The sequence below is a fragment of the Streptomyces sp. NPDC086554 genome (genome assembly GCF_040686095.1).
Taxonomy (GTDB): Bacteria; Actinomycetota; Actinomycetes; order Streptomycetales; family Streptomycetaceae; genus Streptomyces.
In genome coordinates this window covers 1-55,122 of sequence record NZ_JBFBJK010000041.1, presented here as the reverse complement: position 1 = coordinate 55,122, position 55,122 = coordinate 1, and the positions used below count along the sequence as shown (strand labels likewise).

Annotated in this window: 58 protein-coding genes and 1 rRNA gene (1 of these 59 only partly in view); 35 read left to right on the top strand and 24 right to left on the bottom strand. The window is 69.1% G+C overall.

Annotated elements, in window-relative coordinates; all coding sequences use genetic code 11:
• The 6 genes from AB0O76_RS41180 to AB0O76_RS41155 all read right to left on the bottom strand — a co-directional run.
• On the bottom strand, nt 1–133 hold the beginning of the coding sequence (locus AB0O76_RS41180; RefSeq protein WP_365502374.1) for a sulfurtransferase. It extends 713 nt beyond the left edge of the window; 133 of the gene's 846 nt are visible here — the first part of the coding sequence; its start codon is at nt 131–133; the stop codon falls past the left edge of the window.
• Between the two features lie 158 nt (nt 134–291).
• Complete coding sequence (locus AB0O76_RS41175) at nt 292–372, bottom strand: putative leader peptide (RefSeq protein ID WP_351007875.1); 81 nt, start codon at nt 370–372, stop codon at nt 292–294.
• 201 nt (nt 373–573) lie between these two features.
• Nucleotides 574–1,326 (bottom strand): DUF2993 domain-containing protein, encoded by a 753-nt coding sequence (locus tag AB0O76_RS41170; protein ID WP_365502373.1) that lies wholly within the window; start codon nt 1,324–1,326, stop codon nt 574–576.
• A 121-nt stretch (nt 1,327–1,447) separates the two neighbouring features.
• A complete protein-coding gene (locus AB0O76_RS41165) occupies nt 1,448–2,581 on the bottom strand; it encodes a hypothetical protein (protein ID WP_365502371.1) in 1,134 nt (377 codons plus the stop codon).
• The gene (locus AB0O76_RS41160) at nt 2,578–2,838 is read right to left on the bottom strand and encodes a MoaD/ThiS family protein (RefSeq protein WP_365502369.1); all 261 of its coding nucleotides are present in this window, start codon (nt 2,836–2,838) and stop codon (nt 2,578–2,580) included. The genes AB0O76_RS41165 and AB0O76_RS41160 overlap by 4 nt, the downstream gene beginning before the upstream one ends.
• Before the next feature lie 33 nt (nt 2,839–2,871).
• Nucleotides 2,872–3,765 carry an alpha/beta fold hydrolase gene (locus AB0O76_RS41155; protein WP_365502367.1) on the bottom strand — a complete coding sequence of 298 codons (894 nt, stop codon included), beginning with the start codon at nt 3,763–3,765 and terminating at the stop codon, nt 2,872–2,874.
• Nucleotides 3,766–4,028: 263 nt separating this feature from the next.
• Here AB0O76_RS41155 and AB0O76_RS41150 point away from each other — a divergent pair, with 263 nt between their 5' ends.
• The 5 genes from AB0O76_RS41150 (at nt 4,029) to AB0O76_RS41130 (ending at nt 9,291) form a co-directional block, all read left to right on the top strand.
• A complete protein-coding gene (locus AB0O76_RS41150; protein ID WP_365502365.1) occupies nt 4,029–4,853 on the top strand; it encodes a response regulator transcription factor in 825 nt (274 codons plus the stop codon).
• 23 nt (nt 4,854–4,876) lie between these two features.
• Nucleotides 4,877–5,899 carry a LacI family DNA-binding transcriptional regulator gene (locus AB0O76_RS41145; protein ID WP_365502363.1) on the top strand — a complete coding sequence of 341 codons (1,023 nt, stop codon included), beginning with the start codon at nt 4,877–4,879 and terminating at the stop codon, nt 5,897–5,899.
• A gap of 112 nt (nt 5,900–6,011) precedes the next feature.
• Nucleotides 6,012–6,998 (top strand): trypsin-like peptidase domain-containing protein, encoded by a 987-nt coding sequence (locus tag AB0O76_RS41140; protein WP_365502361.1) that lies wholly within the window; start codon nt 6,012–6,014, stop codon nt 6,996–6,998.
• Nucleotides 6,999–7,141: 143 nt separating this feature from the next.
• Complete coding sequence (locus AB0O76_RS41135) at nt 7,142–7,864, top strand: response regulator transcription factor (RefSeq protein ID WP_135330944.1); 723 nt, start codon at nt 7,142–7,144, stop codon at nt 7,862–7,864.
• Nucleotides 7,861–9,291, top strand: a complete 1,431-nt coding sequence (locus tag AB0O76_RS41130; RefSeq protein WP_365502359.1) for a HAMP domain-containing sensor histidine kinase — start codon at nt 7,861–7,863, stop codon at nt 9,289–9,291. Before AB0O76_RS41135 ends, AB0O76_RS41130 begins: the two co-directional genes overlap by 4 nt.
• On the opposite strand, the gene AB0O76_RS41125 is transcribed toward AB0O76_RS41130, so the two are convergent.
• From AB0O76_RS41125 to AB0O76_RS41115, 3 genes are all read right to left on the bottom strand, one after another.
• A complete protein-coding gene (locus tag AB0O76_RS41125; RefSeq protein WP_365502357.1) occupies nt 9,288–9,494 on the bottom strand; it encodes a DUF5988 family protein in 207 nt (68 codons plus the stop codon). The two genes, AB0O76_RS41130 and AB0O76_RS41125, sit on opposite strands and share 4 nt — an antisense overlap.
• A gap of 64 nt (nt 9,495–9,558) precedes the next feature.
• Entirely contained in the window at nt 9,559–10,884 is a 1,326-nt protein-coding gene (locus AB0O76_RS41120) for a DUF2993 domain-containing protein (protein WP_365502356.1), read from the bottom strand.
• A gap of 97 nt (nt 10,885–10,981) precedes the next feature.
• Entirely contained in the window at nt 10,982–12,829 is a 1,848-nt protein-coding gene (locus AB0O76_RS41115; RefSeq protein ID WP_365502354.1) for a bifunctional metallophosphatase/5'-nucleotidase, read from the bottom strand.
• 218 nt (nt 12,830–13,047) lie between these two features.
• Here AB0O76_RS41115 and mshD point away from each other — a divergent pair, with 218 nt between their 5' ends.
• A complete protein-coding gene (mshD, locus tag AB0O76_RS41110; RefSeq protein ID WP_365502352.1) occupies nt 13,048–13,977 on the top strand; it encodes a mycothiol synthase in 930 nt (309 codons plus the stop codon).
• A 79-nt stretch (nt 13,978–14,056) separates the two neighbouring features.
• On the opposite strand, the gene AB0O76_RS41105 is transcribed toward mshD, so the two are convergent.
• The gene (locus tag AB0O76_RS41105) at nt 14,057–14,614 is read right to left on the bottom strand and encodes a hypothetical protein (RefSeq protein WP_365502350.1); all 558 of its coding nucleotides are present in this window, start codon (nt 14,612–14,614) and stop codon (nt 14,057–14,059) included.
• 136 nt (nt 14,615–14,750) lie between these two features.
• Here AB0O76_RS41105 and AB0O76_RS41100 point away from each other — a divergent pair, with 136 nt between their 5' ends.
• The 10 genes from AB0O76_RS41100 (at nt 14,751) to pstB (ending at nt 25,436) form a co-directional block, all read left to right on the top strand.
• On the top strand, nt 14,751–15,194 hold the full coding sequence (locus tag AB0O76_RS41100; RefSeq protein ID WP_365502348.1) for a GntR family transcriptional regulator: 444 nt from the start codon (nt 14,751–14,753) through the stop codon (nt 15,192–15,194).
• Nucleotides 15,191–16,099 (top strand): ABC transporter ATP-binding protein, encoded by a 909-nt coding sequence (locus AB0O76_RS41095; RefSeq protein WP_365502346.1) that lies wholly within the window; start codon nt 15,191–15,193, stop codon nt 16,097–16,099. The genes AB0O76_RS41100 and AB0O76_RS41095 overlap by 4 nt, the downstream gene beginning before the upstream one ends.
• Nucleotides 16,096–17,067, top strand: coding sequence for an ABC transporter permease (locus tag AB0O76_RS41090; RefSeq protein ID WP_365502344.1), 972 nt, complete (start codon nt 16,096–16,098; stop codon nt 17,065–17,067). The genes AB0O76_RS41095 and AB0O76_RS41090 overlap by 4 nt, the downstream gene beginning before the upstream one ends.
• A gap of 224 nt (nt 17,068–17,291) precedes the next feature.
• Nucleotides 17,292–19,538: an RNA degradosome polyphosphate kinase gene (locus AB0O76_RS41085; protein ID WP_365502342.1), complete on the top strand. Its 2,247-nt coding sequence runs from the start codon at nt 17,292–17,294 to the stop codon at nt 19,536–19,538.
• Nucleotides 19,519–20,631: a CHAD domain-containing protein gene (locus AB0O76_RS41080; RefSeq protein WP_365502340.1), complete on the top strand. Its 1,113-nt coding sequence runs from the start codon at nt 19,519–19,521 to the stop codon at nt 20,629–20,631. The genes AB0O76_RS41085 and AB0O76_RS41080 overlap by 20 nt, the downstream gene beginning before the upstream one ends.
• On the top strand, nt 20,601–21,050 hold the full coding sequence (locus tag AB0O76_RS41075; protein WP_365502338.1) for an NUDIX hydrolase: 450 nt from the start codon (nt 20,601–20,603) through the stop codon (nt 21,048–21,050). The genes AB0O76_RS41080 and AB0O76_RS41075 overlap by 31 nt, the downstream gene beginning before the upstream one ends.
• 211 nt (nt 21,051–21,261) lie before the next feature.
• Complete coding sequence (pstS, locus tag AB0O76_RS41070) at nt 21,262–22,392, top strand: phosphate ABC transporter substrate-binding protein PstS (protein ID WP_365502336.1); 1,131 nt, start codon at nt 21,262–21,264, stop codon at nt 22,390–22,392.
• 118 nt (nt 22,393–22,510) lie between these two features.
• Complete coding sequence (gene pstC / locus AB0O76_RS41065; RefSeq protein WP_365502334.1) at nt 22,511–23,533, top strand: phosphate ABC transporter permease subunit PstC; 1,023 nt, start codon at nt 22,511–22,513, stop codon at nt 23,531–23,533.
• Nucleotides 23,530–24,582: a phosphate ABC transporter permease PstA gene (gene pstA, locus AB0O76_RS41060; RefSeq protein ID WP_365502332.1), complete on the top strand. Its 1,053-nt coding sequence runs from the start codon at nt 23,530–23,532 to the stop codon at nt 24,580–24,582. The genes pstC and pstA overlap by 4 nt, the downstream gene beginning before the upstream one ends.
• A gap of 77 nt (nt 24,583–24,659) precedes the next feature.
• Nucleotides 24,660–25,436 carry a phosphate ABC transporter ATP-binding protein PstB gene (gene pstB / locus AB0O76_RS41055; RefSeq protein ID WP_360776345.1) on the top strand — a complete coding sequence of 259 codons (777 nt, stop codon included), beginning with the start codon at nt 24,660–24,662 and terminating at the stop codon, nt 25,434–25,436.
• 118 nt (nt 25,437–25,554) lie between these two features.
• Here the strand turns inward: pstB and AB0O76_RS41050 are convergent, their stop codons facing one another.
• Together AB0O76_RS41050 and AB0O76_RS41045 are read right to left on the bottom strand one after the other, a co-directional pair.
• Entirely contained in the window at nt 25,555–26,553 is a 999-nt protein-coding gene (locus AB0O76_RS41050; protein WP_365502330.1) for an inorganic phosphate transporter, read from the bottom strand.
• A 7-nt stretch (nt 26,554–26,560) separates the two neighbouring features.
• Nucleotides 26,561–27,181, bottom strand: coding sequence for a DUF47 family protein (locus AB0O76_RS41045; protein ID WP_135330927.1), 621 nt, complete (start codon nt 27,179–27,181; stop codon nt 26,561–26,563).
• A gap of 227 nt (nt 27,182–27,408) precedes the next feature.
• On the opposite strand from AB0O76_RS41045, the gene AB0O76_RS41040 reads away from it, so the two are divergent.
• Nucleotides 27,409–27,735 (top strand): metal-sensitive transcriptional regulator, encoded by a 327-nt coding sequence (locus tag AB0O76_RS41040; RefSeq protein ID WP_360776674.1) that lies wholly within the window; start codon nt 27,409–27,411, stop codon nt 27,733–27,735.
• A 66-nt stretch (nt 27,736–27,801) separates the two neighbouring features.
• Here the strand turns inward: AB0O76_RS41040 and AB0O76_RS41035 are convergent, their stop codons facing one another.
• Both AB0O76_RS41035 and AB0O76_RS41030 read right to left on the bottom strand, forming a co-directional pair.
• Nucleotides 27,802–27,987, bottom strand: coding sequence for a hypothetical protein (locus AB0O76_RS41035; protein ID WP_365502328.1), 186 nt, complete (start codon nt 27,985–27,987; stop codon nt 27,802–27,804).
• Nucleotides 27,988–28,102: 115 nt separating this feature from the next.
• Nucleotides 28,103–28,924, bottom strand: a complete 822-nt coding sequence (locus AB0O76_RS41030; protein ID WP_365502326.1) for a hypothetical protein — start codon at nt 28,922–28,924, stop codon at nt 28,103–28,105.
• A 364-nt stretch (nt 28,925–29,288) separates the two neighbouring features.
• On the opposite strand from AB0O76_RS41030, the gene AB0O76_RS41025 reads away from it, so the two are divergent.
• Nucleotides 29,289–30,860 (top strand): FAD-binding oxidoreductase, encoded by a 1,572-nt coding sequence (locus AB0O76_RS41025; protein ID WP_365502324.1) that lies wholly within the window; start codon nt 29,289–29,291, stop codon nt 30,858–30,860.
• Between the two features lie 307 nt (nt 30,861–31,167).
• Here the strand turns inward: AB0O76_RS41025 and AB0O76_RS41020 are convergent, their stop codons facing one another.
• The 4 genes from AB0O76_RS41020 to AB0O76_RS41005 all read right to left on the bottom strand — a co-directional run bounded on the left by AB0O76_RS41020 (nt 31,168) and on the right by AB0O76_RS41005 (nt 34,429).
• Nucleotides 31,168–31,872: a phosphatase PAP2 family protein gene (locus tag AB0O76_RS41020; RefSeq protein ID WP_365502322.1), complete on the bottom strand. Its 705-nt coding sequence runs from the start codon at nt 31,870–31,872 to the stop codon at nt 31,168–31,170.
• A gap of 301 nt (nt 31,873–32,173) precedes the next feature.
• Nucleotides 32,174–33,184 carry a bifunctional lytic transglycosylase/C40 family peptidase gene (locus AB0O76_RS41015; protein ID WP_365502382.1) on the bottom strand — a complete coding sequence of 337 codons (1,011 nt, stop codon included), beginning with the start codon at nt 33,182–33,184 and terminating at the stop codon, nt 32,174–32,176.
• 79 nt (nt 33,185–33,263) lie between these two features.
• Entirely contained in the window at nt 33,264–33,848 is a 585-nt protein-coding gene (locus AB0O76_RS41010) for a Uma2 family endonuclease (protein WP_365502380.1), read from the bottom strand.
• 146 nt (nt 33,849–33,994) lie between these two features.
• Nucleotides 33,995–34,429 carry an ATP-binding protein gene (locus tag AB0O76_RS41005; protein ID WP_365502320.1) on the bottom strand — a complete coding sequence of 145 codons (435 nt, stop codon included), beginning with the start codon at nt 34,427–34,429 and terminating at the stop codon, nt 33,995–33,997.
• 190 nt (nt 34,430–34,619) lie between these two features.
• Here AB0O76_RS41005 and AB0O76_RS41000 point away from each other — a divergent pair, with 190 nt between their 5' ends.
• The 3 genes from AB0O76_RS41000 to AB0O76_RS40990 are packed head-to-tail and all read left to right on the top strand — an operon-like array spanning nt 34,620 to nt 35,931.
• Nucleotides 34,620–35,471, top strand: a complete 852-nt coding sequence (locus tag AB0O76_RS41000; protein ID WP_365502318.1) for a helix-turn-helix transcriptional regulator — start codon at nt 34,620–34,622, stop codon at nt 35,469–35,471.
• 18 nt (nt 35,472–35,489) lie between these two features.
• Nucleotides 35,490–35,678, top strand: a complete 189-nt coding sequence (locus AB0O76_RS40995; protein WP_365502316.1) for a DUF397 domain-containing protein — start codon at nt 35,490–35,492, stop codon at nt 35,676–35,678.
• A 19-nt stretch (nt 35,679–35,697) separates the two neighbouring features.
• Nucleotides 35,698–35,931: a DUF397 domain-containing protein gene (locus tag AB0O76_RS40990; RefSeq protein WP_365502314.1), complete on the top strand. Its 234-nt coding sequence runs from the start codon at nt 35,698–35,700 to the stop codon at nt 35,929–35,931.
• Between the two features lie 902 nt (nt 35,932–36,833).
• Here AB0O76_RS40990 and AB0O76_RS40985 read toward each other — a convergent pair.
• The 3 genes from AB0O76_RS40985 to AB0O76_RS40975 all read right to left on the bottom strand — a co-directional run bounded on the left by AB0O76_RS40985 (nt 36,834) and on the right by AB0O76_RS40975 (nt 38,347).
• Nucleotides 36,834–36,992 carry a hypothetical protein gene (locus AB0O76_RS40985; protein WP_365502312.1) on the bottom strand — a complete coding sequence of 53 codons (159 nt, stop codon included), beginning with the start codon at nt 36,990–36,992 and terminating at the stop codon, nt 36,834–36,836.
• Complete coding sequence (locus AB0O76_RS40980; RefSeq protein ID WP_365502310.1) at nt 36,989–37,300, bottom strand: hypothetical protein; 312 nt, start codon at nt 37,298–37,300, stop codon at nt 36,989–36,991. The genes AB0O76_RS40985 and AB0O76_RS40980 overlap by 4 nt, the downstream gene beginning before the upstream one ends.
• Before the next feature lie 381 nt (nt 37,301–37,681).
• Complete coding sequence (locus tag AB0O76_RS40975) at nt 37,682–38,347, bottom strand: TetR-like C-terminal domain-containing protein (RefSeq protein WP_365502308.1); 666 nt, start codon at nt 38,345–38,347, stop codon at nt 37,682–37,684.
• A gap of 242 nt (nt 38,348–38,589) precedes the next feature.
• On the opposite strand from AB0O76_RS40975, the gene AB0O76_RS40970 reads away from it, so the two are divergent.
• Nucleotides 38,590–38,955, top strand: coding sequence for a hypothetical protein (locus tag AB0O76_RS40970; RefSeq protein WP_365502306.1), 366 nt, complete (start codon nt 38,590–38,592; stop codon nt 38,953–38,955).
• A 282-nt stretch (nt 38,956–39,237) separates the two neighbouring features.
• On the top strand, nt 39,238–39,972 hold the full coding sequence (locus tag AB0O76_RS40965; protein ID WP_365502304.1) for a DUF4232 domain-containing protein: 735 nt from the start codon (nt 39,238–39,240) through the stop codon (nt 39,970–39,972).
• A 26-nt stretch (nt 39,973–39,998) separates the two neighbouring features.
• Here AB0O76_RS40965 and AB0O76_RS40960 read toward each other — a convergent pair whose 3' ends face one another.
• Both AB0O76_RS40960 and AB0O76_RS40955 read right to left on the bottom strand, forming a co-directional pair.
• A complete protein-coding gene (locus AB0O76_RS40960; protein WP_365502302.1) occupies nt 39,999–40,643 on the bottom strand; it encodes an NAD(P)-binding domain-containing protein in 645 nt (214 codons plus the stop codon).
• A 95-nt stretch (nt 40,644–40,738) separates the two neighbouring features.
• On the bottom strand, nt 40,739–41,512 hold the full coding sequence (locus AB0O76_RS40955; protein WP_365502300.1) for a TetR/AcrR family transcriptional regulator: 774 nt from the start codon (nt 41,510–41,512) through the stop codon (nt 40,739–40,741).
• A gap of 94 nt (nt 41,513–41,606) precedes the next feature.
• On the opposite strand from AB0O76_RS40955, the gene AB0O76_RS40950 reads away from it, so the two are divergent.
• The 12 genes from AB0O76_RS40950 to AB0O76_RS40895 all read left to right on the top strand — a co-directional run bounded on the left by AB0O76_RS40950 (nt 41,607) and on the right by AB0O76_RS40895 (nt 54,949).
• Nucleotides 41,607–41,828: a hypothetical protein gene (locus AB0O76_RS40950; RefSeq protein ID WP_365502298.1), complete on the top strand. Its 222-nt coding sequence runs from the start codon at nt 41,607–41,609 to the stop codon at nt 41,826–41,828.
• A gap of 245 nt (nt 41,829–42,073) precedes the next feature.
• Entirely contained in the window at nt 42,074–43,621 is a 1,548-nt protein-coding gene (locus tag AB0O76_RS40945) for a hypothetical protein (RefSeq protein WP_365502296.1), read from the top strand.
• Nucleotides 43,622–43,828: 207 nt separating this feature from the next.
• Nucleotides 43,829–44,137: a hypothetical protein gene (locus AB0O76_RS40940; protein WP_160505898.1), complete on the top strand. Its 309-nt coding sequence runs from the start codon at nt 43,829–43,831 to the stop codon at nt 44,135–44,137.
• 203 nt (nt 44,138–44,340) lie between these two features.
• A complete protein-coding gene (locus AB0O76_RS40935; RefSeq protein ID WP_365502293.1) occupies nt 44,341–45,183 on the top strand; it encodes a hypothetical protein in 843 nt (280 codons plus the stop codon).
• A complete protein-coding gene (locus AB0O76_RS40930) occupies nt 45,173–46,552 on the top strand; it encodes a hypothetical protein (RefSeq protein ID WP_365502291.1) in 1,380 nt (459 codons plus the stop codon). Before AB0O76_RS40935 ends, AB0O76_RS40930 begins: the two co-directional genes overlap by 11 nt.
• The gene (locus AB0O76_RS40925) at nt 46,549–48,108 is read left to right on the top strand and encodes an SCO6880 family protein (RefSeq protein WP_365502289.1); all 1,560 of its coding nucleotides are present in this window, start codon (nt 46,549–46,551) and stop codon (nt 48,106–48,108) included. Before AB0O76_RS40930 ends, AB0O76_RS40925 begins: the two co-directional genes overlap by 4 nt.
• A 21-nt stretch (nt 48,109–48,129) precedes the next feature.
• Nucleotides 48,130–49,557: an ATP-binding protein gene (locus AB0O76_RS40920; protein ID WP_365502287.1), complete on the top strand. Its 1,428-nt coding sequence runs from the start codon at nt 48,130–48,132 to the stop codon at nt 49,555–49,557.
• Nucleotides 49,558–49,560: 3 nt separating this feature from the next.
• The gene (locus AB0O76_RS40915; protein ID WP_365502285.1) at nt 49,561–51,141 is read left to right on the top strand and encodes a type IV secretory system conjugative DNA transfer family protein; all 1,581 of its coding nucleotides are present in this window, start codon (nt 49,561–49,563) and stop codon (nt 51,139–51,141) included.
• Nucleotides 51,142–51,246: 105 nt separating this feature from the next.
• Nucleotides 51,247–52,191 carry an ATP-binding cassette domain-containing protein gene (locus AB0O76_RS40910; RefSeq protein ID WP_365502283.1) on the top strand — a complete coding sequence of 315 codons (945 nt, stop codon included), beginning with the start codon at nt 51,247–51,249 and terminating at the stop codon, nt 52,189–52,191.
• Nucleotides 52,188–52,988 carry an ABC transporter permease gene (locus AB0O76_RS40905; protein WP_365502281.1) on the top strand — a complete coding sequence of 267 codons (801 nt, stop codon included), beginning with the start codon at nt 52,188–52,190 and terminating at the stop codon, nt 52,986–52,988. The genes AB0O76_RS40910 and AB0O76_RS40905 overlap by 4 nt, the downstream gene beginning before the upstream one ends.
• Nucleotides 52,989–53,042: 54 nt before the next feature.
• On the top strand, nt 53,043–54,281 hold the full coding sequence (locus tag AB0O76_RS40900) for a histidine kinase (RefSeq protein ID WP_365502279.1): 1,239 nt from the start codon (nt 53,043–53,045) through the stop codon (nt 54,279–54,281).
• Nucleotides 54,278–54,949: a response regulator transcription factor gene (locus AB0O76_RS40895; protein ID WP_365502277.1), complete on the top strand. Its 672-nt coding sequence runs from the start codon at nt 54,278–54,280 to the stop codon at nt 54,947–54,949. Before AB0O76_RS40900 ends, AB0O76_RS40895 begins: the two co-directional genes overlap by 4 nt.
• A gap of 89 nt (nt 54,950–55,038) precedes the next feature.
• Here the strand turns inward: AB0O76_RS40895 and rrf are convergent.
• Nucleotides 55,039–55,122: ribosomal RNA gene (gene rrf, locus AB0O76_RS40890) — 5S ribosomal RNA — on the bottom strand; the annotation flags it as partial.

Below are 55,122 nucleotides of genomic sequence, written 5' to 3'. Positions count from 1 at the left end.
TCCGGATCGCGTTCTTGATGTGGTTCTTGTCGTACGCGGAGGTGTCTTCGTCGACCTCGACGATGACAACCTTCGGGTCGTCGATGTGGGCCTCGACCCAGTCGGCGTCTACCAGGACGTCGCTGCGGCTCATACTTCTTCTCCTCCGGGGCAGTTGCGGCGGGGCTGCGGTGCTGATGCGAGGGGATGCCGGGTACGGGCGGTGATGGCGCGGTGGCGCGGCGTACACGGCACGGGGTGGCCCTGACGAGGGTCAACGGGCCGGGGGGACACGGGAGTCGGAGCTCCCGCTCAGAAGGTGCGACAGAGCATGGCGGCGACGCGGCACAGGTCTACTGCCCGCCGCTTCGTGAGGTCCGCCTGTCGTTGCATGCGTCCGATCGTAGGGACGCAGGGGCGGCCGTGTCACCGGCGTGTCGGATGATGAGACGCGATCATCCGCATAGTGGGATTCGTTGAACGCGGAAGCCGCCCGCGCGGCGGCGGGGGCGGTGTTCACCCCCGCCGCATCCATCGCGCGGACGGCTCTGTCTCGTACTGCGGAACGGCCGCTGTACGCGGCCCCGCCCGGCGTCAGCCCGCCAGCTTCACGTTCGTGCCCTTGACCGAGATGTCCACGCCGTCCTGCGCCGCCTTCACCTCGTCGATCCTGATGCCGCCCGGAAGCCCGCCGACCTTCTCCTCGAAGTCGGTGACATCGCGGACGAGGCCCTCGGGGAGCGGGATCGTCACGCCCATGACCTCGAGGTTCTTCGGGATCTCATCGGCGTGCACCTTGATCGTGTCGTCCTCGACGCGGACCGAGCTCAGCACGTGCACCGGCTTCGGCAGCTTCACGCCGCCCTTGCTCACCTCGACCTCGACCTTGATCTTGCCGTTGCCGCCGTCGGAGAGGCCGACCACCTTGCCGGTGGCGCCGAGCGGCAGCTTGACCGGCTCGCCCTGGGACTCCTTGAGCAGCTCGTCGTAGGAGATACGGGCCGTGCCGCTCGCCTTCTCCGCGGTCGCGGAGCTGTAGTCGCCGGAGAACTCGACGCCCTGCATCCGGGCGTTCAGATCGGCGATACGGATCTTGTCGGAGCCGGAGGTGGCGTCGTAGTCCTTGATGCCGATCTCGACGTCGTCGAGCGTGCCGCCGGCGACCTGGGTCAGGAAGGGGAAGCCCTTGATCGAGACGTCCGGCGTCTCACTGAGCCCCTCGCTGGTACGCAGCTTGTCCGCGACCTCGTCCTCCGCGAATCCCACCGCGAGACGGTCGGCGCCCACGAACAGGCCGCCAAGGATCACGACGACGATCAGAAGTATTCGCACTGCGCGCTTGCTCATGTCCGGTGTTCCCCCGCCTCAGCTGTCGATGCCGCGAGCCTAAAGGACAGGTCCCCGGCGGTGGGTGCCCGGCCGGGGACCTGTCGATCAGCTGTGACGATCAGTTCAGTCGTACGCCGTTTCAGCCGATCACGCGGCCGAGCACGTAGACGGCCGGGGCGGCGGCCGCGAGCGGCAGGGCGACGCCCGCCGTCATGTGCACGAAGCGGGACGGGTAGTCGTAGCTGGCCACCCGGTGGCCGATCAGCGCGCAGACACCGGCGCCGAGGCCGAGCAGGGCGCCCTTGCCGCCGTAGTCGGTCATGCCGCCGACGGCGACGCCCGCCCCGGCGGCAGCGAGCAGCGCGACGACCACGGATGCGGCCGTCGGCAGCGGAAGGGCGCGGGCCAGGACGGCGACGGCCACGGCGATGGCGCCCACGGTCACGGCGTCGTCGGCCGCCGCGAGGTGCCCGGCCGCGACGATCGCGAGCGCGGCGGAGGCGACGGTGGCCATGAGCCCGTACATCCGCTCGTCGGCGGATGCCCGGCTGCGCAGCTGCAGCACGAGCACGAGCAGCACCCACACGCCCAGGGTGCCCAGGATCGCGGCGGGCGCGTTCTCCTTGCCGGTGGCGAGCAGCGCGACGTCGGCGACGACACCGCCGAGGAAGGCGAGCGCGATGCCCTGCCGGGCGGGCCACATCCCGTTCAGCCGGAACCACCCGGCGGCGGTGACGGCCTGCAGCACGATCAGCGGTACGAGGAGGGCGTACTGCCCGATGGCGGCGCCCCCGGCGAGCAGAAGCCCGAGAACGGCGGTGATCCCGGCGGGCTGAATCCCGGGCTCGATGATCGGCGACCGCCCCTCGGCGCGGGCGCGCTGAGCATCGGTGATCCGGGCGTTACCGGTGGTGGTGGCGGGTCCGTAGCTGTCGGCCACGGATACGTCGCCCGCGGCCGGCGCCATGGCAGCCCCGTCGCCCGCCCCCGCCATGCCCTCAGTGCCGGGTTCCGCATAAGCAGGCGGAGGCGTGTCGTACGCCGGGGTCTCCGGAGGCAAGGCCTGCCCGTAGGTCTGCGGAGGCAGATACGCCGTGTCCGTCACGTCCGCCACAGGCGAAGGCTGGATCTGCGTGTCCCAGGTCTGCCCTTCCCACTGCTGGGTGTAGGCGTCCTGGGCGTACGCCTGCTGGGGGTACTGCTGCTCAGGGGGATACCCCTGCTGCTGATACGGGTCGTAATCCCCGTACCCCTCGTACCGCTGATCGCTCATAGCGCTCCTCCTGCGAACGGCGGGAGCACCTCGACCGTGCCGCCCTCGGCCAGCCGTACCGTCTCATGCCCGCGGGTCCCCACGGGGTCACCGTCGACGAGGAACGAGCATCGCTGCAGCACACGGACGAGCTCCCCGGGGTGCCGCTCCCGCGCCGCGTCCAGCGCCTCGGCGAGCGTCACCGCCGCGTACGGCTCCTCCGCGATCCCCGCGGCCGCCTTGGCCGCGGCCCAGTAACGAATGGTCCCGTTAACCACGCGGCGCCCCTCTCGGTAGGTCAGTTCAATAGGTCAGTCGGCGGTTGCCGACGTCCATGATGCCGTGGCCCACTCGGCGATCCGACCGAGCAGCGCGTCGTCCGCCGCATGCTCCGCGTGCCCCATCCCCCGCTCGAGCCACAGTTCCGCCCTGCCGTCCGCGGCAGCGGCCAGCATCCGCGGATGGTCGACCGGGAAGTACGCGTCCCGGTCCCCGTGCACGATGAGCAGCGGCGTCGGCGCGATCCGCGGGACCGACTCGACCGGCGAGAGCGGGACCGGGTCCCACTCGTCCGGGTGGATACGGGTCCGAAGGCCGAGCCGCCCCACGGCCCGCCCCACCGGCCGCGTCACCAGCCAGTGCAGCCGCCGCATGGGCGCGGTCCCCCGGTAGTACCAACGGGCGGGCGCGCTCACCGCGACCACCGCGTCGACCCGCGCATCAATCTCCACGTCAATCTGCGCGTCAACCCGCGCTTCCGTGCGCCCCCCATGCGCGGGACCGCTGATCGCCGCGTGCCGCAGGACCACCGAGCCGCCCATCGAGAAGCCCACGGTCACCACCCGCGCATGCCCGAGCGACCGCGCCCACTCCACGGCGGCCGCCAGATCGAGCACCTCGCGGTCGCCGACCGTGGAGAGCCCGCCGGACGCCCCGTGCCCCCGGAAGGAGAAGGTGATCACGGCCGCACGCTGTGCGAAGACACCCGCAGCGCGGCGCACGTGCGGCCGCTCCAGGTCGCCGGTGAAGCCGTGCGCGAGCACGATCGCGAGGTCGCACGCCGGGTCGGGTCCGGGGTCGTACGCTGCGTCGATGTCGACGCCGTCCCGTGTACGGAGCGTTGCGCGCCGTTGAACGCGGGAGGGATCGCGAGTGATCGGCGGCACAGAAGATCCCGCCGCTTGGCCTGCCGGACCGGAAGTCATGTGGGCTATTCTCCTTGGCAGAGGATCCGGGCAGCGAAGCCCCCGGGTCCTTTCGTGCTTTCTGAGGCCTTGTATACGAACGAGCGAATCGGTCGTTACGAAGTTGGAGGAATCGCACGTGGGAAGCCCAGGGCGCGGGCTCCCGCCGCAGGAAACAGTACGAAGCAGTGCCGTAAACGTCCTCGCAGGGACCGAGGAGGAACCGACGTTATGGGCGAGCGAAACGTGCACGACCGTAAGACGACCCAGGCAGGTGGGCGGCGATGAGTTCTCTGCTGCTCCTCACCAATGCCCTTCAGCCGTCGACGGAGGTGCTTCCCGCCCTCGGCCTGCTGCTGCACAACGTGCGGGTGGCCCCCGCCGAGGGCCCGGCCCTCGTCGACACCCCTGGTGCCGACGTCATCCTGATCGACGGCCGCCGTGACCTCCCGCAGGTCCGCAGCCTCTGCCAGCTGCTCCGCTCCACGGGACCCGGCTGTCCACTCGTCCTCGTCGTCACCGAGGGCGGCCTCGCGGCCGTCACCGCCGACTGGGGCATCGACGACGTACTTCTCGACACGGCGGGGCCCGCCGAGGTCGAGGCGCGCCTCCGTCTCGCGATGGGCCGGCAGCAGATCGTCGCCGACGACTCCCCGATGGAGATCCGCAACGGCGATCTCTCCGTGGACGAGGCGACGTACAGCGCGAAGCTGAAGGGCCGGGTCCTCGACCTGACCTTCAAGGAGTTCGAGCTGCTCAAGTACCTGGCGCAGCACCCGGGGCGCGTCTTCACGCGGGCCCAGCTCCTCCAGGAGGTCTGGGGCTACGACTACTTCGGCGGTACGCGGACGGTCGACGTACACGTACGACGGCTGCGCGCGAAGCTCGGTGTCGAGCACGAGTCGCTCATCGGCACCGTCCGGAATGTCGGCTATCGCTTCGTCACGCCGGAGAAGGTCGACCGTGCGGCCGACGAGGAGAAGGCGAAGGCGGCGCGGCCCAGGGCGGAGGGCGAGCGCGAGGAGGGCGCGGGGAAGGCGGCACCCGCCGCGGCGCCCGCCCCTGTGTCTCCGCCGAAGGAAGCTGCCGTACGCCCTGCCCAGCGGTAGTTCCATCCGCGTAGACTCCGCGCGTGGCCAAGGTGACTCGGGATGACGTGGCGCGACTTGCGGGTACTTCCACCGCCGTCGTCAGCTACGTGATCAACAACGGACCCCGGCCGGTTGCCCCGGCCACGCGCGAGCGTGTACTCGCCGCGATCAAAGAGCTGGGGTACCGGCCGGACCGGGTCGCCCAGGCCATGGCGTCGCGGCGGACCGACCTCATAGGCATGATCGTGCCGGACGCGCGGCAGCCGTTCTTCGCGGAGATGACGCACGCCGTGGAACAGGCGGCCTCCGAGCGCGGAAAAATGGTGCTCGTCGGCAACACGGACTACGTGGACGAGCGCGAGGCCCATTACCTGCGGGCGTTCCTGGGCATGCGGGTCTCCGGTCTGATCCTCGTCAGCCACGGCCTGACGGATCAGGCCGCGGCGGAGATCGACGCGTGGGACGCGCGGGTCGTGCTGCTGCACGAGCGGCCCGAGGCGATCGACGACGTGGCGGTCGTGACGGACGACCTGGGCGGCGCACAGCTCGCCACCCGGCATCTCCTGGAGCACGGCCACGAGTACGTCGCTTGCGTCGGCGGCACGGCCGAGACCCCGACCGTCGGTGACCCGGTCTCCGACCACGTCGAGGGCTGGCGGCGGGCCATGCGGGAGGCCGGGCTTTCGGTGGAGGGACGGCTTTTCGAGGCGCCGTACAACCGATACGACGCGTATCAAATGGCGCTGGGTCTGCTCGCCGGGCCGGATCGCCCGACCGCGATCTTCTGCTCGACGGACGACCAGGCGATCGGTGTGCTGCGGGCGGCGCGGGAGCTTCGCATCGATGTCCCCGGGGAGCTGGCGGTCGCCGGTTTCGACGACGTGAAGGAGGCGGGCCTGACGGACCCGCCCCTGACGACGGTGGCGTCCGACCGCCCCGCGATGGCCCGCGCGGCGGTCGATCTTGTGCTGGATGACGGGCTGCGGGTCGCCGGTTCCCGGCGGGAGCGGCTGAAGCTGTTCCCCTCGCGGCTGGTGGTCCGGCAGTCCTGCGGCTGCAACTAAGCGCTCGACTTCACCCGGGCTTGACCGTCTTTATAACGGGCATACGCGGTTCTACCGGTGTTCTCAGGGCGTCCTCAGACCCCTCTCATGAAGGCCCCGCAGCCTAGAACCCATGACCGACACCTTCCGCCACAGCGGCGAGTACCCCCAGCAGCCGCAGGCCGCGTACCCACCTCCGCCCGCTTACGCACCGGAAGAGCCCCCGAAGCCCCCGCGCCGACGGGCGAAGGGCCCCCTCGCGCTTCTCGCCGCCGTGGCCATCGCGGCAGCGGCGGTAGGTGGCGGAACCGCCTACGCCTTCCAGGAGCTGACCGGCAAGGACGGCTCGACCGGCACCAGCGCCACCAGCACCGACGTCGTGCCGACCAGCCAGAAGGGCACCGTCTCCGGCGTAGCCGAGGCCGTCAGCCCCAGCATCGTCGAGATCAGCGCCAAGTCCAGCGCGGGCTCCGCCACCGGCTCCGGCGTGATCATCACGGACGACGGCGAGATCATCACCAACAACCACGTCATCTCCGGCGCCTCGTCGGTCAAGGTGACGACGAACGACGGCAAGTCGTACGACGCCGAGGTCGTCGGCACCGACAGCAAGAAGGACCTCGCGCTGATCAAGGTCGAGGGCGCCTCCGGGCTGAAGCCCGCCAGCCTCGGCGACTCCGACAACGTCAAGATCGGCCAGGACGTCGTAGCGATCGGCTCCCCCGAGGGCCTGACCGGCACCGTCACCAGCGGCATCATCTCCGCCCTCGACCGCGACGTCACCGTGTCGACGGGCGAGGGACAGCAGCAGCCGGGCGGCGGCGAGGGCGGCTGGCCGTTCGAGTACGGCGGCGAGCAGTTCAACGGCGACACCGGCTCGTCGAAGACCACGTACAAGGCGCTGCAGACCGACGCCTCGCTCAACCCCGGCAACTCCGGCGGCGCCCTCATCGACATGAACGGCAACATCATCGGCATCAACTCCGCGATGTACTCGCCCAGTTCGGCCCAGGGCGGCAGCGGCGACGCCGGCTCGGGCAGCGTCGGCCTCGGCTTCGCCATCCCGATCAACACGGTCAAGGCCGACCTCGACACGCTGCGGGCTGGCTCCACCGACTGACCACGCCGACCCGACCGGCGACCCGACACCGATCCGGCGGGGCTCGGCCTCCCGCTGACCGTCGCGCGCCGCAAGCCCCGCGCCCGCGTGCGAGGCTGATGAAGGACCCGTCCGAGACACACGTACCCGAGGAACCGACACCGATGAGCCCCGCCGAAGGCGAACAGCAGCAGCGCATCCTGATCGTCGACGACGAGCCCGCCGTGCGGGAGGCGCTGCGGCGCAGCCTCGCCTTCGAGGGGTACGGCACCGAGGTCGCCGTCGACGGCGCCGACGCCCTGGAGAAGGCCGCCGCGTACCGTCCCGACCTCGTCGTACTGGACATCCAGATGCCCCGCATGGACGGCCTCACGGCGGCACGCAGGCTCCGCGCCACCGGGTCGACCACGCCCATCCTGATGCTCACCGCGCGCGACACCGTCGGCGACCGCGTCACCGGGCTCGACGCGGGCGCCGACGACTACCTGGTCAAGCCGTTCGAGCTCGACGAGCTCTTCGCCCGCATCCGGGCGCTCCTGCGCCGCAGCTCGTACGCGGCCGCGTCCGGGCAGGCCGAGGAGGGCGACACGCTCGCCTTCGCCGATCTGCGGATGGACCTCGCGACGCGGGAGGTGACGCGGGGCGCGCGGACGGTCGAGCTGACCCGCACCGAATTCACCCTCCTCGAGATGTTCCTCGCGCACCCGCGCCAGGTCCTCACCCGCGAGCAGATCCTCAAGGCCGTCTGGGGCTTCGACTTCGAGCCCTCGTCCAACTCCCTTGATGTGTACGTGATGTACCTGCGCCGCAAGACGGAGGCGGGGGGCGAGCCGCGGCTCGTGCACACGGTGCGGGGTGTGGGGTACGTGCTGCGGGCGGGCGAGTGAAGGGCCTGGTCCGGCGGTACCGCGCGCTGCCGTTGCGCTCTCGGCTCGCGATGCTGGTCGCCCTCGCGGTGGCCGTGGCGGTCGCCGCGAGCGCGGTGGCCTGCTGGTTCGTCGTACGGAACGTACTGATCAGCTCGCTGGACGACGCGCTGAGCGCCAACCGGGTGCGGACCGCCGATGTGATCAGCCGGATCGACGTGGAGGGGAACTGCCAGCGTTCGGTGATCCGGGACAAGAACGACCCCGATCTGTTCAAGCAGACGATCCAGGTCGTCGACCAGCGCGGCGGCCACTGCACCATCCTCGGCACCCAGGACCTCAAGGTCACCGAGGCGGACGCCGCCGTCGCCAAGGGCGAGTCCCGCGAGGTGTACCGCACGGCCATCGCGTCGAACGGCGTCAAGTACCGCGCCCTGACCTACCCGCTGGAGGGCCCGCAGGGCCTCGCGGTCACCGTGGCGCGTCCGCTCAGCGAGGTCGACGACACCCTGGACAACCTGGTTCTCGTGCTCACCTTCGTGGCCGGCATCGGCATCGTCGGCGCGGGCGCCGCGGGTCTCTGGGTGGCCCGCACCGGGCTGCGCCCCGTCGACCGGCTGACCGAAGCCGTCGAACACGTCGCCCGCACCGAAGACCTGAACCTCCGCATCCCCGTCGACGGCGACGACGAGATCGCCCGGCTCTCGGAGTCCTTCAACTCCATGACCGCATCGCTCGCCTCATCCCGCGACCTGCAACAGCAGCTCATCGCCGACGCGGGGCACGAGCTGCGCACCCCCCTCACCTCGCTCCGTACGAACATCGAGCTGCTCGCCCGCAGCGAGGAGACCGGACGGGCCATTCCGCCCGACGACCGCAAGGCGCTGCTCGCATCCGTCACGGCGCAGATGACCGAACTCGCCGCGCTGATCGGTGACTTGCAGGAGCTGTCGCGGACGGACGCGGGACCCGGCGGCAGGGTTCAGGTGGTCGCGCTGCACGACATCGTCGAGGTCGCCCTGGAGCGGGCGCGTCTGCGCGGGCCCGAGCTGACGTTCACCGCCGATCTCGCCCCCTGGTTCGTGCGTGCGGAGTCGGCGGCGCTTGAGCGGGCCATCGTGAACATTCTGGACAACGCGGTGAAGTTCGGGCCGCCGGGCTCGACCGTCGAGGTTGCCCTGAAGGACGGCGCGCTGACGGTCCGCGATCACGGCCCCGGCATCCCCCCCGAGGAACTCCCCCACGTCTTCGACCGCTTCTGGCGCTCCCCGTCGGCCCGCAGCCTCCCCGGCTCCGGCCTCGGCCTGTCCATCGTGGCCCGCACGGTGCACCAGTCCGGCGGCGAGGTGGAACTGCGGCCCGCGTCGGGCGGCGGCACCGTGGCGACGGTGCGCCTCCCAGGGGCGGCTGCCCCGCCGCCGAGAACGCCTGATCAGGCCGGTGCTTAACCCGGCAACTCCGTGCGCTCCCACCATTCGTAAACAGGCAGGCGGCCTGCGGCGGTGTCCTCGTGGCGTGCGGTGGCTCGGAAATGCTCGTATCCGCCACGGAACGGGATCTTGAGCTCGATTCCGGGTGGGGTGACGTCGACGATCCGCTCAGGCAGATCGTCGGGGCCGCCCTCAAGGAACGCTTTCGGTGCATTGGTCATGCTGAGAGTTTCCCCCTGGAGGGCGGTCCGGCTCGCCCGTGACGCGCCGAAGGCCTGGTGCCCCTCACTTGCCGATGCCGAGCCCCGCCCCGATCAGCTGCACCCTGATCCCGTCCTTCTGCACGCTCACGTCCTGCAGCCACACGTTGCCCGACCCGGGCAGCTTCGGAAGCCGGAAGGCCAGCGTCAGGCGGTCGGCGAGTACGGGGCGGGTGAGCTCGGAGAGGCCCTTGAGGAGGGCGGGGTCCAGGCCCAGCTTCTTCAGGAGCTCGGGGTGGCCCATCGCGACGTCGATGAGGTTGAGGCCCATCACGTCGTTGATGAACTTCGGGGAGCCGACCAGCTCGTTCAGCTTGGCGTCGCTCTGCAGGGCGTCGCTGACCACGGAGTCGGGGACGCCAAGACGATCGACGATCGACGGGACGGAGAGCAGCGCCTTCGCCTTGGCGGTCTCCTTGGTGAGCCGGTCCGCCGTGGCCTTGCTGAGGTGCAGGCCCTCGGACTCGCGGGTGCCGGGCCGGTAGGTCGCCAGGTCGCCGATCTGCAGGCTCATCCGGCCGATGTCGGTGGAGATGCCGCGGTCGCCGTTGCGCTGGATGCGGGCGTCGGCGCGCACCTTCAGGTCGTGCCCGGCGACGGGCAGCGTGCCGCGGGCGAGCACCTGGTCGCGGCCGTGGCCGCTGAACGTGACCTGGGAGGCGCCCAGTTCACGGTTGAGGTCCTCGAAGGAGAGCAGCACCTCGCCGTGCATCTCGCGGATGAGGGCGCCCTTGATGTCGGTGGGGCCGTCGCCGCTTATCTGTACGTCGGTGGCGGTGGCGGAGACCTGGGCGAGCGAGATCCGGTCGGCGGCGACGTCGGGGACGGTGACCTTGACCTTGTCCACGCGCTTGTCGAGGACCTGGGTGAGGAAGGGGAAGCCCTCGATGTCGACCTCGGGCGCGGCGCTCAGGTGCAGGGACTCCTTGAGCTTCTCGGCGGCCTCGTGCTCGGCGTAGAGCAGGGCCCAGCGGTCGCCGAGCGCGAGGAAGGCGGTGGCGACAAGGAGGGCGACGACGGCCTTCCCGGCGAGCGGAAGCCCGGCGAAGCGGTTGCGGCGGCGACTGCGGCGGCGGTGGTTCGGGGGCTCCCAGGGGGCGTCGTCCGCGTCCGTGCCGTCGGCCTCGTCCTCGTCCGCGTCCTCGTGGAGGAAGTCCTCCAGCGGGTTCGGCGACGCGAGGGCGCCCAGCTCGTCGTACGGGTTGAGCGGAGCGGTCGTTTCCGCGGGCGACTCGCCTGCTGCTGATGCCGCTGATACTTCAGGGGGAACCGATTCGGCGTGCCAACCATCAGACGGATAGGCCTGGTTGCGATCGGGCGGAAGCGTGGCCTCGCGGTGGGGGGAACGCATCAGCTGATTTCACCATACGTTCACACCCCACCCCAAGCCTCACTTACGGTAAGTACCGTTTTCGGCCACTTACTGAGTGCGATTGTTAACGCGCCATTCACTTCACGACGGTGATCCTGTCCGCCTTGGGCGGCGTGATCGGCTTGTCCGCCGAGGAGTTGGCCGTCAGGTAGTCGTTGAACGCCTTCAGGTCATCGCCGCCGACCAGCGGCTTCGTGCCCTTGCCGAGCTCGGCGAAGCCGTCGCCGCCGCCCGCGAGGAATGAGTTCATCGCCACACGGTACGTGGCGGCCGGATCTATCGCCTTGCCGCCCAGCTTGACGGAGTCGGTGACGACGCGGTCGGCGCCGGTCTTGGTCATGTCGAGGGTGTACGTCAGGCCTTCCGAGATCTGCAGGATCTTCGGGGACGCCTCGTTGGGCCCGCTCACCTGCTGCTTGAGGCCGGTGATGAGCTGCGCGCCGGTGAGGTCGACGAGATTGACCGTGTTGCTGAACGGCTGCACGGTGAAGCCCTCGCCGTACGTCACCACACCGTCACCCTCACTGCCGCTCGCCTTGAAGACCAGGTCGGAGCGGATGCCGCCCGGGTTCATCAGCGCCAGATCCGTCTGAGGGTCGAGCGACTTGCCGTGCGCGAGCTGCGCGTCCGCGATCAGGTCGCCGAGCGGCGCCTCGGGAGCGCCTGCGCCGCGCCCCGGAATGTCGGCGGAGATGAAGCCGACGGGCTTGTTGGCGACGGGCTCGGCCAGCTTGTTCCAGCGCCCGATGAGCGAGGTCATGTCCTTGGCCTTGGCCTGCTCTCGGCTGACCACGTGGTTCGCAGACTTCACGGACGTACGGACGATGTCTTTCGTCTTCCGGTCGTACGTGAGCGTCGTGTCCGTGTAGAGCTTCCCGTAGGACGAGGCGGACGTGACCATGCGGGGCTTGCCCGCCGGGTCCGGGATGGTGCACACGTACGCGGAGTGCGTGTGGCCCGTGACCAGCGCGTCGACCTTGGGCGTGATGCCCTTGGCGATGTCGGTGATGGGGCCCGAGATGCCGTCGCCCGCGCCCGGGGAGTCACAGTCGTAGTTGTACGCCTGGCTCGCGGGCGAACCGCCCTCGTGGATCAGCGTGACGATCGACTTCACGCCCTGCTTGTCCAGCTCCTTGGCGTACTTGTTGACCGTCTTGATCTCGTCGTGGAACTTCAGGCCCTTGACGCCGTCGGCGGAGACGATGTCGGGCGTGCCCTCCAGGGTCACACCGATGAAGCCGACCTTGACGCCCTTGTGCTTCCACACCCAGTACGGCTTGAGGATGGGCTTGTCCGTCTTCTCGTCGGTCACATTGGCCGCGAGATAGGGGTAGTCGGCCCCCTTGAACTCCTTGCCCTCCTCGAAGCAGCCGTCCTTGGGGTGACAGCCGCCCTTCTGCATGCGGGCCAGCTCCTTGGCCCCCTCGTCGAACTCGTGGTTCCCGACGCTGGTGACGTCGAGGTCCAGCTTGTTCATGGCCTCGATGGTCGGCTCGTCGTGGAAGAGGCCGGAGAGCAGCGGGCTCGCGCCTATGAGGTCACCGGCCGCCGCGGTCACGCTGTAGGGCTTGTCCTTGCGCGCCGTACGGAGCGACGTGGCGAGGTACTCGGCACCGCCCGCGTCGATCTTCTTCTCGGTCCCGTCGGGCTGCTTCTCCGTCACCTGGCCCGAGGAACCGGCCGGCGGCTGCAGATTGCCGTGGAAGTCGTTGAAGGACAGCAGCTGCACATCGACCGTGCGCTTCTTGGCAGCGGCGGACGCGGAATCCTGCCCGGCGGACTGCCCGGCGGACGACCCGGCGGACGACCCGGCGTTCGCGGGCAGCGCGGCGGCCATCGCGCCGAGCGTGGCGAGACCGGCGGCGACGGCGAGCAGGCGAGTGGCCCGGCGTCTGGTTCTGCGCGGCTGTGGTGTGGCTGACACGTGTCCCCCTGGGATGGGTGTGAGGCGGCTGGAGGCGGTGAGACTCCGTGCGCAGCCTAGGGTCAACGCGCGTAGCGCGACAGGGGGTTGCCGGTTACGGGCCGGTTGCCATCGAGGGCGTTACGGGCGCTTGGGACAAAGCGCCCGCGGGGTCGGTGCGGCATCATGTGCGTCCGGTGAACTGCTCCGGGACCGGCCGCCGCCGTACCCTCGACACCATGACTGACGAGCAGCAGCCTCCCGCCCTCATGCGGCAGATCGAGACCGTCGACGCCCTCACCCCCGCCCAGGCCGAAGCCGTGCTCGGGCTCATCGCGGACGCCGCCCGCGCGGACGGCCAGCAGGCCGTGTCCGAGCAGGGGCGGCTGCAGCTGCGGGGAGGTGCACGGGCGGGGGTGCGGCATCTGTTGCTGAGCGTCGACGGCGAGTTCATCGGGTACGCGCAGCTGGAGGACACCGACCCCATCGAGGCGCCCGCCGCCGAGCTGGTCGTGCATCCCGCGCACCGCGGCCGGGGGCACGGCCGCGCGCTCGGCACGGCGCTGCTCGGCGAGTCCGGCCGCCGGCTGCGGATCTGGGCGCACGGCGGGCACTCCGCCGCGCGGCACCTGGCACAGGTGCTCGGCCTGACCCTCTTCCGTGAACTGCGGCAGATGCGGCGGACCTTGGGGGATCTCGACCTGCCCGAGCCGGTACTTCCGGAAGGGGTCTGTGTACGTACCTTCGTCCCCGGCCAGGACGACGCGGCCTGGCTCGCGGTGAACGCCGACGCCTTCGCCCACCACCCCGAGCAGGGCTCGCTCACCCAGCGCGACCTGGACGACCGCAAGGCCGAGCCGTGGTTCGACCCGGCGGGGTTCTTCCTCGCCGAGCGCGAGAGCGACGGCGAGCTCGTCGGCTTCCACTGGACGAAGGTGCACGCGGACGAGCAGCTGGGTGAGGTGTACGTCCTCGGGGTGCGCTCGAGCGCGCAGGGCGGCGGTCTCGGCAAGGCGCTGACGACGATCGGCCTGAACCACCTCGCGGCGGCCGGGCTGCCGACGGCGATGCTGTACGTGGACGCGGACAACAAGGCCGCGGTGAGCGTCTACGAACGGCTCGGGTTCGTCACGCACGAGACGGATCTGATGTACCGGACGGAGTCCTGAGGGACGTAGGTAGGCACGCGCGAAGGGCGCGGTGTTCTCACGGGGAACACCGCGCCCTTCGCGCATCCTGGACATCTCGCTACTTCGGCGTGATCGGCTCCATGCACATCGAGTACTGCACGCGGCCGCGCCGGGTCTGCTGGTACTCGGACTCGCCCGGAGCACACTCGGACTCGTTCATGCTCGTGACCTTGTATTCGGCCTCGGCGCTCGAGCAGTCGACGGTCTCCATGTCGGGGCTGCCGTTCGACCCCTTGTTCTGCATGCAGTCGCCGACCTCGGTGGCGTCGTCCGCGACCGCGGGCTCGCTGGCGGAGCTGCCCGGCTTATTGCTCGCGGGGCTCGTGGTGTTGCCCCGGCTCGTGTACCACCAGACACCCGCGATGACGCCCGCGATGAGCAGCGTCACCACCTTCATCAGGGGTGACTGCCGACTGAAGGAGCCGCCGCCACCACCGCCACCGCGCGGACGCTGCGGCTGGGGCTGCTGGGGCTGGAACTGCTGCTGCCCGTAGGGCTGTTGGGGCTGCTGACCGTACGGGGGCTGCTGCCCCTGGTAGGGCGGCTGGCCCTGGTACTGCTGCTGCCCGTAAGGCTGTTGCTGGTAGCCACCTTGCGGCGGCGGAGGCATCGACAAGGTAAGTCCCCCGACTTCCCATACATGTTCACGTCATTCGGAGCGGCAGACGTTACAAGATCGTGCGCCCCTTGACGGAACGCACCCCCTTGCACCACCCTTTCACTACTCAACTAGTGAAAGGGTGGTGCAAGGCATGGTCGAGTTCCGTATCGACCGGCGCAGCGGCGTCGCCACCTATCTCCAGATCGTCCAGCAGACTCAACAGGCCCTGCGCCTGGGCCTGTTGGAGCCGGGGGACAAGCTGCCCACGGCCCGTGAGGTCGTCGAGGCCACGGCCATCAACCCGAACACGGTCCTGAAGGCCTACCGCGAACTGGAACGCGAGGGCCTGGTCGAGGCCCGCCGTGGGCTTGGCACCTTCGTACGGAAGTCGCTCGGCTCCGCGCCCGCCGACTCCCCGCTGCGCGGCGAGCTCGACGCATGGGCCGCCCGCGCCCGCGCCGCCGGCATGGAGAGGGACGACGTCGCCGCGCTATTTACCGCCGTACTCGAAGAGCACTTCACGCAGCCAGAGCAGCCCGGGCAGTCAGAGCAGCCAGAGCAGTCCGAGCACGCATCCGAGGGGGACTCCGCATGACCGACACCGCCGCCATCGAGGCGGCCTCGCTGGCCAAGAGTTACGGGAGGCGGGGCAAGACCGCCCTCGGCGACTGCTCCTTCCGGCTGCCCGCCGGGCGCGTCTGCGCGGTCGTCGGGCCCAACGGCGCCGGCAAGTCGACGCTGCTCGCCCTCGCCGCCGGACTGCTCCGCCCGACCACCGGCACCCTCACCGTCCTCGGCACCGACCCGGCCGCCGCCCGCGAGCGCGTCGCGTACGTCGCCCAGGACAAGCCGCTCTATCCGCAGCTCAGCATCGCCGACACCCTGCGGCTCGGGGCCGAGCTGAACCCCGGCCACTGGGACGCAGCGATCGCCGAACGCGTCGTATCAGAAGGGGAGTTGGACCCGAAGACCCGCATCCGCGCCCTCTCCGGCGGCCAGCGCACCCGGGTCGCACTGGCCCTCGCGCTCGGCAAGCGGGCCGAACTCCTGCTCCTGGACGAGCCGATGGCCGACCTCGACCCGCTCGCCCGCCACCAGCTGATGGGGACGCTGATGGTGGAGGCCGCCGAGCACGGCACCACCGTCGTGATGTCCTCGCACATCGTCGGCGAACTCGCCGACGCCTGCGACCACTTGCTCCTCATATCCGGCGGACAGGTGCGGCTCGGCGGCGGCATCGACGACCTCGTCACCGCACACGCCCTGGTCACCGGGCGCCGCCCCGTCGAGGAGCTCGCCCCGCACACCGTCGTCGAATCCCGCGCCACGGGGCGCGGCCTGACCGCGCTGATCCGGCCCGAAGGACCGGTCGGCGACGGCTGGGACGCCGAAGAGCCGTCCCTGGAGGAACTGTTGCTGGCCCATCTCCGCTCCCCCGATGCCGAGCCGCTGCTGCTGCCGGGCACCACGACCCCCGCCGAGCGCGAGGTGGCGGCATGAGCTCTCCCCTCCTCCGCGGCCCTCGCTGGGCCGATCTCCGGCTGCACCGCACCGCCCTGTGGACGGCGGGCGGCCTCGTCGTCCTCGCGGCCGCGCTGACCGGCTACTTCCGGTGGGCCGCCGCGACCTACCCGGAGGCGCCCCACGACTGCGGGCGCGGCGCCTGCGAGGCCACCTTCCTGGGCGCCGCCAGCGCCCAGGACCTCCTGAACGCGTACATGAGCAACGCCTCCACGGCCCTCCTGCTGCTTCCCCTGCTGATCGGCGCCTTCGTCGCGGGCCCGATGACCGGCCGCGAGCTGGAGGCCGGACTGCACCGGCTCGCCTGGACCCAGTCGGTCACCCCGGCGCGCTGGCTCGCCTCGAAACTGAGAGTGGCCGCGACGCTGGGCATCGCCGGGACGCTCGCCCTCATGGGGGTCTACCAGCTCGGCGCCTCCGGCATCCCGGGCCGCTGGAACCTCTCCTGGGCCGACCGGGGCGTGTACGAGGCGACGGGACCCGCGCTCGTCGCGTACTGCCTGCTCGCCGTGGCCGTCGGCGCGCTGGCCGGACTGCTGGTGCGCCGCACGCTGCTCGCCATGTCCCTCACGGGCCTCGTCACCGGGGGCGTCCTGCTGGCCTTCGGCAGCGTGCGCTGGGACCTGTTCCCGGTGAGCACGGTTTCGGGGCGCGCCTCGGGCACGACCCTGCACTACACGATGTATGACCTCCCGCGGAACTCCCTGATCATGGACACGGGCGTCCGCAACGCGGCCGGTGAACGCTTCGTCGCCGGCCAGTGCTCCCCCGGCCATATGGCCGACTTCCCCTGCCCGTCCGACACCCGCATCACCGGCTGGTACGCGGAATTCCATCCCCATTCCCACTTCTGGTACGTCCAGTTGATCGAAACCGGGATCGTGCTCGCCCTCGCCGCCGCGGCCGCCTACGCCGCGTTCCGCGTGCTCAGGCGCCGTACGCCCTGAAGTACGGGCCGGGAAAGGACAGACCCCCGGATGTGTAGATGTCCGGGGGTCTCCGGCACATGTCCCGCACGTCATGTCGCCGTAACCAGTGATTCAGACTGGCTTGCGACCCTCACTCAATGCAGCCCGCCGTGCCCGACCCTCCCCCCATGAACGGGAAGCTCCGCCTCACCCCGGCACTCTCCGACGCGCCCATCGGGGTCCCCGCGCGGAACAATGGGGCCATGAGCCAGCCCAGCACGCAAGGTCAGGTCCAGCACGCCCAGCCCTCTGTGGGCTCGATCGCCGCGCACCGCCCGCACACACTCTCGGCAGCCGTCTCGGACCTCGCCCCGGAGATGGACTCGGACCTCGACGCGTACGACGAGGACGGCCAGGTGGGGCACGACGGCCAGGAGCTTCCGCAGGGCCGCTTCCTGGACCGGGAGCGCAGCTGGCTCGCCTTCAACGAACGCGTTCTGGAGCTCGCCGAGGACCCGAACACCCCGCTGCTCGAACGGGCCAATTTTCTTGCGATCTTCGCCTCGAACCTGGACGAGTTCTTCATGGTCCGGGTGGCGGGCCTCAAGCGCCGCATCGCGACCGGCGTCGCCACCCGTTCGGCCTCAGGCCTGCAGCCCCGCGAGGTCCTTGAGCTGATCTGGAACCGCTCCCGCGAGCTCATGGCCCGGCACGCCGCCTGCTACCAGGAGGACGTGGCCCCCGGCCTTGCCGACGAGGGCATCCACCTGGTCCGCTGGAACGAGCTGACCGAGAAGGAGCAGTCCCGCCTCTTCACGCTCTTCCGGCAGCAGATCTTCCCCGTCCTGACCCCGCTGGCCGTGGACCCCGCGCACCCCTTCCCGTACATCTCGGGGCTCTCCCTGAACCTCGCGGTGGTCGTGCGCAACCCGGTCTCCGGGCACACGCACTTCGCACGCGTGAAGGTGCCGCCGCTGCTCTCCCGCTTCCTTGAGGCCTCCCCGCAGCGGTACGTCCCCATCGAGGACGTCATCGCCGCTCCCGCGCACCTCGCGGAGCTGTTCCCGGGCATGGAGATCCAGGAGCACCACATGTTCCGGCTCACCCGGAACGAGGACCTGGAGGTCGAGGAGGACGACGCCGAGAACCTCCTCCAGGCCCTGGAGAAGGAGCTCATGCGGCGCCGCTTCGGGCCGCCGGTGCGCCTGGAGGTCGAGGAGTCCATCGACCGGAACGTCCTGGACCTCCTCGTGCGCGAGCTGAAGATCAGCGAGGCCGAGGTCTACCCGCTGCCGGGCCCGCTCGACCTGACCGGCCTCTTCGGCATCGCGGCCCTCGACCGGCCCGAGCTGAAGTACCCGAAGTTCATCGCGGGCACGCACCGCGACCTCGCCGAGGTCGAGTCGGCGTCCGCACCCGACATCTTCGCGGCCCTTCGCGAACGCGACGTACTCCTGCACCACCCGTACGACTCGTTCTCCACGTCCGTACAGGCCTTCCTTGAGCAGGCGGCCGCCGACCCGGACGTCCTCGCGATCAAGCAGACGCTGTACCGGACCTCCGGCGACTCCCCCATAGTCGACGCGCTGATCGACGCCGCCGAGTCGGGCAAGCAGGTGCTCGTCCTGGTCGAGATCAAGGCGCGCTTCGACGAGCAGGCGAACATCAAGTGGGCGCGGAAGCTGGAAGAGGCGGGCTGCCACGTCGTCTACGGCCTTGTCGGACTGAAGACGCACTGCAAGCTGTCGCTCGTCGTCCGCCAGGAGGGCGAGTCGCTGGTCCGCTACTCGCATGTCGGTACGGGCAACTACCACCCCAAGACGGCCCGCCTGTACGAGGACCTGGGGCTGCTCACCGCCAAGCAGGAGGTGGGCGCCGACCTGTCGGACCTCTTCAACCGGCTCTCCGGCTACTCGCGCCGTGAGACCTACCGCAGGCTGCTCGTCGCCCCCAAGTCCCTGCGGGACGGCCTGATCTCCCGCATCACCAAGGAGATACAGCACCATCGCGCGGGCCGCCCCGCCTACGTACGCGTCAAGGTCAACTCGATGGTCGACGAGGCGGTGGTGGACTCCCTCTACCGCGCGTCGCAGGCGGGTGTGCCGGTGGACGTGTGGGTGCGCGGGATCTGCGCGGTGCGGCCGGGGGTCACGGGGCTCTCGGAGACGATCCGGGTGCGTTCCGTGCTCGGCCGCTTCCTGGAGCATTCCCGCGTCTTCGCCTTCGGCAACGGCGGGGAGCCCGAGGTGTGGATCGGCAGCGCCGACATGATGCACCGCAACCTCGACCGCCGTATCGAAGCACTGGTCAGGGTCACCGACCCGGCACACCGGGCGGCACTCAACCGGCTCCTGGAGACCGGCATGTCGGACACCACCGCCTCCTGGCACCTGGGCGCGGACGGCAACTGGACCCGGCACGCGCTGGATCCGGAGGGCCAGCCCCTGCGGAACGTACAGGAGATGCTCATAGACGCCCGGAGGCGCCGGCGTGGCACAGCAACACCTTGACGAGTCGACGGCGGGCGAGGTCCTGGCGGCCCATCTCCGGGCCCAGGCCACGGAGTTCCTGCGTTCGCTGCGGCTGCACCGCGAGTCGACGACGGACGCGCAGGGCGCCGAGGAGTCCCTGGAGGCCGCACGGGCGCTGCGCCGCGCGGCCCGCCGCATCGGCGGCACGCTGCACACGTTCCGCCCGCTCCTCGACCAGGAGTGGGCGACGGAGCTCCGCCCCGAACTGGCGTGGCTGTCCGGCACTTTGGCACGGGAACATGCGTACGCGACGCGGTTGGAGCGTCTACTGGACGCGCTGCATCGCTTGTCGGGGGCGCCGGGGGTGCCGGCTCCCGCGGAAGCCGATGTCCCCGCTGTGGGCGCTGCATCTGTCGCCGTTCCTGCTGTGGGCAGGCGTTCCGCAAGGCGGAACGGGTGGGCACAGCCCACAACGCCGGGTGCCGATGAACAGGGCGGCGGTGCCCCGAGGGGCCTGACGGTGGGCGCAGCCAAGGCCGCAGCGCTGCTGGAACGGCAACTCACGCTCGCGCGGACGCGGGCCCACTCCACCGCCCTCCAGGCCTTCGGCTCCTCCCGCTTCCACGCCGTGGCGGACAACGTGGCGGTACTGGCGAGCGAGGTCCCCCTCAGCGCCAGCAGGGAAGCCCTTGAACCCCTGGCGGCCAAAGCGGAGTCGAACCTCGCGGAAGCCGTCGCCGCGCTCCCCCTCGGCCAGGCGGGCCACCCGTACAACGCCGAAGCCCTGGTCCACGGCCTCGCGGCAGAGGCCGCGAACGAGGCCCAGGACGCCCCCTGGCTCAAAGCCCGCGCCCTCCTGCGCCTGCACAGGTACGCCCAGGAGGTCCTCCTGGGCGCCGACGGCACGTCCCCCGCGGACCTCCGCCTCACGGACGCGGGCCACGCCCTCGACCGCCACAGGGAAGCCGCCGACGCCGCATCGGCAGCCGCGTCGGCAGCCCGGACCCCCCGCATCGCCCCGGCCACCGCGTACGCCCTCGGCGTCCTGCACGCCGACCAGCGCCACGAGGTCGAGGCGGCCAGGTTCGACTTCCATCAGGCATGGCTGCGGGAGGCGGTGCACACACCGTGACGGGCGCCGAGGGAGGAGTCGTCCTGGCCGCCGGCTGCGTGCTGTGGCGCCACTCCCCGCACGATGGTGAGCTGGAGATCTGCCTGGTCCACAGGCCGAAATACGACGACTGGTCCCACCCCAAGGGCAAGCTGAAGCGCGCCGAGGACCCCTTGGCCGCCGCCCTGCGCGAGGTCGAGGAGGAGACCGGCCACCGTTGCATACCCGGCGCGCGCCTGCCCACGGTCCGCTATCTCGCCCAGGGCCGCCCCAAAGAGGTCAGCTACTGGGCGGCCGAGGCGGCCGAAGGCCACTTCACCCCGAGCCGTGAAGTCGACCGCGTCATCTGGCTCCCCCCGGCGGCCGCCCGCAATCGCCTCACGCAACCCCGCGACCAGCGCCTTGTCGACGCCCTGCTCAGCGTCCTCAACCCTGCGTGACCCATCGGATACGTTCCGTAACACAAGCCCTAACCAGGCCGACCGCCGAGGTTCACCCGCCGTTCACTCGTGCCCATCGGCCGCTTCACCTGCCCTGCCTAATTTCGGCCTTACAACACGACGTAAGACCGCAAGACCGCAAGAAGCAAAGACGAACGACCTACGCACGCCGCCACCCCAAGGACGGCGGCTCCCGGAAGGAACTCCGAAAGTGAAGCTTCAGCGCAAGAACCGGCTCCGCGCCCTCTCGCTCGGCGCCATCGCCGTCTCCGGCGCCCTGGCCCTCACGGCGTGCGGCTCGGACGACACCAGCGGCGGCAGCGGTGGCAGCGGCAAGGAGACCAACGCCAACGCCAACATCAAGTGCGATGACGCCAAGGGCCAGCTCGCGGCCTCCGGTTCGTCCGCGCAGAAGAACGCGATCGACGCCTGGCGGAAGGTCTACTCGACCACCTGCAAGGACGTTCAGCTGAACTACAACCCGACGGGTTCCGGCGCCGGCATCACCGCGTTCATGCAGGGCCAGACCGCCTTCGCGGGCTCCGACTCGGCGCTGAAGCCCGAGGAGATCACGGCGTCGAAGAAGGTCTGCAAGAACAGCCAGGCCATCGACCTGCCGATGGTCGGCGGCCCGATCGCCGTCGGTTACAACGTGCCCGGTGTCGACAACCTCGTCCTGGACGCCGAGACCCTCGCCAAGATCTTCGACAACAAGATCAAGACCTGGGACGACAAGGCCATCGCGAAGCTGAACCCCGACGCGAAGCTGCCGAAGACCAAGATCCAGGCCTTCCACCGCTCGGACGAGTCCGGCACCACGGACAACTTCACCAAGTACCTGAAGGGCGCCGCTCCCGACGCCTGGAAGTACGAGCCGGGCAAGTCCTGGGAGGCCAAGGGCGGCCAGTCCGCGAACGGCTCCTCCGGTGTCGCGGGCCAGGTCAAGCAGACCGCCGGTGCCATCTCCTACTTCGAGCTCTCCTACGCCTCGGACGGCATCAAGACGGTCGACCTGAAGACCGAGGCCAAGGAGCCGGTGAAGGCCACCGTCGACAACGCCTCCAAGGCCATCTCCGAGGCCAAGGTCGTCGGCAAGGGCAACGACCTCGCCCTTGAGCTGAACTACAAGCCCACCGCCGAGGGTGCTTACCCGATCACCCTGGTGACGTACGAGGTCCTCTGCGAGAAGGGCAACAAGGCCGAGACCCTGGCCGCGACCAAGTCCTTCCTGACCTACATCGCCAGCGAGGACGGCCAGAACGTCCTCAAGGAGAACGACTACGCGCCGATCCCGGCCGAGATCATCTCCAAGGTCCGCACGACCGTCGCTGGCCTGAGCTAGCTGAACCGAGTGCGGCCGGCCCCGTAAGTCAAGGGCCGGCCGCACCGTCCGGTGCACCGCCGCCAGGAGCGACTCCCGCTGACGAAGCGTTGGTCGGCTCCGCAGACCGGAGAATCCCATGGATATACCAAGTAGTACGACGACACCTCCACCCCTCGACCACGTGAAGCCTTCGGCCGTCACGCCCAAGCGTGCCGCCCGTGGCGCCACCCGCCCCGGTGACCGGATCTTCCTCGGTCTCTCGCGCGGCTCCGGCATCACGCTGCTCGTGATCATGGCCGCCATCGCGGCCTTCCTGACCTACCGTGCGGCCCTCGCCCTTGCCGACAACACGGGCAACTTCCTCACCACCTTCGAATGGGACCCGGCCGGTACCACCACCGGCGGCAAGCCGTTCTTCGGCATCGCGGTCCTGGTCTTCGGCACCGTGGTGAGCTCGGTGATCGCCCTGGTGATCGCCGTCCCCGTGGCCATCGGCATCGCGCTGTTCATCTCGCACTACGCGCCGCGCAAGCTGGCAACCCCCATCGCCTTCGTGATCGACCTGCTCGCCGCAGTGCCCTCGATCGTCTACGGCCTCTGGGGCGCCCTCGTGGTCGCACCCAATCTGACCGGCCTCTACAGCTGGCTCGACGACTACTTCGGCTGGACCGGGATCTTCGAGTACCAGGGCGGCGCCCCGCGCTCCCTGATGACGGTGGGCATCCTGCTCGCCATCATGATCCTGCCGATCATCACGAACGTCAGCCGCGAGGTCTTCCTGCAGGTCCCGAAGATGCACGAGGAGGCCGCGCTCGCGCTCGGCGCCACGCGCTGGGAGACCATCCGCATGTCGGTGCTCCCCTTCGCACGCTCGGGCGTGATCTCCGCCTCGATGCTGGGCCTCGGCCGTGCGCTCGGCGAGACCATCGCCGTCGCCACCGTGCTCTCCCCGACCTTCCTCATCAGCGCGTCCGTGCTCGACCCCGGCGGCGGCACCTTCGCGCAGAACATCGCCAGCAAGTTCAACGAAGCCAGCGAGTACGGCCGTGACGCGCTCATCGCATCCGGCCTGGTCCTCTTCGTCATCACCCTGCTGGTCAACGGCGCGGCCCGCCTGATCATCGCGCGCCGCAAGGAGTACTCGGGGGCCAACGCATGAGCGCCACCATCGTCAAGCCCACGAGCAGCCTGCAGGGCGCCCGTCTCCCGCGCTGGACGCCGCTGGTCGTCGCGCTCGGCTCCGCCGCCGCCGGTATCGGCATCGGTGTGGGGGCGAGCCTCGACAGCCGTATCCAGTGGGGCCTGATCGCGGCCATCCTCTTCATCGTCGTCTCGTACGTCATCGCGGTCGCCGTCGAGGGCGGACGCCAGGCCAAGGACCGCCTCGCCACCTCGATGGTGTGGGTCACCTTCCTGCTGGCCGTCGTCCCGCTCGCCTCGCTGATCTACGAGACCGTCGAGCGCGGCACGAAGGTCTTCAACGGCTACTTCCTGACCCACTCCATGGGCGTCGTCGCGGACGACGAGCCCGGCGGCGGCATCTACCACGCGATCATCGGCACCCTGGAGCAGGTGCTCCTCGCCTCCCTGATCGCCGTGCCGATCGGCCTGCTCACCGCGATCTACCTCGTCGAGTACGGACGCGGGAAGCTCTCCAAGGTCGTCACGTTCTTCGTGGACGTCATGACCGGCATCCCGTCGATCGTCGCGGGCCTGTTCGTCCTGAGCTTCTGGATCCTGATCCTGGGCTTCGACTTCTCCGGCTGGGCCGGCGCCATGGCGCTCGCCATCCTGATGATGCCGGTGATCGTGCGCTCCACCGAGGAGATGCTCAAGCTCGTCCCGAACGAGCTGCGGGAGGCGTCACTCGCCCTCGGCATCCCGAAGTGGCGGACCATCCTCAAGGTGGTCCTGCCCACCGCGATCGGCGGCATCACGACGGGCGTCATGCTCGCCGTCGCCCGTATCGCGGGCGAGACCGCACCGGTCCTGCTCCTGGTCTGGGTCAACCCCATGATCAACACGAACCCGTTCGAAGGCTCGCAGGCCTCGCTGCCGCTGTACGTCTACCAGCAGTACGCGGCGGGCAATCAGGCCGGTTACGACCGCGCCTGGGCCGCGGCACTCGCCCTCATCGGCTTCATCATGATCCTCAACCTGGCGGCCCGCGGCGTAGCCCGCTGGAAGGCCCCCAAGACGGGCCGCTAAGGCATCGATCAGTCGGCTCCGCCGACGGGCGGCCACTCAGCGACCCTCTCGTAACCCCCCTGAAAGCAGTGATCCCCATGGCCAAGCGAATCGACGTATCGGGCCTGACCGCTTACTACAGCGCCCACAAGGCCATCGAGGACATCTCGATGACCGTGGAGCCCCGCTCCGTGACCGCCTTCATCGGCCCGTCCGGCTGCGGCAAGTCCACCTTCCTGCGCACCCTGAACCGCATGCACGAGGTCACCCCGGGCGGCCGCGTCGAGGGCAAGGTGCTCCTCGACGACGAGGACCTGTACGGCTCCGGCGTCGACCCGGTCGCGGTGCGCCGCACGGTCGGCATGGTGTTCCAGCGCCCGAACCCGTTCCCGACGATGTCGATCTTCGACAACGTGGCGGCGGGCCTGCGGCTCAACGGCTCGTACAAGAAGAGCGAACTGAGCGCCATCGTCGAGAAGTCCCTCAAGGGCGCCAACCTCTGGAACGAGGTCAAGGACCGCCTGAACAAGCCGGGCTCCGGCCTCTCCGGCGGTCAGCAGCAGCGTCTGTGCATCGCCCGCGCGATCGCGGTCGAGCCGCAGGTCCTGCTCATGGACGAGCCCTGCTCGGCCCTCGACCCGATCTCGACCCTCGCCATCGAGGACCTGATCGGCGAGCTGAAGGAGCGCTTCACGATCGTCATCGTGACGCACAACATGCAGCAGGCGGCGCGCGTCTCGGACCGTACGGCCTTCTTCAACCTCTCGGCGGTCGGCCAGCCCGGCAAGCTCATCGAGATCGACGAGACGGAGCGGATCTTCTCCAACCCGTCCGTGCAGGCGACCGAGGACTACATATCGGGCCGCTTCGGATAAAGCCTGATCGACCCCTCCGACTCCTTGCGGTGCTGCATGGCGGTGCCACCGCAGGGGAAACAAGAAAGGCCCGCCCCTGGCTCCCGGGGGCGGGCCTTTCCGTTGCTTTCCCGCATTCCTACAGGAACGCGAGGTTGACGATCCAGAAGCTGAGCGCAGCAACAAGCGCGGCCGCAGGCATCGTGATGAACCAGCCCAGAATGATGTTCTTGGCGACACCCCACCGCACCGCGTTTACGCGCTTCGTGGCACCCACACCCATGATCGCGGAGGTGATGACATGCGTCGTGGAAATCGGCGCGTGGAACATGAAAGCGGTGGTGAACATGATGCCCGCGCCCGTGGTCTCCGCGGCGAATCCCTGCGGCGGGTCGAGCTCGATGATCTTGCGGCCGAGCGTACGCATGATGCGCCAGCCACCTGCATAGGTACCGGCGGAGAGCATCAGCGCACAGGCGATCTTGACCCAGATCGGAATGGGCGCGTCGGCGCTCTGCACATCGGAGATGACCAGGGCCATCACCACGATGCCCATCGTCTTCTGCGCGTCCTGCAAACCGTGACCGAGGGCCATTCCGGCCGCCGAAACGGTCTGCGCGATACGGAATCCGCGCTTTGCCTTGTGCGGGTTCGACTTGCGGAACATCCACATGATCGCGCACATCACCAGATAGCCGGCGACGAGGCCGACGAGGGGCGAGATGAACATCGGGATGACGACCTTGTCGAGTACGCCCGACCAGATCACCCCGATCCCACCGGCGAGCGCGGCTCCGACCATTCCACCGAACAGCGCGTGGGAGGACGAGGAAGGCAACCCGAAGTACCAGGTGATCAGGTTCCAGACGATCGCGCCCACCAGAGCGGCGAAGAGAATCCACATTCCCTTGTCGCCGTGCGGCGTCTCGATCAGGCCCTTGCTGACCGTCTTGGCGACCCCGCTGCCCATGAAGGCACCGGCGAGGTTCATCACCGCGGCCATCGCGAGCGCGGCGCGCGGCGTCAGCGCACGCGTGGAGACGGATGTGGCAATGGCGTTCGCCGAATCGTGAAAGCCATTTGTGTACGTGAATCCGAGCGCGACGCCAATGGTCACGATCAAAGCGAAGGTGTCCATGGAGGGGTCAGGACTCCTTGACCGCGATGGTCTCCACCGTGTTCGCCACGTGCTCGAAGGCGTCGGCGGCCTCTTCCAGCACATCCACGATCTGCTTGAGCTTCAGCACCTCGATGGCGTCGTACTTGCCGTTGAAGAGCTGGGCGAGGAGCTTCCGGTGAATCTGGTCGGCCTGATTCTCCAGACGGTTCACCTCGATCCAGAACTCGGTGAGGTTGTCCATCGTCCGCAGATTCGGCATGGCCTCGGCCGTGAGCTCGGCGGCTCGCGACAGGACCTCGATCTGCTGCTCGACTCCCTTGGGGAGTTCCTCGACCTGATAAAGGACGACCAGGTCGACGGCCTCCTCCATGAAGTCCATGATGTCGTCGAGGGACGAGGCCAGGTTGTAGATGTCCTCGCGGTCGAACGGCGTGATGAAGGAGGAGTTCAGCTGGTGGAAGATCGCGTGTGTCGCGTCGTCTCCAGCGTGTTCCGCTGCCCGCATACGCTCTGCGATCTCGGCTCGGGCGGAGGCATCGGCCCCGAGCAGTTCCATCAGGAGCTTCGAGCCCGTGACAATGTTGTCCGCGGATGCGGCGAACATGTCGTAGAAGCTCGTCTCCCTGGGGGTCAGACGAAAGCGCACGTGGGGTCCTCGGGGTGCTTTGGATTCGGTCAGGCTGATGCTAGGCGCATCATCCGGCCACGGCTAACCGGCCGGGACCCAGTGTCGCCCATCAGGCACAGTGATCAGCACACCCCCCGAGGAATCGAGTATCCTATACCCACCCGGGGTATAGGAAAGCCAGTGACTGTCCAGGGACTGTCCAGCAGGAGGACGCGATGACGACCACCGAGGCGGCCGACGCGGCCATGACCACCGAAGCGCCCTCCGAGCACGGCGGCCACGACCAGGGTGTGCACGGCTACCACAAGCAGAAGGACGAGCACCTCAAGCGCCTGCGGCGCATCGAGGGCCAGATCCGCGGTCTGCAGCGGATGGTCGAGGAAGACACCTACTGCATCGACATACTCACCCAGGTCTCGGCGAGCACGAAGGCCCTGCAGTCCTTCGCCCTGCAGCTCCTGGAGGAGCATCTGCGGCACTGCGTGGCCGACGCTGCGGTCAAGGGCGGTGCCGAGATCGACGCGAAGGTCGAGGAAGCCACGAAGGCGATCGCCCGCATGATGCGTACGTAACGCTCATATCCTGCAGACGTGGCGGGGCCCGCCGCGTCCAGCCCCGGGGGAACTAGCCCCGGTCCTCTAGTCCCGGTCCTCGCCCAGCTGCTGCGCCCGCGTGGAGACCTTCAGGACCTCGTCGATCCGGTCGGGGCTCAGCCGCTCCTCGCCGGTGGCACTCGCCGCGATGATGAGTTCCCCGCACAGCTCGATCTCGGCGAGGGCGACGTGGTCCTGAACTGTCGTACCGCGCACCAGAGCCACGTTCATCACCTCTTCCTGACCTTGCTTCCTGCGCCCGTACCGACTTCCTAGAGTAGGGAGCGGCCTACGCACCGCGCATGGCACGGACGGACCATTTCCGCACCGCCGGACGCGACTAGACCTACTGCTCGGCGATCTTCCCCGCGAAGATGTCCTCGCTCGCCGGAAGGCGCACATCGACCTTCACCCCGAAGTCGTAGAGCAGCGTCGTCGACGCCACCTCCGCGTTCGAGACGCTGAACTCCTGGCGCAGCTTCCGCAGCCGGCCCTGCTCGTCGAGGTACGCGTCGAACGGCACCCCGCCCTTGCTGAACCCTTTCGCCGCCGCCCCCAGGGCCCCCCGCTGCCCCTGCGATGCGGACCTCGCGGCGCGCGGCAGGTCGGCGCTCCCGCGGAAGTGCCGCACCTTCACCCCGGCCACCCGGGTCTCCCCCACGTACGTCGCCTTGCTCACACCCCGCAGCAGCTCCGCCGCGGCGAGCGGATCGGTCGCGCCCCCGGCGACGAGGTTGCCGTCCGACAGCGACGCCGTGTCGATCCGCACCCACTTGTCGGAGGGCACCCCGGCCCCCCGGTTCTTCATGTAGAGCGCGCCACCGGCCATCAGCTCCGTGATGGGCCGGTGCTCCTCCGTCCCGGCGGGATCCTTCGGCAGCACCACCACGAACCGCCCCAACTGCCGCTTGAAGTCGTACGAGCCGTGCCCACGGATGGTCACGCGGGTCCCGCCGCTCGCCATCTCCATGGACGTACGGGCCTTGGAGCTCCCGGCCCGCACCAGGGAGTCAGCGGAGCCGCGCACCGCGTCGACGGAGTCCTCGGCGCCCGGGGGGCTGTCGTCGGCGGCGGCCCCGCTCCCCGAACAGCCCGTTGCGACAGCCATGAGACCCACCGCGGCGGCCGTGACCACCGCCCCGACTGTGCGCCTGTGCAGCTGACCCATCGCCTGCCTACCCCCAAGCCTTCCCGTGCGGAGCCGAGTCCCCCTGTCGTCCCGTGTAACGACCGGTACGTTGCCCCGTCACGCGTAAGAGCACCGGCCCGGCATCGGTACCGTGGAGCAGTGGCCGAGGAACAAGGACAGGAACCGCACCGCACGACAACGGTCGAACAGGGCCGCTTCTGCGCGGCCAGGTGCAGCTGTGGCTGGCGCGGGCCCGCCCGCAGAGCGCGCAGCAAGGCGCGGACGGACGCGGCGTCCCACGTGTCGGAGGCGTAAGCCCTCCCTCTCCTTCCGTCTCCCCTCTCCCGGAACCCCGAGGTCCCGTACGCCGTCTCGTACTCCGGGAAGCAACGGGAGGGGCGTCATGGAACGACGTACGTTCATCAGCACATCCGCGGCGGCCGCCGCTGTCACCGCTCTGACGGCCGCGGGCTGCTCCAGTTCCGGCAGCGGCGGGGGTGCCGCCTCCCGCAGCGCCGCGGGCTCAAGCACTCCCATCCGTACGTCGAGCGCCGCCGCGTCCGCCGCGGCGAACCTCAAGGCCCTCGCCAAGGACCTGGACGGCACGCTGGTCAGGCCCGGCGAGGCCAAGTGGGCGGCGGCCAGGCAGCTTTACAACACCCGCTACGACACTCTGAAGCCGACGGCGGTCGCGTACGTCGCGGGTCCCGACGACATACGCACGACTCTGACGTACGCCCGCGCCCACGACATCCCGGTCTCCATACGCAACGGCGGCCATTCCTACGGGGGTTGGTCGTCAGGCACGGGCCGCCTGATCCTCGACGTATCAAAACTGAACAGAACACGTGCGAGCGGGACGACGGCGACGGTCGGCGCGGGCGCGAAGCTGATCGACGTCTACCGCGCACTGGCCGCGAAGGGCGTGACGATTCCGGCGGGCTCCTGCCCGACGGTGGGCGTCTCGGGCCTGACGCTCGGCGGCGGCCATGGAGTGGTCTCCCGGGCGTACGGCCTGACCTGCGACAGCCTGACGTCGGCGACGCTGATCACGGCGGACGGAAAGCTGGTGACGGCGAGCGCGCGCGAGAACAAGGAACTGTTCTGGGGGCTGCGGGGCGCGGGCAACGGGAACTTCGGGGTGGTGACGGAGCTGACGTTCCGCACGCACAAGGCCCCGCAGGGGGTTTCCGCGTACATGACCTGGCCGTGGTCGAAGGCGGCGGCGGTCATCAAGGCGTGGCAGGAGTGGGGCCCCGACCAGCCGGACGAGATATGGTCCTCCGCCCACGTGGCGAATACGCCGGGCGGCACCCCAACAGTCTCCGTCGCGTGCTTCTCTCTCGGTACGTACGGCGACCTGCAGAACGCGGTGGACCGCCTGGCCGACAAGGTCGGCGCCCCGGCGCGCAGCGTCTCGCTGAAGCGCCGCTCCTACGAGGAGTCGATGGAGGTGTACGCGGGCTGCTCCTCCTTCTCATCGGATGCCCAGTGCCACCTGCCGGGGACGACGCCGGGCCGTAGCCCCCAGGGAGCCCTCAACCGCGAGACGTACGCGGCAAGCTCCGACTTCTTCGACCGCTCGCTTTCTGCGGCGGGTGTGCGGGCTCTGCTGACGCAGGTGGAGAACGTGACGGGGGCGAGCGCGGGCAGCATCGCGCTGACGGCGTTGGGCGGCGCGATCAACCGGGTGGACCCCGGGGCCACAGCCTTCGTCCACCGCCGCTCTCGGGTGCTGGCTCAGTACATCGCTTCATGGCGGCCGGGCACGTCCGGCAAGCCGGCCCAGGCCTGGCTGAAAACCGCCCATGGAGCAATGTCGCGCTACGCCTCCGGCGCGGCGTACCAGAACTACGCGGACCCCACCCTGACGAACTGGCGCAAGGCGTACTACGGGGACGCGGCGCCTCGCCTGAAGAAGCTGAAGCAGCAGTACGACCCCAAGCGCTTCTTCGACTTCCCTCAGGCGATCTAGCGCACGGAGGGCGCCCCGCCAGTCGTCGTACCCCGAACAGCCGGTCCCGCGACTCGAACGGCCCCCGCGACACGCCCTCGGGTGGACTAGTTCGCGGGGGCCCGTTGCCCTGGGGGTATGCGTACTCGACCAATAGGTGCCGCCACGGCGGCAGCCGCAGCCCTGCTGGCCCTCTCCGCGCCGCCCGCCGCCCACGCGGCCACCCACGACCACCCCGCCGCAGGCCCCCTCGCCGCAGCCTCCGCGGGCATCGTCGCCGCCGCGGGCGGAGTCGGATGGTGGCTGCTTCGGCGCGGCCGACGGGAGGCTACGCCGCCAGGTCCCGGTCTTCCGGGGTCGACGTCGGCGCCGAAGACGACGGCCGAGCCACCTCCGCCACCCCCGCCGGCCTCGCCCACACCAGCCGCCCCACCCGCCCGGACCGACCGACAGCCATAGCCAACGGCGTGAGCACAGCCATCGCAAGCGGCGAAAGCAGCAGCGCCACCGCCGTGCCGAGCGCGAACCCGCCCACGACGTCCGTCGGATAGTGGACGCCCATGAAGACCCGGCAGAAGCCTTCGAGCAGTGCGATCGCAATGCCCGCCAGACCGAACTTCCGGTTGGCGACGAATAGCGCGGCCCCCAGAGCCATCGCCAGCGTCGCGTGATCGCTCACGAAGGAGAAGTCGGTCTTTCCGTCGACAAGGACCTCAAGGCCGTCATGGTCCATGAAAGGCCGACGGCGTTCCACAAATCCGCGGATCGGCACATTTACAAGGACCGCGATCCCGGCGGCGAGCGGCACCCAGACAACGGCGGCCACGGAAGCGGCCGCCTCCTCTAGCGCACCCCGCTTCCGCTGCCCCCACCAGCACCAGACGACAAGAAGAACAAGGGCGAGCAACAGCCCGTACTCACCGACGAATTCCATCGATTTCGCCAGCCAGCCCGGCGAATCCTTGGCCAGGCCGTTGATGTCGTAGAGCAGGCTGACGTCGGGGTTCGACCCTGTTGTGTCGAGTCCAGCCATGGTGCTGCGGCCCCTTGTCTTCTCGGTCTACTCGCCATGGGCGCACGATTTGTACGCCCTTCCATCAACCCCCGTGATCAGTGCCGCTTGCCCCGTGGTCAGTGCTGCCTGCTGGGTGGTCTCGCGTTCCAGTCAAGGGAACGTGCGACCCCATCCACTACGTTCCACCCTCCACCGAATGATCACTCAGACGTTACCGAAGAGAGACTCATCGCCGCAGCTCAGAGAAGTGCGCTGACGGAGAGTTCAAGCCACATCACATCACGCGTATGCCCTGCGTGCGCCCCCCGTACAGCTTCCCTCAGGCCGCCGTTGCCTTGTCGGGCAGGGCCTTCGCCCCGTCCTCGGTGACGCGAGTCGCGCCAAAATAATCCGGCGTATCGATCGGGTCGAAGCGGATGACGGCACCGGGCCGCGGGGCGTCGATCATGTAGCCGCCGCCGACGTAGATTCCCACGTGCCGGATGGCACGGGAATTGGTGAGGTCGTCGGAGAAGAACACGAGGTCACCCGGGAGCAGTTCGTCCCGTTTCGGGTGCGGTCCTGCGTTGTACTGATCATTCGCCACACGGGGCAGTGTGATGTCCACGCTGCGATAGGCGGCGAGCGTAAGCCCGGAACAGTCGAATCGGCCGTTCTGATCGGCCGTCCCATTACCGCCCCACAGATACTCGGTGCCGAGCTTCTTCTGTGCGTAGTAGATGGCCCCGGCGGCCTGCTGCGAGGGCTGCACGCGGCTGGTGGGCCGGGCGAAGCTCTTCTGCAGAGTCGTGATGGTCTTCACGTAATTCTGGGTCTCGCGGTAAGGGGGTACGCCGCCGTACTTGATGACGGCGTAGGCGCCCGCGTTGTACGCGGCGAGCATGTTCTTGGTCGGGCTCCCGGGGGCGTCCTTCACATATCCGGCGAGTTTGCAGTCGTACGAGGCGGCGGACGGAATGGCGTCCTGCGGATCCCACACATCCCTATCGCCGTCCCCATCCCCATCGACCCCGTGCGTGGCCCAGGTCCCCGGAATGAATTGCGCTATCCCCTGAGCCTTGGCCGGACTCTTCGCGTTGGGATTGAACCCACTCTCCTGATAAAGCTGCGCGGCGAGGAGAGCCGGATTGATGGCCTTGCACAGATTGCCCCACTTCTGCACGAGAGGCTGATAGCTGGCGGGCACGGCACCTTTCGCGAGCCCTACGTTCCCCTGCCCGGCGCCGTTGGCGATGCTGCCGGCGGCCATGTACGTCCCCACGACGAGCAGGGCGATGAAACTCATCGCCCCACCGATGCCGACGGCTGCGACCAGCCACGCCTTACGCACCGTCAACCACCCCTCACCACGCGGGAGTCCACCGCAGATCAGTGTAGAGGCGGCACCTGTGCTGCAGGGTGATCTTGGCCTACCGTCGCGGCTTGTCCCCGTACACCGGGAACTGTCCCGTCTCGACGTCGAGCCCAAGGGGCTCGGGGAGGCCGACGGTCTCGCCGTACTTGCCCGGCATCACGTCTTGGTAGCCGCCGTTGGCAGGGCGGGTGTACAGCACCCAAGTGCCCTTCCTCGGATCAATGGCCAAAAGGGCCACCACACCAGCGAGGGCATACCAATCGGCCTTCTCGCTGATCCCCCTTGCCTTCTCAGACGGTGAGATCACCTCGACAGCAAGCGCGACGTCCACCGGGTCTGCCAACCAGTCGTCGTCCTCGGCCCACGCGTCGGGCAGGACGATCAGATCCGGCGTCGCATAGTCATCACGGTCGTCCGGCATCATCACTGACGAGTTCTCGTATGCCCGCGGCCCGTCCGGCAGCGCCCGATCCATCTGTCGACGCAGAGAGAAGACCACTCCCGCATGCTTCCCAGTGGGGGGCGGGGACATCACGAGGCTTCCTCCCAGCACCTGCACCCGCAGACCTGTCAGTTCTTCGATCTTCTCTGCGACCTCGCGCAGGTTCCCCGGCCTCGGGCGAGGGTGGAGCGGATACAAGCGGGGCGCACGCGGCTCGGACATCGTTCGCGGCCTCCGTCCCTCCGACGTTGTGGCTACGCGAGAGGTTCGGGTGGGAGGACCCGTGTCCCGCTCGGCTGCGCTCTCACCGTACTGCGCCGGGTCCTCCACGGCTTCACTGACATTCACCCCCGCCTGCACTCGGCCCAGAGGAGCTTGCCGCCGTACGACGGGTCGCCTGTGCCGAGCGGGTACCCGCCCCAGGCGTCAGCACAGGCCTGTACGAGCCGCAGCCCGCGCCCGCTCTCGGCTTCCACCGGGGCGGGCGGGCCGCCGGTGGTCCCGAATCCGGGCGGGATCTGCGGGTTGGAGTCCCACACGGCGACGCGGATCCCCTGCGGGGTGGCCTCGCGGAGACGGAGGGCGTAGGAGCCTTGGGTGTGGCAGTGGGCGTTGTTGAGCATCTCCGCGGCGAGGAGTTCAGCGGTGGGGGCGAGTTCGGCGAGGCCGTGGGTGGCGAGGACCGCCCTGAGCGTGGCGCGGGCGATGCCGGGGGCGCGGGGGTCGTGCGGGAGTTGGAGGGTGTAGCTCCAGGGCGGGGATACGGTTGTGGGCAGCATGGAACTCTCCGTTCAGGGGCGGTAGTTCATGGAGCCCAGTGACGTTGCCGCTCCGTCGAGCGGGGTGCTTCCGGGCGTTGGCGCCTGAACCTCAAAGTAGCGGGACTGGATATATTCTTCAGCCGAGTTGGGGCAATTTCAAAGCCAGCCACTCGTGTGAGTGACCGGCCAGCACAGAGGAGCGACAGGCATGCCCGTGAGGACCAACCCGACGGCACGCCAACTCCGCCTCGGCGCCGAGCTGCGCAGACTGCGTGAGCGGGCGGGCCTGACGTCAACGGAAGCTGCTCGGCTCCTTGGCATGAAGCAGGCCCAGGTCAGCAACATGGAGACCGGACGCCTCGGCGTGAGCGCGGAGCGCGTGCGGGCTCTCGCCTGCCAGTACGAGTGCCCGGACAAAACTCTGGTGGACGCCATCGCGGGGATGACCGGCGAACGCAAGCGTGGCTGGTGGGAGGAGTACCGGGACATCCTGCCGGCGAGACTGCTGGACCTGGCCGAACTGGAGCATCACGGCCACGAGTTGCGCACTGCGCATACGTCGGGCATCCCCGGCCTCCTCCAGACGACGGAGCACGCACGCGAGGTCTTCCGCCAGGTTGTCCCCGAACTGACGCCACCGGAGGTGGAGCACCGCACCTCATTCCGCATCAAGCGGCAGGCGGTCCTCTTCCGGCGGGACACAGTCCCGTATCGAGCGGTCATTCACGAAGCCGCACTGCACATGAGGTTCGGTGGCCGTGAGATTGCCAGGCAGCAGCTCAAGCACCTGCTCAAACTCGGCGAGCACCCGAACGTCTCCATCCTGGTCATCCCGTTCGACGCAGGCGGGTATCCAGGTGCGGGGCAGCCCATCTACTACGTCCATGGACCAGTACCGCAGCTCGACACCGTTCAGCTGGATCAGTCCCACGGAATCGTCCTATTGGACGCCGATGCGCAACTCGACAAGTACCGCACGGTACTGGACCGACTAACGGCCCTCAGCCTGATCGAGGTCGAGTCCCGCGCCCTCATCCACAGCATCATCCAAACCCTCTGAGAGGCAGATGTGTCCACCATGAGCTGGCAGAAGTCGTCGTACTGCGGCGAGGGCGAGTCCTGCGTACACGTCACCGCCGATCCCACCGGAACCGACGTCTATCTGACCGAAAGCGCCGACCCCACGGAGGCGATACTCACCGCCCGACCGGCAGCCTTCGCAGCCCTGATACGCACCCTCAACTCTCTCAACTCGTCCGGCGTTTGAGGAAAGGACCGCCCTCCCCATGCCTGAAGGCAACAACATCCCCGCAGACCTCGACTGGATCCGCGCCGCTCCCGAAGGGGAAGAAGGCCCAGGTCCCTGGATCGAGATCGCCTACGGCAAGGACGACGCCGTCTACCTACGGGAAACCAGCGACCCCGAGAACGTGGTCACCACCACCCAGAAGAAGTGGGACGCATTCGTACTGGGCGTACAGGCAGGCGAGTTCGACCACTTCGTAGAGGGCGTCGACTGACAACGGCGGGCTTTGCTGAACCGGTGGTGGTGTTCGTACCGGGGCCGCCCGGTTGTCCCGAGGTTGGCGGTTCCGGGCCGGGAGTCAAGGGCGCTCCGCTGCGCTACGCGTCGGCTGCGCCGATTCCGCTGCGCTCCACCCTTGACACCCACCCCTCCACCGCGAGAAGCAAATTGACCGGGCGGCCACGAAACGGGGCTCACGGGGACGGATCCTTGGGGCGTCCGGCTTCGCGGCCGGGTGCGGACTAGTTCGTATCAGTGCTGCCCGCTGAAGGGGTGCGCGGCCGGTCCGTGGGTCGGTGCCGGTCTCGTCAAGCGTCTACCGACCGGATCTTCCGGGGTGACCGTCACGCTTCACCGGTGCTGGGTGGGGGTGGGGGACCTACTTTGGAAAAGTAGTGTTCTGGCACAAGGGGGGCGCGCGGCACTACGAAACGCAACTTTGCCGAAGTAGGTCACCCACCCCCTCCCGACCAGCTCCCGGGGATCAACTGAATGTCGCACTTGGCGAGTTGCACTCCTGACGCCTGACGTCTGACGCCTGAGGCCCGCCCCGGAAGATCCGGTCGGCAGACGCTTGACGAAGCCGGGACCCATCCCCGAGCCGACCGCGCCCCCTCCCGGCGCCCTTTCAGCGGGCAGCGCTGCTACGAACTAGTCCGCACCCGGCAGACAAGCCGGATGGCCCAAGGACCCGTCCCCGTGAGCCCCGTTTCGTGGCCGCCCGGTCAATTCGCTTCTCGCGGTGGAGGGTTGGGTGTCAAGGGTGAAGCGAAGCGGAATCGGCGCAGCCGACGCGTAGCGCAGCGGAGCGCCCTTTACACCCGGCCCGGAACCGCCAACCTCGGGACAACCGGGCGGCCCCGGCGCCAATCAAAGCCACAGGCCCACCAAAGCCCCCTACTCCGGCTCCACAAACTCATCCGTCAGCACACACCCATCAACCAGCGCCGGCGCCGTCGACACATCCCCCCGCACCCGGAAGTTCGGGTTGCAGTTCAGCTCCAGGAGCCCCGAGGCCGAGAAGTCGCGGAGGGTTTCCCCGTCCGGTGCGATCACCGCGAAGTCCTTGCCGATGGCGAACCCGCCCTCCACGTCCGCGAGCTCGTCTCCTCGGCAAGGTCCGCCTTGTACGCCGTCTGGAACTTCTCCATGTCGCTGGTCTTGAAGACCCGGATCCAGCCGTCCGCACCGTCGTCGCAGGTCCCGCGGAACTGCACACCCCAGCTCATGTCGAACTTCTCGTCCATGGGGTAGTAGCGCTCGTCGGAAGGATCGATGCTGTACCGGTCGCACGTGGTGAAGCGCTGAAGGTACTCGCCCGCCGCCATGACGGTCTTCGCCTCCGGCAGGTTGTCCAGCATCATCTTCTGGCGGACCTCGGGCCCACCGCTGGCCCCGCCGTTACGAGCAGATCCGTCGCCGGAGTCCGAGCCCGTGTCGGCGCTGGGAGCGCTGGGAGCGCTGGGGCTGGACGCGGAGCCAGAGCCTGACGTCGCCCCGGAGGACGACCCAAAGGGCGAGGAAGACCCTGTAGTCGCCTTGTCCGCGCCGCCGTCCTCATCTCCCTCACACCCGGTGACCGTCAGAACAAGAGCCGCCGCCCCGACAACCGCCGCCAGTCTGAGACGCGTACGCATGATGGTGTGATCCGTTCCCCCGCCGAGTCGTGACGCCGGGACCCTAGAGCAACCGCACGTTCATGATCAAACCTGCTGAGCGGATCGACACCCGGCACCGGTCTCGGCTCACGCCCCGCCGAACACCCCCGCGCGGGCAGCCACGTACGCCGCCTCCGCACTCGTACGAACGAGCCGCTCGTCGATCGGGCGGCGCAGGATCAGGAGCCGGTAGTAGAACGGCGCGCTCAGGGCGGCGATGACCTCGGCCGCGTCCGTGCCGGAGGCGAGCTCGCCCCGGTCCACCGCCCGGTGCACGATCCGCGCCACGTGAACCGTACGGGCCGTGAACGCTTCGTGGACCACCTCCACGACGCCCGCGTCACGCGCGGCCGCGGCGACGATGCCCTCGATGAGGTTCCGGTTGCGCCGCGCCCCGTGGAAGTCAGCGATCGCCCGGCCGAGTTCACACAGGTCGTCCCGGAGGGACCCCGTGTCGGGGGTGGGGATCGTCGTGCTGCGCTCGGCGAGGAGATCGACGACGACGCCCTCGACGGTGCGCCAGCGGCGGCGGATGGTCGAGACGTGGACGCCGGAACGCGCGGCCAGTCTGTCCAGGGTGAGATCACCGAACTCCGCCGCGCCGAGCTCGTCGAAGGCGGCGGCCAGTACGGCCGCGCGCGTGCGGGCCGTACGCCCGCCGGGACGGGCCGAGCCGTGCGGCGGCCGCTCCGGCTTCACCGGCCCCCCGGTTTCCGGCGGCCGTTCTCGCTCCAGCGGCCCCTCGGATCTCACCGCCCGCTCCGCCTTCTCTGGTCCTCCATGGCCGCCCAATCTAATGCGCGTCCTCTGCGCATCCCATGAGCACGAGATCTTCACGGCCGCGTCCCCGTACCGGGGTGCCGTCGCATTGCATGACGTGTTCACGCCCGGATAGCGTGACGATCGACTTAATGCGCGTGACTGCGCATTAAGTAGACGAGCACGACAACAAGCAAAAGCACGAACTCGACCACGACGACAACGGGGAACCGCACATGAAGATGCGCACGTTGGCAGCGACCGGCATCGTCGGCGCCGCCCTGCTCGCCGGCCTCACCGGCGGCATCGCCACCGCCGACACCACCGGCACGACCAAGGCGGCCGCCGGCGGCTGCTCCTACGCCAAGCTGACGGCGGAGGAGAGCGTCAAGATCCGCACGAAGACCCGGCTGGACGCCACCGCCGTCGGCCTGCTCCCCAAGGGCAAGGTGGGCCGCGGCTGCGACTCCACCGACACCGGCCAGACCGGCCAGAGCTACAAGCTCTGCGGCGAGCGGGACAACAGCTGGGTGTACCTGAGCTACGCGGGGAAGAAGGGCTGGGTGCCCACCGCATGCATCAAGGAGTGGCAGGGCGCGTGACGGCGCCCACTACGTGACGGCGATCGCCGCCTCACGCCACGATGCGCCACGAGCCGCACAACGGCTCGTGGCGCATCGCCGTATTCACCGTGGCACGTCCCACTCAGCCGTTCCAGGCAAGGGCTATTTCCGCAGGTCAGACCCCCTGGAAGCATTCCAGCGTCCCGCATGAACCAAGATCCCTTGCTGGCCCGGCCGGACCCCCCCTTAGCTGTTGACCGACACCAGCACACAAGCTCGGCAGGCAGGACAAGCCGGACGAGCTCAACGGGGGGACCACCCATGAAGAAGCACACCCGCAAGACCGTCATCGCCGCCATCGGCCTCGTCGCCGCCCTCTCGCTCACCGCCTGCAACGGCGACGACAACGCGTCGGCGGACACCTCGACCAAGTCCCCCGCCGCGTCGGCGGGCACGGGCGGCGACGACAAGGGCAGCAGCACCGGCAGCAGTTCGGGAAGCAGCACCGGCGGCGGGTCAGGCGAAGCCTCGACCGGCGGTGCGGGCTCCAGCGGCGGCGAAGGCTCCACCGGCGGTGGTGAAGACGCGCAGGGGACCGCCGCCGGCACCGGCGACAACAGCGACGGCGAGATCGACATCTGTCGTACGGACGAGCTCGAAGTGAACGCCACGGACAACACCACCGACAAGACGGAAGGCGTCGTCACCGTCGTCTTCAAGAACGGCGGCGGCCGCGACTGCTCGATCAGCGGCTACGCGGGGGTCGACCTGACGGCGTCCACGGGCGACACCCTCTCCGTCGACCGGAACGGCGAGGCCCCGCACCCCGACATCCTGAAGGACGGCGAGTCCGCCGCCTTCAACATCACGTTCCCGTACAACAACACGGGCGGCTCCGGCATCCGCATCACCAACCTCGTCGTGACGCCCCCGAACGAGACGAAGCACGTCACGCTCGACTGGCCCGCGGGCACGCTCCCGGTCTCGGACGGCGAGGGCGCCGTGAAGCTGGAGATCAGCCCGGTCGGGAAGGTCAGCGACTCTCCGGCCGGCTGAACCCGGCGCCACCGCCTGGCCCGTCGCTAGGAAGCGGTCCGCTGCGGCACCACCTGGATGCCGAACTCGTACGAGCCGATCGCCACCGCGATGCCCGAGAACAGCAGCGCGAAGTGTTCCTGACCGCGCGCGGTCACGATGCCTCCCAGGTCCAACTGGGAGGCATCGGGCCATCCCAGGTCGCCGAGCAGCCCGCGGGTGACCCCCTTGGCGGCCTCGTCGTCACCGGAGAGGAAGATCGTGCTCGGACCCACCAGACTCGCCGGGTCCACCATCACGAACCGGTCCACGGTGGCGAGCGTCTTGACCACCCGCACCTCGGGGTACTCCTGCTGAATCTCCTCGCTGAGGCTGTAGTTGGGGTGGGACAGCTCCATGGTGTCGGTGAAGGTGTAGCCGACCCCGATGTCGACAAGCACCTTCCCGGCGAGAGCGGCCGCGCCGATCTCCTTCAGTACGTCCATAGAAGCCGTGCCCGGCGCGGCGTTCACCAGCACCTCGCCGTGCGCGGCCGCCGCACCGAGCCCGGCGAGGGTGAACCCCTTCAGCTCCTCGGCCTCTCCCCGCTCCTTGGGGTTTCGCGACCCCAACACGACGTCATGTCCCGCGGCACTCCAGCCAGTCGCCACCGCGCGCGCCACATTTCCCGTTCCAAGCAGTCCAATTCGCATGTCCAGGACGCTAATTGGGCCTGCCCGCAAGGGAATCGGGCGCGAGCCCCAAGCCCGCTCGTCCCGACGACGTACTCCAGAAGCCCGAGCCACGGCTAGGCCGCCGGGCTGAAGATCTTCGTCAAGTGATAGTCGAGCGTGGCGCGTACGTCATCCAGCGTGCGGCGCTCGTGCAGTACGTCCCCGCCCAGTCCGACCGCCGCCGCCACCAGCAGGTCCGCCTCCCGGTGGGCGTCCAGGCCGGGGGCCGTCTGGCCGTTCGTCTGGGCCATGGCGATGAAGCCGGCGATCAGGTCCTCCAGGGGATGCTCGTCGCTCAGGAAGACCGCCGCGATGGCCGGGTCGGTGAGGCTGCGGGCGTAGTACGCGGAGAACACCCGCAACGCCATGGTCCGTTGGGCGTCCAGGGGCAGGAACTCGTCGAGCATCGCGCTCAGGACCCCGCGCAGGTTCGCGGGGTCGAAGTGGACGCGGGTCCTGGCCAGGCGTTCGTTCTCGCGGTGGAGCAGGTGCAGGGCGGTGACCAGGAGCTGGTGCTTGCTGCCGAAGTGGTACTGGACGACACGGAGCGACACCCCGGCCTCCGCCGCGATCTCCCGCATGCTCGCCGCGTCCAGACCCCGCTCGGCGGCGATGCGCCACACCGCCTCGGCGATCTGGCGGCGCCGCTTGCGCGACTGCGCGCTCGTCACCGTGTCCGCGGGGAGGGCGGCCTCGGGGGCGGGGGTCAGCTTCCGGCGTCGGTAGGCCCTCGCCTGGCAGCTGCGGGAGCAGTAGAGGGCGGGGCGGCCGCGCTTACCCGCCGTGCTCATTTCCGCACGGCAGACCGTGCAGCGGGCCGTCTCCCGAACATTCTTTTCGTCACGCACGCCACCCACTATAGAACTTAGAATGTGTGACGTAATAGAGAGAATTCCCAATGGAGGGAAGGGAATCGCTTGCCGGCGCTGATACGTTCGTAACGTGAAGTACGACATCCTGCAGATCCTCGGCGCGGTCCTGATGTGCTTCTCCGCGCAAGGGGGCATCCGAATCCTCCTCGACCACGACTACACCGGTTTTCTGGGCTGGCTCCCCGGCGGCTTCCCCACCCTCCTGGCCGCATACGTCATTGCCCTGACCCTCGGCGTTCTCCTCACCGGCTGGTCCCACACCCAGGCGAAAGCACTCGGCCGCCGCAGTTGACGCGTGTCCAACTTTCCCCGATCGTAGGGGAATTGGGCGCAAATCAACGCGCTGCATGCACCGGCTGGGGGGAGCCGCAAATGCAACCTGGGGACCCGCACGACTCGGTACCGGGCGCCAATCAGGGGGATCAGAGGGAAGCGTCTCAAGGCGGCCAGAGCGGGCCGAGCGGCCCGAGCGGCCAAGGCGGTCAGTTCGGGCCGCCGCCGCCCGTCATTCCACCGCCGCCCTCCGCCCCACCCACCGTGGGGCCACCCCCGGCCGGTCCGCCCTCTCCACCCCCTCCACCCCCTGATGCCCTCCAAGCCCTCTCCACCGCCCTGCTCAACCTCACCGGCCTCGGCCTCGGCTACGTCCTGCTCAAGCGGTGGCTCCCGGCCGCCCTCTGCTGGGCCGCGACCGCCGGGCTGCTCTTCGCGGCGCTGCCCGCCGACGTGGGCGGCGTGCCCGGCGGCGTACTCATCGGCTATGTGGCCTTCCTGGTCCTGGCCGCCGCCGACGGGGCACGCCGCGCCCTGCGCACCGGGACCGCCTGGCCGCTGCGCGCCCCCGTCGCCGTCGGGCTCGGCCTCGTACTGCTCGCCGTGCCTGCCGGCGGCGTCATCGCGTACGACGGCGCGCGCGACGACGCCATCGAGGAGATGCTGCTCGAGCGGCTCGAGAAGGCCGACAGGATCGTGACGGCCGCCGACGGCCGCTCCTTCGACTCCGCCAAGGACGACTACCGCTCCGCCCTCGCCGTCTACCGCGACCTCGGCGACGACCACCCGGGCTCGAAGGCCGCCGACCGCGTGCCGGACAGCCTGAAGACGTACTACGAGTCCGTCGCGACCCCGTACGAGGAGCGCAAGTACTGCGACGCCCTCGAACCCCTCAAATACCTCCGCACCCTCCCCGACGATCTCGGCAAGGACCGCCTCGGCTCCCTCGCCGCCTGGCCCGACGACCGCCTCGCCACGTCGCTGTACGAATGCGGCACCCAAGGCCTCGGGACGGCCGCGGGCGGCAGCGGTCAGTTCGGTGAACTGCTGCGTACGTTCCCCGACTCCGACCAGGCCGGGAAGGTCGAGCCCGCCATCCGTGACGCCATCGATGAACGGTCGTCCGATCTGAAGGGCGCCGACCCCTGCAAGGCCACGGACGAGCTCCGCAACATCGGCTCCACCGCGAAGGCCCTCCCGGACGACGCGGGCGACGGGCTCTCCGGTGACGCCGAGAGCGCGGTGGAGTCCGGGGCGTACGCCTGCGGGGTCGACGAGTTCAAGGACGGCAAGTTCGCCGCGTCCGCCAAGACGCTCAACGACTTCGCCGACACCTACCGGGGCAACGGCAAACGCGACCGCGCCCAGCAGATCGCCATTGCCGCAGAGATCGCCGCCGCCCGCCCCCAGGCAGGACGGAGCCTGCCGCCCACGAAGTCGCCGGGCGGCGCGAAACTGGAGTACGTCGTCGAGAACGGCGGCCCCGGCCCGCTCGAGGTCCTCTACACCGGGCCCACCACCGGCACCCTCAAGCTCACGGCGTGCGGCAACTGCAAGACGTACACGAGCAAGGCACAGGGCAAGAAGGCCTGCCTCGCGGGCAAGGGCTACCCGAAGAAGACCCTGCGGCTGCCTGCCGGCGAGTACCACTTCCTCTACAAGCGCGGCGCGAGCAGCGCGGGAAGCGTCCGCAACAACACCGAGGGGAGCCAGGTCAGGCCCGGCTACCGCTACACCGACTGCTCGTACGTCGTGACGGGCGGCGGGCTCGGCGACCTTGACGACCTGGATGACCTCGACCGGCTTACGTGAAGCATGATGTGAGACCTGGTCAGAGGGCACGCCGGGCCCTCATTGCCCGGCGTCACCCAGCGTGATACACAGAGTGATCATGCGTTTCAGCCAACGAATGACGCCAAGTCGACATGCACTGGCCCGTTTGTCGGCGAGAATGAGCTGTCCTCTGTACTGCGGTAGGCAGAGGTGACAGAACAACCCACTAGGGGCGGTGAGTTACACATGCTTATGGCAGCCGAAAAGGGCGACATCACCACCATCATCGGCGGGATCGCCCCCGACTGGGGTCCCTTCGGGAGCCTGGGCAACGAGGCACGGGTGATGATCGAGGTCGTGATGGCGATCGCCATCCTCCTCTGTCTCGGCATTGCGATCTGGGGCGCGGCCAAGCAGCGCATCGGCGCGACGGCTCTGCGCGACACCTTCAGCGCCGAGCAGGGCAAGGGCCTGATCATCGCGGGCCTGACCGGCGTCTTCATCATCGGCTCGCTCGGCACGGTCTTCACCATCGTGTACGGGATGGCGGTCTAGCCGCCTCGTCCCCTCCCCCACGTCCCCCGCTTGCTCTCCCTGTCCCCCTCCCCCTGTCCCCCTCCACACCACCCATCCGTCGTGCCCACCGGCTGAGGTTGCAACTCCCTGATGTCGAGTCACCACACCGCGCCCGCGCGGGAACCAGCACGGCTACCGTCGTACGTGGCGGTTCACCGAGAGGTTGAGGGGGCGTACGCGGCATGAGTCCCGACGAGCGGAACGATGGCCTCTTCGGCGGATCGGGCGAGACGCGGACGCGGCTCCCCGAGGGCGAGGGAGGCGGCCAGGACGTCTATGGGGGAGCGCGCAGATCCAGCCGTTCTTCACGGTCTTCGTCGCGGAGTCTCGTGACGGTGGTGGGTGTGGTGGTCCTGCTGATCGCGGCGATCGCTTTCGCGAACCGGGGCGGGGACGATTCCTCTTCCGGGGACGGGGACGGTCAGAAGGCGGGGGCTGCGCCCACCGCCCCTTCCGGGGAGAAGCCCGTCGACGGCAAGACGTCGGGAATTGCTTCAGGGTTCGCGAAGAGCGAGCAGGGTGCGCAGTCCGCTGCCGCGAACTATGTGGTGCCGCTCGGTTCGGCCGAGATGTTCAGCAAGCCCAGGCGCGACGAGATCCTCCGGGCAGTCATGGCACCGTCCAGCGTGAACAGGTTCGAGGCGCAGCTCGACAAGGCGTACACCGCTGCGTTCTTCAAGAACGTGGGCCTGAACGACGACGGCACGACGCCGAACGGCTACCAGTTCGTCTCCCGCACGAGCCCGATCGGCACCAAGGTCACCAGCTACTCGGGTGACCAGGCGACCGTGGAGGTCTGGTGCAGCGGCCTGCTCGGACTCGCTGGGGAGCAGTCCACCAAGCCCGTGACCAACAGCTGGTTCACGATCACCATGAAGCTGGCGTGGACTAACGGCGACTGGAAGGCCACCACGCACACCCAGAAGGACGGCCCCGCGCCTGTCCCCGGCGACGACCGAGCCTCCGGCTCTGATGAGATCTCGAAGGCAGTAGAAGGGTACGGAGGGTTCACCTATGCCCGGTAGCCGTCACGTACTCAAGCTCACCACTGCTGTCGCTGTCGTACAGACCACGGCGGTCCTCTTCGCGACGCGGGCCTTCGCCGCTCCGGAGCCCAAGGACGACGCTTGTGATCTCATCCACGGCCCAGCGAAAAAGTACTGCGAAAAAGGCCAAGACGGCGGCAGCTCCGGCGGCGACGGCAAGTACCCCACCGACGACCCCCTGAACTCCACCGCCGACCCCCTCTCCTCCCTGGCAAAGGGCTGCGCCGAAGCCGCCTCCTGGACCGTCGACAAGCTGTCATCCGCCGTGAAGGAGACCGCCGAGGTCGACTTCACGAACCCCACCTTCCTCAAGCAGTACGCGGTCGTCTTCGCCGCGTCGACCATCCTGACCCTGCTCCTCTGGCTCCTCGCCGTCGCCAAACGCGCAGTGAGAGGCGTCCCCCTCACCACCGCGCTCTCCGAAGCCATCGGGTTCCTCTGGCTGACGGTCCTCGCCTCCGCCTTCACGCCGCTGATCCTCTACACCGTCGTATCCGCGACCGACGGCGTCACGGACGTCATCGCGAAGGCGACGGGCGGTCAGACGGACACGTTCTTCGGGACGTTCTCCGGTGCGCTGAAGAAGGGCGAGGACATCGGCGGCGGGCCGATCATGCTGATCGTCGTCTCGCTCGTGTCGATCCTCGCCGCCGGTGTGCTGTGGCTGGAGCTCGTCATTCGGGCCGCCCTGCTCTACGTAGGAGCGCTGCTCGGCACCGTCGTATATGCGGGGCTCGTCGACAAGAACCTGTGGACGCACGTCCGGCGCTGGGCCGGGATCATGATCGCGGTGATCCTCGTCAAACCCATCATCGTCATCGTGCTCGGCCTCGCGGGCGCGCTCTCCGCCGATGACGGGCCCGACTCCTTCTCGGCCGTCGTGTCCGGGCTCTCGATCATCCTGCTCGCCATCTTCGCGAGCGCCATGATCTACCGCTTCGTGCCGGGCTTCGGCGATGAAATCGCCAACTCCCGTAACAACCGGATCATGCGCGGCGCCGAGAACAAGGCCGCGGCCGTCATCAGCTCCCCCGCGTCCCTCGTCTCCCAGGGCATCAAGACCCACAGCTCCCGGGGCAACGGCGGCGGCGGAGGCGGCGGTCAGGCGCGGCCCGCCAACGCGGCGAGCGGCGGAATGGCCGCCCACAGCAGCCGCCCCTCCGGAGGCGGAGGCGGCGGAGGCAGCGGAGGCGGCGGAGGCTCATCGAACGGCGGCGGATCTGTCCCCTCCGCCGCACCCGCGCCGCGCAGCAACAGCGCGACCAGCACGCCGCACGCGCGCAACCGCGGCTCAGGCAACACCGGAAACGGCTCAGGCAACAAACGCACGGGAGGTGAAGGGCGTTGACGACCCAGTCCCACGTGTCGCAACCGGTCGCGCCCCGCCGCACATATCTGATCGGCCGCGCACGGCCGAACGCGATCGTCGGCAAGAACCGGGAGACCGGAGAGATCGCGCTGATCATCGCGGGAGCGTTTCTCGGGATGATGTGCGGGCTCCTCGTCCCTGTCCTCTCCCTGCGCATCGTGCTGCTCATGGGCTTCCCGATGCTGGCCATCGCCGCGGTGTACGTCCCGTACAAGGGCCGGACCTTCTTCAAGTGGTTCGAGATCAACCGGAGTTACAAGAGGTCGCTGAAGCGCGGGACCGCCTACCGCTCCGCCGCCCCCGAAGCGGGCGTCCGCTTCGACGGCAAGGAGGTCGAGGTCGGCCCGCCGCCCGGCATCGGCCGTATCAGCTGGCTCGCCGCGCCCTTCGGCCCGGATGAGATCGCCGTGCTGCTGCACGCCGACCGGCGGACCGTCACCGCCGCCATCGAGATCGAGGGTCCTGGCGTCGGGCTCCGGGACTCCGAGGACCAGGAAGCGCTCGTCGACCGCTTCGGGACGCTGCTCAAGCATGTCGCCAATGGTGATGGGTTTGTGACGCGGCTTCAGATGCTTGCCCGCACCCTTCCCGCCGACCCGGACGCGCACGCCAAGGACGTCAGCATGCGCGGCGACGACCGGGCGCTGCCCTGGCTGCAGCAGTCGTACGAACAGCTCCAGTCGATGGTGTCCACCAGCAGCGAGCAGCACCGCGCCTATCTCGTGGCCTGCATGCACTACTCGCGCGACCTCGCCGGCGAGGCGCAGGCCATGGCGCGCGCGGCACGGCCGCACGGCACACGGAAGCTCGACAAGGACGCCGGACTCGCCGTCGTCATGGCGCGCGAGCTGACCGACATCTGCTCGCGGCTCCAGGAAGCCGACATCCGGGTCAGGCAGCCGCTGGGCCAGGGGCGGCTTTCGTCCCTCGTGCACTCGATGTACGACCCGGACCACCCCATAGACCACATCCAGGCCATGACGAAGCGGAACGCCTGGCCCGCCGAGCTCGACGCCATGGAGCCCACCTACCTCCAGGCCAAGACCCGCGAGTCCTCATCCCGCGCGCCCTGGTGCCACGCCACGGCCTGGGTGAAGGAGTGGCCGATGACGCCCGTCGGCGTCAACTTCCTCGCCCCGCTGCTCGTCCACACCCCGGACGTCATCAGGACGGTGGCCGTGACGATGGACCTCGAACCCACCGAGGTCGCCATCGAACGCATGCTGACGGAGAAGACCAACGACGAGGCGGAGGCCAGCCGCCAGGCCAAGCTGAACCGCACGGTCGACCCGCGCGACATCGCCTCGCACTCCCGCCTCGACCAGCGCGGCGAGGACCTGGCGAGCGGCGCGGCCGGGGTCAACCTCGTCGGCTACATCACCGTCTCCTCCCGCTCCCCCGAAGCCCTCGCCCGCGACAAGCGCACCATCCGGGCCTCGGCCGGGAAGTCGTATCTGAAGCTGGAGTGGTGCGACCGCGAGCACCACAGGGCCTTCGTCAATACGCTGCCGTTCGCGACCGGCATCCGACGCTAGACGCAGAGGCAGGCTGTTGAGATGCGGGATCCGCTGACCGTCCTCACGGACGCCTTCACGTCCTTCCTCTTCGGGAAGGTCGAGACGACCAGGCTGCCGGTCCGTACGTCGACGGGGCAGGCCCAGGCGGTCTATCTGCCGACGGCCGCGCCGGGCCTCGGCGACTCGGGCGTGATCATCGGGCGCGAGGTGTACTCCGGCAAGGGCTACATCTACGACCCCTTCCAGCTGTACGGGCAGCAGCTGCCGGCGCCGCACTGGCTGGTGCTCGGCGAGTCCGGCAACGGCAAGTCGGCCCTGGAGAAGACGTACGTACTACGTCAGTTGCGCTTCAAGGACCGGCAGGTCGTCGTCCTGGACGCACAGGGCGAGGACGGCGTCGGCGAGTGGAACCTCATCGCCCAGGAGCTGGGGATAACTCCCATCCGGCTCGACCCGACGGCCGCCCTGGACATGGGCATCCGGCTGAATCCGCTGGACCCGGCCATCACGACCACCGGGCAGCTCGCGCTGCTCCGGACCATCATCGAGGTCGCGATGGGGCACGGCCTCGACGAGCGCTCGGGCTTCGCCCTGAAGGTCGCGCACGCGTACGTGAACGAGACGATCGTCGAGCGGCAGCCGGTCCTGACGGACATCGTGGAGCAGCTTCGCCACCCGGAGCCGGAGTCCGCGGAAGCGATGAACGTCGCCATAGACGACGTGCGGGCATGGGGTCTGGATGTGGCGCTGGTCCTGGACCGCCTTGTCGACGGTGACCTTCGCGGCATGTTCGACGGCCCGACGACTGTCGGCATCGATCTGGACGCGCCCCTCATCGTCTTCGACCTCTCCCACATCGACCGGAACTCGATCGCGATGCCGATCCTGATGGCGATCGTGGGCGTCTGGCTGGAGCACACGTGGATCCGCCCGGACAGGAAGAAGCGCATCTTCCTGGTCGAGGAGGCCTGGCACATCATCAACTCCCCCTTCGTGGCGCAGCTGTTCCAGCGTCTGCTGAAGTTCGGCCGACGGCTCGGTCTTTCCTTCGTGGCGGTGGTCCACCACTTGTCCGACGTGGTCGACGGGGCGGCGGCCAAGGAGGCGGCCGCGATCCTGAAGATGGCGTCGACGAGGACGATCTACGCCCAGAAGGCGGACGAGGCGAGGGCGACGGGGCGGGTGCTCGGGCTGCCGCGGTGGGCCGTGGAGATCATTCCGACCTTGACGCCGGGCATCGCGGTGTGGGACGTGAACGGCAACGTGCAGGTGGTCAAGCACCTCATCACGGATACGGAACGGCCGCTGGTCTTCACCGACCGGGCCATGACGGAATCCTCGGCGGACCTCACGGATCTCCCGGACGACGATCCGCTGCGGGCCGCCGAACTGGAGGCGGAGGAGCGGGCGGCGTACATGGAGCAGCAGATGAACGATCCGTCGTCGTCGCGTTCCGGGGTGGCGTGAGCGATGCCGTACCGGGACCGGGAGTACCGGGACTCCGAGCCCGAGTACCGGGAGCGGGGCGGGCGCCGCGAGTCGCGGGAACGCGGCATCCCCGACGGACTGTTGGTGGGCGGCCTGGCGTTCGTCCTCGGCATGACGGTGCTCACCTGGTCGGCGACGGGCCTCGCGGGCTGGTTCACGCATGGCTCCTGGCCGAGTGCGGTGACGTTCGGTCAGACGCCGCCAGCCATGCGCCACTTGATCCAGCAGCCACATGACGTGGCGGGCGCGTGGCCCCGGACTCCGGCCGACCAGCTCTCGGGGTACGGCCTCTTCTGGGGCCTGCTGATCGGCCAGCTGATGGTGCTGGTGGTCTTGACGGTCTTCGTCATGGGAACGTTCGCGCGGTGGAGGGCGGTACGGAGGGCACGGCGGATGCCGGTTGCTCAGGCGGCTGCTGCTCAGGCTGCTGCCGCTCCCGCTGTGGGCAGGCGTTCCGCACGGCGGAACGGGTGGGCACAGCCCACAGCGCCGGGCGCCGATGAACAGGGCGTCGAGCAGGACACGGGGGACAGCACCTCACCGCCGGGCACCGATGACACTGGCGTCGAGCAGGACACGGGGGACGGCATTTCACCCCCGAGCACCGAGCCACCCACGGTCCCAACACCCCGTAGCCCCTTGGTACTCGGCCCCGCCGAAACCCGCCGCGCCCACGCGATCCAGGCAATCCGAGACGCCGAGGCCGCAGCCTTGGTCATCACCTCGGACCCCACCCTCTGGGAAGAGACAAAAGACGCCCGAGCCAAACTCGGCCCCGTCCTCGTCTACGACCCCACCCACCTCTGCGACACCCCCGCAAGACTCCACTGGTCCCCGACCAGAAACTGCGAGGACAAGACAACGGCGGCCCACCGAGCCACCGCCCTGCTGGCCGCCATAAGGCCAAGCGCCAAGCTCGACGCAGCCGTCGCGGACACGGCGGAAACCCTCCTCCGCAGCTTCCTGCACGCCGCCGCAGTGGACAACCGCCCCATCAAGCACGTCCACCGCTGGTCCCAGGGCACGCACGTACAAGAGGCGGTACGGATCCTCCGTACGCACCAGAAGGCCGCCTCCGGCTCCGCGGGCGAACTGGAGGCGGCGCTCACGGCGTACCCGGAACGTCGCGACATGGCCCAGGAGTTGACCGCCCGGGCTCTCTCCGCCCTCTTCACGGTCAACATCCGCGAAGCCTGCACCCCAAACCGAACTGATGCCCTCACACTGGATTCCTTCGTGGATGAAGGGGGCACGCTTTTCGTGGTGGGTGAAGCCATCGAAGACCCCAAGTCACCCCAGGGACCTGGCGCAATGCCGCTTCTCACGGCACTCGCCGCAAGCGTGGTCGAGCACGGCCGGCGCATGGCCGAACGGTCATCCTCCGGTCGGCTCGACCCACCAATGACACTGGTCCTCGACGATGTCGCGGCGGTGGCCCCGCTGCCCCAACTGCCGGACCTGCTCGCGAACGGGGCCGACCAGGGCCTCCCGACCCTGGCCCTGCTCCGCTCACAGGAACAGGGCAGATCCCGCTGGCCGGACCGCCAACTGCCGGGCGTCTAGGAGCTCCCCCTCAGGGTCCCCGTCGTACCCGGGTACTACCCCGCGCCGCCACTTCCCGCCCCCGGTCCGACGATCCGCGCCGCCGCGAGCAGCAGCATCGTAGACATGATTCGGGCATACGGACTGACCAAACACTACGGCGGCAAGCCCGCAAAGAAGGCTGTCGACGACCTCAGCTTCGAGGTGCTCCCGGGCACCGTCACCGGCTTCCTCGGGCCCAATGGCGCGGGGAAATCCACCACCATGCGGATGCTCCTCGGCCTCGACGCACCCACCCGCGGCCGCTCCACCATCGGCGACCGCGCCTACGCCACGCACCCCGCGCCCCTGCACGAAGTCGGCGCGCTGCTCGAGGCCCGCTCCGTCCACCCGGGCCGCTCCGCGTACAACCACCTCATGGCGCTCGCCCACACCCACTCCATCCCGAAGAGCCGCGTCGACGCCGTCCTCGACCTGGCCGGCATCCACGATGTCGCCCGCAAGCGCGTCAAGGGCTTCTCGCTCGGCATGGGCCAGCGCCTCGGCATCGCGGCCGCCCTGCTCGGCGACCCGGCCACGGTCATCCTCGACGAGCCGGTCAACGGCCTCGACCCCGAGGGCGTCCTCTGGATCCGCAACCTCCTCAAGTCCCTTGCCGCAGAAGGCCGTACGGTCCTCGTCTCCTCGCACCTCATGAGCGAGATGGCGCTGACCGCCGAGCACCTGGTCATCATCGGCCGCGGCAGGCTCCTCGCCGACACCACCGTCGAACGCTTCGTACGCGAGTCGGGCTCCGGTGCGGTGAAGGTCGTGACCCCCGAGGCGGGTCTCCTGAGCGAGCTGCTCGCAGGACCCGACGTGGAGATCACCGCCGACGCCCCCGGCACCCTCGACGTGCGCGGCGCGGACGCCGAGCACATCGGCCGCACCGCCGCGGCCCACGGCATCCCCCTCTTCGAACTCACCCCGCACACCGCCTCGCTGGAGCAGGCGTTCATGGACCTCACCCGGGACTCGGTCGAGTACGTCGCCTCGACGCCGCTCCCCCAGCCAGAAGGAGCAGCGGCATGAGCACCAGCACCCTCAAGCACCACCCCACGGCCCCCGCGCGCTACCGCCTCACCACCAAAGGCGTACTGCGCTCCGAATGGCACAAGCTGTGGACGCTCCGCTCCACCTGGATCACGCTGCTCACGGCAGCCGCTCTGGTGCTCGCCGTCGGCATCACGATGGGCGTCACCTACGACGGGGACGACGCCGACGTCGATACGGTCGTCTTCACCCTCTTCGGCACCCAGCTCTCCCAGATCTGCCTGGCCGTCCTCGGCATCCTCGTCACCGCGGGCGAGTACTCGACCGGCATGATCCGCGCGTCGCTCACCGCCGTCCCGCACCGCCTGCCCGTCCTGTGGTCCAAGGCCGGCATCTTCACCACCATCGCCTTCACGATGTGCCTCGTGACCAACGTCGTCACGTTCCTCGCCGCCCAGATCTGGCTCTCCGGCAGCGACAAGGAGCTGTCCCTGACGGACTCCGGCGTCCTGGGCGCCCTCGCGACCAGCGCCGCGGGCATCACCCTCCTGAGCCTCATCGCGCTCGGCCTCGGCGCCCTGCTCCGCTCGGTGCCCGGTGCCATCGGCGCGTTCGTCGGCTCGGTCCTGATCCTGCCCGAGGTCCTGACGATGCTGCCCTTCAGCGCCGTGGACACCGCCGTCAAGTACTTCCCCGCCCAGGCGGCGAGCTCGCTCGGCTCGGTGGCCCGGGTGGAGAACACCATCGCCCCGGGCACGGCCCTGTTCACCCTCGCCCTGTGGGCGGCCGTCATCATGGCGGCGGCGTCGGTGCTCCTCAAGCGTCGCGACGTATGACATCCCCATGACGTACGACATCCCCCTGAGGAATCTCTGTACGAGGATGAGGCCGTGACCGAGCCGCTGCCCATCACCCAGTTCCTCCAGCGTTCGACCCAGCGGGTGCGCGCCTTCGACAGGCGCCGCCCGCTCGTCTGGGACCTGCTGGTCACCGGCTTCTTCGTGGTCGCCGCCCTCGTCGACGCCAACGGCGGCTGGCGCAACATCGCGCCCAACACGGACGTACCCGGCTGGCTGATCTTCCTGATGAGCGTGGGCCTCTCGGTCCCGTTGCTGTGGCGCCGCCGCCACCCCATGACGGTCCTCGCGGTCATGACGGCGACGGGCGTGGTCAGCAGCTGGAGCGGCGCCATGCTCCAGGCCGCCCTCATCCAGATGATCGTCCTGTTCAACATCGCGATGCGGCTGCCCCTGAAGACGCTCGGCTGGGCGGGCCTCATGATGACGATCCCGCTCGTCGTCGGCACCATCCGGTACCCGAAGGGCAGTTGGGACCAGCAGATCATCCCGAACGTATGGGCGTACGCCCTCGTCGCGCTCTTCGGCATCGCGGTGCGCTCCCGCCAGGACTACACCCAGGCCCTCGTCGAACGCGCCCAGCAGCTGGAGGTCGAGCGCGACCAGCAGGCCCAGCTCGCCACGGCCGCCGAACGCACCCGTATCGCCCGTGAGATGCACGACATCATCGGCCACAACCTCTCCGTCATCACCGGCCTCGCGGACGGCGGTTCATACGCCGCCGCCAAGTCCCCCGAACGCGCCGCCCAGGCCCTCCAAGCCATCGGCACCACAAGCCGCCAGGCCCTCTCCGAACTCCGCCGCCTCCTCGACGTCCTGCGCGACGACGCCCCCGCCACGGCCGAGCGCTCCCCGCAGCCCGCCCTGACCGACCTGGACCAACTCATCGACGGCGTACGGGCCGCGGGCCTCCCCGTCCGCAGCACGGTCCGCGGTCGCCCGGACTCGGTCCCCGCGGGCCGCCAACTCACCCTCTACCGCGTGGTCCAGGAAGCCCTGACGAACACCCTCAAGCACGGGGGCCCGGACGCCACGGCGACCGTGGACGTCAGCTACACCGCGGATGGCGTGACGGTCGACGTCACGGACACCGGGGTCGGCGGCGTCGGCGTCGGCGTCGGAAAAACCCTCGGCAGCGGCCGCGGGCTGACCGGAATGCGCGAGCGAACTTCCCTGTACGACGGCACACTTGAGGCCGGACCACTCCCCCATCCACCCGGCGGCTGGCGGGTCCACCTCCATCTTCCCAAGGACAGCGAGACGACAACGTGACGACCGTGCTCATCGTCGACGACCAGCCCATGCAGCGCTTCGGCTTCCGCATGCTCCTGGAGAGCCAGGACGACATGACGGTGGCGGGCGAGGCCGGCAACGGCAGCGAGGCGATCCGCATGACGGCCGAGCACCACCCGGACGTCGTCCTGATGGACATCCGCATGCCCGGCCTGGACGGCATCGAGGCCACGCGCCGCATCGTCGCTTCGGGCGACCGCACCCGCGTACTGATCCTCACGACGTTCGACCTCGACGAGTACGCCTACGAAGGTCTGCGCGCGGGCGCCTCCGGCTTCCTCATCAAGGACGCCCTGCCCGAGGAACTCCTCTCCGGAATCCGCGCCGTCGCATCGGGCGACGCGGTGGTCGCCCCGAGCCTGACCCGCCGCCTCCTCGACACCTACGCGGACCACCTCCCGACGGCCGGCTCGGCCCCCGCCGCCCCGGCGGCACACCCACGTCTGTCCTCTCTCACGGACCGCGAACGCGAAATCCTGACGGTCATCGGCCAGGGCTGGACGAATGCGGAGATCGCGACGCGTCTGCACCTCGCGGAATCCACGGTGAAGACGCACGTGGGCCGCATCCTCGCCAAGACCGGGGCGAGGGACAGGGTGCAGGCGGTAATTCTGGCGTACGACACGAAATTGGTGAGGCCGTTGTGAGGGGGAAATTCCGTGGTGACGGGGAAGTACCCCTGAAACGCAGAAAACCCCCGCACCGTATCCCGGTGCGGGGGTTTCCTCTACAAATAGTTCGGCGGCGTCCTACTCTCCCACAGGGTCCCCCCTGCAGTACCATCGGCGCTGTGAGGCTTAGCTTCCGGGTTCGGAATGTA

Excerpts from the sequence above, each read along its gene's own strand:
- AB0O76_RS41175 (WP_351007875.1), bottom strand. The coding sequence starts at position 372 with ATGCAACGACAGGCGGACCTCACGAAGCGGCGGGCAGTAGACCTGTGC.
- AB0O76_RS41170 (WP_365502373.1), bottom strand. The coding sequence starts at position 1,326 with ATGAGCAAGCGCGCAGTGCGAATACTTCTGATCGTCGTCGTGATCCTT.
- AB0O76_RS41165 (WP_365502371.1), bottom strand. The coding sequence starts at position 2,581 with ATGAGCGATCAGCGGTACGAGGGGTACGGGGATTACGACCCGTATCAG.
- AB0O76_RS41155 (WP_365502367.1), bottom strand. The coding sequence starts at position 3,765 with ATGACTTCCGGTCCGGCAGGCCAAGCGGCGGGATCTTCTGTGCCGCCG.
- AB0O76_RS41150 (WP_365502365.1), top strand. The coding sequence starts at position 4,029 with ATGAGTTCTCTGCTGCTCCTCACCAATGCCCTTCAGCCGTCGACGGAG.
- AB0O76_RS41140 (WP_365502361.1), top strand. The coding sequence starts at position 6,012 with ATGACCGACACCTTCCGCCACAGCGGCGAGTACCCCCAGCAGCCGCAG.
- AB0O76_RS41135 (WP_135330944.1), top strand. The coding sequence starts at position 7,142 with ATGAGCCCCGCCGAAGGCGAACAGCAGCAGCGCATCCTGATCGTCGAC.
- AB0O76_RS41125 (WP_365502357.1), bottom strand. The coding sequence starts at position 9,494 with ATGACCAATGCACCGAAAGCGTTCCTTGAGGGCGGCCCCGACGATCTG.
- AB0O76_RS41120 (WP_365502356.1), bottom strand. The coding sequence starts at position 10,884 with ATGCGTTCCCCCCACCGCGAGGCCACGCTTCCGCCCGATCGCAACCAG.
- mshD (WP_365502352.1), top strand. The coding sequence starts at position 13,048 with ATGACTGACGAGCAGCAGCCTCCCGCCCTCATGCGGCAGATCGAGACC.
- AB0O76_RS41100 (WP_365502348.1), top strand. The coding sequence starts at position 14,751 with ATGGTCGAGTTCCGTATCGACCGGCGCAGCGGCGTCGCCACCTATCTC.
- AB0O76_RS41095 (WP_365502346.1), top strand. The coding sequence starts at position 15,191 with ATGACCGACACCGCCGCCATCGAGGCGGCCTCGCTGGCCAAGAGTTAC.
- AB0O76_RS41090 (WP_365502344.1), top strand. The coding sequence starts at position 16,096 with ATGAGCTCTCCCCTCCTCCGCGGCCCTCGCTGGGCCGATCTCCGGCTG.
- AB0O76_RS41085 (WP_365502342.1), top strand. The coding sequence starts at position 17,292 with ATGAGCCAGCCCAGCACGCAAGGTCAGGTCCAGCACGCCCAGCCCTCT.
- AB0O76_RS41075 (WP_365502338.1), top strand. The coding sequence starts at position 20,601 with ATGGCTGCGGGAGGCGGTGCACACACCGTGACGGGCGCCGAGGGAGGA.
- pstC (WP_365502334.1), top strand. The coding sequence starts at position 22,511 with ATGGATATACCAAGTAGTACGACGACACCTCCACCCCTCGACCACGTG.
- pstA (WP_365502332.1), top strand. The coding sequence starts at position 23,530 with ATGAGCGCCACCATCGTCAAGCCCACGAGCAGCCTGCAGGGCGCCCGT.
- pstB (WP_360776345.1), top strand. The coding sequence starts at position 24,660 with ATGGCCAAGCGAATCGACGTATCGGGCCTGACCGCTTACTACAGCGCC.
- AB0O76_RS41050 (WP_365502330.1), bottom strand. The coding sequence starts at position 26,553 with ATGGACACCTTCGCTTTGATCGTGACCATTGGCGTCGCGCTCGGATTC.
- AB0O76_RS41040 (WP_360776674.1), top strand. The coding sequence starts at position 27,409 with ATGACCACCGAAGCGCCCTCCGAGCACGGCGGCCACGACCAGGGTGTG.
- AB0O76_RS41035 (WP_365502328.1), bottom strand. The coding sequence starts at position 27,987 with ATGAACGTGGCTCTGGTGCGCGGTACGACAGTTCAGGACCACGTCGCC.
- AB0O76_RS41030 (WP_365502326.1), bottom strand. The coding sequence starts at position 28,924 with ATGGGTCAGCTGCACAGGCGCACAGTCGGGGCGGTGGTCACGGCCGCC.
- AB0O76_RS41025 (WP_365502324.1), top strand. The coding sequence starts at position 29,289 with ATGGAACGACGTACGTTCATCAGCACATCCGCGGCGGCCGCCGCTGTC.
- AB0O76_RS41020 (WP_365502322.1), bottom strand. The coding sequence starts at position 31,872 with ATGGCTGGACTCGACACAACAGGGTCGAACCCCGACGTCAGCCTGCTC.
- AB0O76_RS41005 (WP_365502320.1), bottom strand. The coding sequence starts at position 34,429 with ATGCTGCCCACAACCGTATCCCCGCCCTGGAGCTACACCCTCCAACTC.
- AB0O76_RS41000 (WP_365502318.1), top strand. The coding sequence starts at position 34,620 with ATGCCCGTGAGGACCAACCCGACGGCACGCCAACTCCGCCTCGGCGCC.
- AB0O76_RS40995 (WP_365502316.1), top strand. The coding sequence starts at position 35,490 with ATGAGCTGGCAGAAGTCGTCGTACTGCGGCGAGGGCGAGTCCTGCGTA.
- AB0O76_RS40990 (WP_365502314.1), top strand. The coding sequence starts at position 35,698 with ATGCCTGAAGGCAACAACATCCCCGCAGACCTCGACTGGATCCGCGCC.
- AB0O76_RS40980 (WP_365502310.1), bottom strand. The coding sequence starts at position 37,300 with ATGATGCTGGACAACCTGCCGGAGGCGAAGACCGTCATGGCGGCGGGC.
- AB0O76_RS40970 (WP_365502306.1), top strand. The coding sequence starts at position 38,590 with ATGAAGATGCGCACGTTGGCAGCGACCGGCATCGTCGGCGCCGCCCTG.
- AB0O76_RS40965 (WP_365502304.1), top strand. The coding sequence starts at position 39,238 with ATGAAGAAGCACACCCGCAAGACCGTCATCGCCGCCATCGGCCTCGTC.
- AB0O76_RS40960 (WP_365502302.1), bottom strand. The coding sequence starts at position 40,643 with ATGCGAATTGGACTGCTTGGAACGGGAAATGTGGCGCGCGCGGTGGCG.
- AB0O76_RS40940 (WP_160505898.1), top strand. The coding sequence starts at position 43,829 with ATGCTTATGGCAGCCGAAAAGGGCGACATCACCACCATCATCGGCGGG.
- AB0O76_RS40935 (WP_365502293.1), top strand. The coding sequence starts at position 44,341 with ATGAGTCCCGACGAGCGGAACGATGGCCTCTTCGGCGGATCGGGCGAG.
- AB0O76_RS40930 (WP_365502291.1), top strand. The coding sequence starts at position 45,173 with ATGCCCGGTAGCCGTCACGTACTCAAGCTCACCACTGCTGTCGCTGTC.
- AB0O76_RS40920 (WP_365502287.1), top strand. The coding sequence starts at position 48,130 with ATGCGGGATCCGCTGACCGTCCTCACGGACGCCTTCACGTCCTTCCTC.
- AB0O76_RS40915 (WP_365502285.1), top strand. The coding sequence starts at position 49,561 with ATGCCGTACCGGGACCGGGAGTACCGGGACTCCGAGCCCGAGTACCGG.
- AB0O76_RS40910 (WP_365502283.1), top strand. The coding sequence starts at position 51,247 with ATGATTCGGGCATACGGACTGACCAAACACTACGGCGGCAAGCCCGCA.
- AB0O76_RS40905 (WP_365502281.1), top strand. The coding sequence starts at position 52,188 with ATGAGCACCAGCACCCTCAAGCACCACCCCACGGCCCCCGCGCGCTAC.